This window comes from Anaerolineae bacterium, from assembly GCA_016931895.1.
Taxonomy (GTDB): domain Bacteria; phylum Chloroflexota; class Anaerolineae; order 4572-78; family J111; genus JAFGNV01.
The window spans coordinates 1-57,671 of record JAFGDY010000036.1 but is presented as its reverse complement, the minus strand read 5'-3'; the positions used below and the strand labels follow the sequence as shown (position 1 = coordinate 57,671).

Here is a 57,671-nt window from a genome sequence, read left to right as displayed (position 1 = left end):
GGGTGAGCGAATTGCTGGAACGGTTGGTGGCGCGGGTCCCGCCGCCCAAAGGCAAACCCGACGCGCCCCTGCGCGCCCTGATTTTTGACAGCCACTACGACGCCTACAAGGGCGTGATTGCCTACGTGCGGGTGGTGGACGGTCAGCTAAAAAAAAGCGATGCTCTATATTTTTTGGCCAGCGGCCGCACCCCGGAGCCGTTGGAAATTGGCATTTTTCGGCCCGGCATGCAGCCTATTGGCCAACTCTGCGCCGGGGAAGTGGGCTACATTGCCACCGGCTTAAAAACCATCCGCAACGTGCGGGTGGGCGATACTATCACCCTGGCCCTGCCAGAGGGGGAGCCACAGGTGACCCCTTTGCCCGGCTACAAGCCCATCAAACCCATGGTTTTTGCCGGGTTCTATCCCACCGAGGCCGAGGACTACAACGAACTGAGAGACGCCCTGGAAAAATTACAACTCAACGATGCCTCCCTGGTGTATGAACCGGAAACCAGCCAGGCCCTGAACTTTGGCTTCCGGGTGGGATTCCTGGGATTGTTTCACATGGAAATTATCCAGGAGCGTCTGGAACGGGAGTATGATCTGGATTTGCTGGCCACCGCGCCCAGCGTGGCCTACCAGGTGGTGAAAACCAGCGGCGACACCCTTATCATTGACAACCCGGCCGACCTGCCCGACCCTAACCTGATTGAGCGCATTGCCGAGCCGTGGATGCGCCTGAGTGTATTTACCCCCGCCGACTACATTGGCCCGGTAATGGAGATCACCACCCGGCGGCGCGGCGAGTTTTTGCAGATGGAATACCTGGACGAGACGCGGGTGCTGATGGAATACAAACTGCCGCTGTCGGAGATGATTGTGGATTATTACGACCAACTGAAAAGCGTAACGCGAGGGTATGCCTCGCTGGATTATCGGTTTGACGATTACCGGCCGGGCGATCTGGTGAAACTGGACGTGCTGGTCAACGGCGAGCCGGTGGATGCCCTGGGCATTATTGTGCATCGCAACCAGGCTTACCAGCGCGGCCAGAAGTTGGTCAGCAAACTCAAAGCGGTCATTCCCCGCCAGCAGTTTGAGGTGCCCATTCAGGCGGCGTTGGGCAAAAAGGTTATTAGCCGGGCTACCGTTAAGGCGTTGCGCAAGGATGTGCTGGCCAAGTGCTATGGCGGCGACATCACGCGCAAGCGCAAACTTTTGGAAAAACAGAAAAAGGGCAAAAAACGGATGAAAATGATCGGCAGCGTGGAGATTCCCCAGGAGGCGTTTATGAGCGTGTTGCGGTTAGGGGAGGAGTAGCATGAATTACGAATTTATTGCTCTTTCCCAGAAAACCGGCGACGGTTCAGTTTACCCGGCCGGTCACGCCATGCGCTGGCAGCCGGGCGAAAAATTGAAACTCCAGTTGCTTGTTTCCCAGGCGGCCATCGAGCGCGACTTTTATTGGCGTTTTAACAGATTTTTAATAAGATGATGGTACAGGAGACACATGATGCAACTGGCGCAACGAATGAACCGGCTCGGTTCGGAAACAGCCTTTGAGGTGCTGGCCCGGGCCAAAGCCCTGGAGGCTCAAGGGCAAGACATCATCCACCTGGAAATCGGGGAGCCGGATTTTGACACGTCCCCCCACATTATTGAGGCCGCGGTGCAGGCTCTGCATCAGGGTCAAACTCACTATACCCCCGCCGCCGGAATTCCCGCTCTGCGTGAGGCCATCGCCGACTATGTCAGTCGCAGCCGCCACGTTAAGGTCCAACCCGCGCAGGTGGTGGTTACGCCGGGAGCCAAACCGATCATGTTTTTTGCCATCCTGGCCCTGCTGGGGCCTGGCGACGAGGCGATTTATCCCAATCCGGGTTTTCCCATCTACGAATCAATGATAAATTTTGTGGGAGCCAGGCCGGTGGCTTTGCCCTTGCGTGAGGAAAAGGATTTTCGTTTTGATGCGGATGAGTTTTGCAGCCTGATTACCGACCGGACCCGGCTCATTATCATCAACTCGCCCCAAAACCCCACCGGCGGCGTTCTCATCCAACAAGATTTAGACGTTATTGCCGAAGTTGCCTGCGAGCGCGACATCATGGTCCTCAGCGACGAGGTCTATAACCAAATTCTCTACACCGGCCAACACTTTAGCCTCATTTCTATGCCCCAGATGCAAGCTCGTACCATTCTGCTGGATGGTTTTTCTAAAACTTACGCCATGACCGGCTGGCGGTTGGGGTATGGCGTGATGCCAATAGAATTGGCCGAGCAGATCACTAAATTGATGGTCAACTCCAATTCATGCACCGCTGCTTTTACCCAATACGCCGGTATGGCCGCCTTGCAAGGCCCTCAAAACAATGTAACCAAAATGGTCGCCGCCTTTCAACAACGGCGTCAGGTGATTGTTGACGGCCTAAACCAAATCCCCGGTTTTCGTTGCCCTGAACCGGCCGGGGCTTTTTACGCTTTCCCCAACGTCCAGGGCGTGGGGATGCCCTCTAAACCCCTGGCCAACTATCTTTTGGAAACGGCCGGGGTGGCTGTTCTGGATGGAGACTGTTTTGGCAGCTACGGCCAGGGCTACCTGCGTTTCAGTTATGCCAATTCAATTGAGAATATTCAGCGGGCGTTGGCGCGGATTGAGCGGGCGGTTAAGGAACTCTAGCCAAAAACCGGGCGGCGCACCTGAATTTGTTTTGGAAAGTTGTCCTATCGCATCTATCGTCATTTTTTCATCTTGACCACGAAATCTGCTCGTCCAACCAATTCCGCACGCCGTAGGGTTCAGCGGCTTTGGGCAAGGCGTAAAAACCGCCGTCGTAAGTAAAAACAAGGCGGTCATCCGTGCCCTCGCGGTTGACAATTCTCAAGCTCCAGTTCACCCCATCATAAGCTACGTAGGCAATCCACTCGCCGTCAGGCGACCAGCTTGGCAGGCCCTCCACCCCAGGATCGTGGGTCAATTGCCGCCGCCCCGTGCCGGCGGGATTAATCAGGTAAAGGTCCCAATTCCCATTGGCCGGACTCTGGTAAACAATCTCAGCGGCCACCGGCGACCAGTCGGGATGGGCCGCTTCGGCCTCCTCAAGCAGAGGGCCAAGCATATTGTTCCCGGTGTCCCATGATTTTACCGACCAGGCCAGGGCCAGCCATAACCCGCAACGATTGCCGGTCAGGTCGCAGCCCCGGTAAACAAACCGCTCGTTATCGGGCGCCCAGGCGGGCTGCTGGCCGGCAATCCGCAGTTCTTCCTCGTTGCTGCCGTCGGCGTTGATCAGAAAAAGGCGGGTGACGCCGTCGCCGTTGCGTCCGCTGTCAAAAAGAAGCCGCTCTCCGTCCGGTGACCAATCGGGATGGGCGTCTTCCCAAAAACCGCCCAGGCCCATAAACTCTGTGCCGTCAAGCGTGGTCACACCTAAAGAGCGGACGGGATGGGCCGGGGCGCAGTGAAGATAGGGGCTGTCCGGGTCGGCCGGTTCTCCCCACCCTCTAAAAGCCAGGCGTAAACCGTCCGGTGAGAGGGCCGGTTCGCTGATGTTGTTGAGGGACATAATCCGGCGGATGGCCTGGCATTGCGTTGGGCTTTGCAGGCAGTCGGCTACGCTGACAATATTCACCTCGTAGGTGCAGCGGGTAGGGCTGTTGTTCCAAAAGCTAAAAGCAATATGTCCCGTAGGCGCGCCGGTTTTAGACGGAGCAGGTGAAGAGGGAGTAGAGGCGTTCAGTGTGGTTATAGTCGTTGAAACATCCGGTATCCAGACTTTTTGGCCGGGATGGAGCAGGTCGGGATTCTCAATGGGGGTGAAAGAAGGATCGGCGGCCGCCCGGCTTGCCGTGGCCTCAATAATCAGCGGATAAGCGTTGCCGTCCCCCAAATACTTCTCGGCCAATTTCCACAGGGTATCGTTGAGTTGAATAATGTAGACCTGCCCCCCATTTTGCGCCTGGCCTAAGCCGGGGAGGGTTAGAAAAATAATCAACAGGATCATGGCCCACCAGCCTCTTTGGACCAAGTAGATTTTGTTCATTGTTTAAACTCCTCAATTCTAGCCTACCCTATTACCATACCGCTCCTGCCTTGAATGTCAAAATTATGCCTCAATAATCACTTCCTGAAGCCGGATTTTTACTGTAACCCGGCGGGTTCATTTTGCCTTGCGGCCCAATCTGGGTTACTATCCTCATCATCAACCGACTCTACGCCTTGTTTTGAGCGCAGGCGAAGGAACGGACGCAAGGCCGCCCATGGAATTTGGCCAAGGAGACGATTTGATGCGTGAAAAAGTTAAAATAGCCGTTATTGGCATGGGCAATATGGGTTGCCCGCACGCCAGGGACGTTAATGATTTGCCTAACACCGAGTTGGTCGCTGTTTGCGATATTGACCGGGCTAGAGCCGACATGGCGGCGGCTCAATATGGGGTGAAAGCTTATTACGATTACCGGGATTTGCGGACCGGCGCGGATTTGGACGCCATCCTGATTGCCACGCCTCATTATGACCACACCCCCATCAGCATTGCCGCTTTGACTCAGGGAACGCACGTGTTGGTAGAAAAGCCAATTGCCGCGCATGCTAAAGATGCCCGTAAAATGATTGCCGCCTACGAGTTGGCCAAAGAAAAATATCCCGGCCTGGTCTTTTCGGCTATGTTTATGCAACGCACCTATGGCCATTACCTGAAAATCAAAGACTTGATTGACAGCGGCGAGTTGGGCCAGTTGGTGCGGGCCACCTGGATCATCACCGATTGGTTCAGGCCGCAAGTTTATTACGATAGCGGCGGCTGGCGGGCTACCTGGGCCGGGGAAGGCGGCGGGGTGCTGCTCAATCAATGCCCGCATAATCTTGATCTCTACCAGTGGTTTGTGGGCATGCCCCGGCGCGTCACCGGCTTTGCCGCCATTGGCAAATATCATCACATTGAGGTGGAAGATGAAGTGACCGCCTATTTTGAGTATGATCATGGGCCGGTCGGCCACTTTATCACCACCACCGCCGAATCCCCGGGCACAAATCGGTTGGAGCTGGTGGGCGAGAACGGAAAACTGATCTTTGAAAACGGCAAACTTACGTTTTACCGCAATCGCCAATCCACGTTCAAATTTATTCGGGAAGCCACAGGCAGCTTTGACAAGGTTGAAAATTGGGTAATGGACGTGCCCTTTAAACACCACGGCCAGCCGGGACATAGCCTCATCATTGAAAATTTTGCCAACGCCATTTTGCACGGCGAGACGTTGATTGCTCCCGCCGCGGAGGGCCTCAATTCAGTAATGTTGGGTAATGCCATCATGCTTTCTTCTTTTCTAAAGAAAACGGTGGACATCCCCTTTGATGAGGACGCTTACGAAGAAAAATTGCAGGCCCTCATCCGGCGCTCCAAATTCCAAAAAACTGCGCCAACAATAGAAACCACCAATGCCGATATGAGCAGATCGTTCCATTAAAAGGAGCAGAAAATGAAAATCAGTATGATGACTCTGGGCTGTCCCCAGTGGGATTTAGACACAATTTGCGCCAAAGGGCGGGAATATGGTTTTGACGGGGTTGACTTCCGCGGCCTGTTGGCCGAAATTGACGTGACCAAACTGCCGGAGTTTACCACGGGCGTTGTAAACACCAAACAAAAACTTACCGACGCCGGTTTGGAGGTTAGCGGGATTAGTTCCAGCATCCAGGTTTGCGACCCGGGAAAATTGCCGGACAATATTGAGGAAGCCAAGCGGACCATCCCTGTGGCGCACAATTTGGGCGCTAAAAATATCAGGATATTTGGCGGCGGCGATTTAAATAAAATGGAACGGCCAGAGTTGGCCCGGATTGGCCGGGATTGTATAGCCCAAATCCTGGCCCTGGCCGGCGCCCAGGATTTACACTGGCTCTTTGAAACCCACGACAATTGGATCCGGTCGCAGGATTGCCGCTTATTACTAGACAGTATTTACAACCCGGCCTTTGGCGCATTGTGGGATATGGGCCATACGGCCCGCGTGGGCGGCGAGTTACCGGCGGAAACTTATGCCGCCATTGGCCCGCGGATAGGGTACGTTCACGTTAAGGATGCCGTGTACCAGCCCAACCACGCGCAGGCAATGCCAGACGGCTGGCGTTACGTTTTGCCGGGCCAGGGCCAACTGCCTCTGGCCGAAGCCATTAATTTGCTCAAGCAAAATGGCTATGAGGGTTGGTTGCTGTTTGAGCACGAAAAACGCTGGCATCCTGATTTGCCGGAACCGGAAGTTGTTTTTCCGGCGTTTGTGCAGTGGGTGAGGCCGTTGCTTGGTTGAGATGCGCCAGGCGTTTAAAAGGAGTTATCACGATCCCCCGGCTTCATCACCGGCGACGAAAGGCCCTCACCCCGTCGCTGGCGCGACTCCCCTCTCCCATTGGGAGAGAGGGCGGGGGCTACTTATAAAAGGAGCAAAATATGTATTATTCTGGTTTTGCCGACGAGTCCGGAGCCTCAATTGATCTTCAAATCAAGGCCACCCAGGCCCTGGGCTGGTCAAATATTGAGTCAAGAAACATTGACGGCGAAAATCTCACCGACATCTCAGACGAGAAATTTGCAGAGGTATGCGCCAAACTGGCGGCGGCGAAGGTCAACATTAACTGTTTTGGCAGCGCCATTGCCAATTGGAGCAAAGACCCGCGTTGCGAGGAGGATTTTCAATACAGTGTGACTGCCCTCAAACGGGCGATTCCCCGCATGTGCCAACTGGGCACAAAGATGCTCCGGGGAATGAGCTTTGCCGTGACCAGAGATGAAGAGCCGGACAGCCCGGCCCTGGAAAAGATTATTTTTGAGAAGGTGAAGTATCTGGTTAAACTGTGTGAGGAGGCGGGGGTTATCTATGTGCATGAAAACTGTATGAATTATGGGGGGTTGTCGCACGAGCACACCCTCAAGCTTTTGGATAACGTCAACTCGCCCAACTTTAAACTGGTCTTTGATACGGGCAACCCGGTTTTTACTTATCGCCGAATTGGCTCCAAACCTTACCGCAAACAAAGCTCCTGGGAGTTTTACACAAATGTAAAAGAATTTGTCCATTACGTTCATATCAAAGATGCCAGATACATCGGGGAGACGGATGGCATTTTCCCTGCGGCGGAACATACCTTTCCCGGTGAAGGAGATGGCGATGTGGAAAGAATTGTTAAAGATTTGCTGAAGCGCGGGTATGACGGCGGTTTTTCCATCGAGCCGCATCTGGCGGTTGTTTATCACAACGACGCGGTTCAGTCGGAAGATGAAGTTAAATACGGCAATTACTTGGAGTATGGCCGCCGGTTCATGAAACTGGTGGAAAAAGTACGGGCCAAGCTGGCCCAGGAAGGATAAAGTTCTATGACCACCCCTCCCCTCATTCGTTTTGGCGTAATTGGCATTAATCATGGCCACATTTATGGCCAGGTAAATTTGCTGCTGCGCGCGGGCGCCCAGTTTGAGTCTTTTTACGCCCCAGAGCCGGACCTGCTGGCCGAGTTTGCGCCCAAGTATCCCCAGGCCAGGCTGGCGGGCAGCCCGGAGGAGATTTTGGAGGATGAGCGCCTCCAACTTATTGTTACAGCGGGTATTCCCAATGAACGAGCGCCGCTGGGCATAAAGGCCATGCAGTATGGCAAGGATTTTATGAGCGATAAACCTGGCTTCACTACCCTGGCCCAATTGGCCGAGGCTCGCCGCGTGCAGGCCGAAACCGGCCGTATTTATTCCATCTGTTACAGTGAGCGTTTTGAAGTGGGGGCCGCGGTCAAGGCTGGCGAACTGGTTCAGGCTGGGGCCATTGGCCGGGTTGTGCAAACGGTAGGGCTGGGACCGCATCGGGCCAGGTTGTCCACCCGTCCTGCCTGGTTCTTCCGCCGCGCCCAATACGGCGGTATCATCACCGACATCGCTTCCCACCAGTTGGACCAATTTCTCTTTTTCACCGGCTCCACTGAGGCCGAGGTGGTTTCGGCGCAGGTGGCCAACTACAAGTACCCGCAATATCCAGAATTGGAAGATTTTGGCGAGGTCCTGGTGCGGGGCAACGGCGGCACGGGTTACGTGCGGGTGGATTGGTATACGCCGGATGGCTTGGATACCTGGGGCGATGGTCGCCTGACCATTCTGGGCACTGAAGGCTATTTGGAATTGCGCAAATATTGCGATATTGCCGGTCGGCCCGGCGGCAACCATCTTTTCCTGGTTGACCAAAAGGGGACGCATTATTTTGACTGCAACGAGGTTCATCTGCCTTACGGCCCGCAATTGGTCAACGATATTATCAACCGCACCGAAACTGCAATGTCACAGGCGCACTGTTTTTTGGCTGCGGAACTGGCCTTAAAAGCTCAAGCGCAGGCCATCCGCTTGGGTCATCTGTAGCGCAAATCTTAATTCAACCAACAAATAATTGACCAACGACCAAGGACCAACTTTTTAATTTATTTTCGGACGTTCACCAAAGACCGCGATCCATGTTGGTCGTTCGTCCGCCTATGAGGTTTAGAGATGAGTGATAAATTGAGAGTGGGGGTGGCCGGCTGTGGTGTTGGCCAGCATCATATCCATGCTTTTCAAAGTTTGCCGGAGCAATTTGAGGTGGCGGCCGTCTGTGACCTTGATGAAGCCAAAGTCCGTGATCTGGCGGAGAAGTATAAAATTTCACGAGTGGCGCCGGATTTTGCCGCCTTGTGCGCCATGGCCGAGGTGGACGTGATTGACATTTGCACCCCATCCTATCTTCATGTTGCCCAAACCCGGCAAGCTCTGGCAGCCGGCAAACACGTTATCTGTGAAAAACCTATTGCCGGTTCGCTCAAGGAAATGGACGACCTCATTCAGGCTGAAGCCCAAGCCGGCAAACGAGTTATGCCCATTTTTCAATACCGCTTTGGCCACGGCGCGCAGAAGCTTAAGTTTTTGGTGGAGCAAGGTATGGCGGGACGGGCCTACCTGGCCACGGTAGAAACAGCCTGGCGGCGGCGGTCGGAATATTACGCAGTGCCCTGGCGCGGTAAATGGGCCACAGAGTTGGGTGGCGCCCTGGTTACGCTGGCCGTGCATGCCCACGACGTGCTTTATTACATTCTTGGCTCGGCCAAAAGTGTGTTTGCCCGCACGGCCACGCTGGTCAATCCCGTTGAAACCGAGGATTCCGCCGCTATCTCTTTGGAGATGGCTAATGGTTCCTTGGCCTCCCTGGCGGTGACGACCGGCTCGGCGGCAGAAATTAGCCGGCATCGGTTTTGTTTTAGCAATCTGACCGCCGAAAGCAACACCGCTCCCTATGCCAACACTGCCGATCCCTGGACCTTTACCGGCGACTCGCCGGAACTGACGCAACAAATCCACGAAACACTGGCCTGTTTTCAACCGCTGCCCGAAGGATTTGGGGGACAGTTCTATCGTTTCTACCAGGCTTTAGGGCAGAATACCAAACTCCCGGTTACGCTGGTTGAGGCCCGCGCCTCGGTGGAATTGATTACGGCTATTTATCACTCTGCCCAAACCGGACAAGTGGTTGAATTACCCCTTGGTAACGACCATCCCAAGTATAGGGGCTGGAGAGCTTAACGCACGTTAAAGCCAGAGTAACGTTCACTGGGTTCATCGTAGCGGTAGAAGATGCTTCTGATCTGGCTGCTCTGGGGTTCCTCCTGACACCAGGCTAACATGGTTTCAACATTAGCCTCGTCGCCTTGCACTTCTATTTCAATGCGCCCGTCTGAGAGGGTCCGCACAAAGCCGGCCAGGCCCAATTTTTTGGCCTGTTGTTGCGTATTGTAGCGGAAATTTAGGGCCTGGAGCCGGCCCTCGATCAAAATGCGGGCGCGTACCTGTTTTGTCATTAACGCATCTTCTCCCTTACCAAAAATAATATTGCCATATTTCATCGCCCCAAACCAGCATGATCCAGCCGGTGATGGTTAAAAAAGGCCCGTAGGGAATATACGTTTTTAGTCCCACGCGGCGGGTGATTAGCAATAAAAAGGCCACAAAACCGCCCAGGAAAACGCCAAAACCCAGGCTTAAGATAATGTAGGGCAAACCCAAAATCAGGCCCAAAAACGTAGAAAGGGTGACATCCCCGCCGCCCAGGCCGCCCCGCGAAACAAGCGCCGCCAGGTAGCTGATAATAAACCCGCTCACGCCGCCCGCCAGGGCCGCCGGCCAGGCCAGCCCCGGCGTAAAAAAAGCAGCCGCCCCGGCAAACAGGATGGCGGGCAATATGACCACGTTAAAGATCAGCCGGTGTTCCAGGTCGGTAATGGTCACCAGAATGAGAATAGTGGTGTAAAGCGTGACAAGCAGCAGATTGAACGAACAGTCATATCTTTGCAGCAGAAAGGCAAAAACAAGCGCCGTGCCCAGTTCAATGATCAGAGAGCGGATAAGGTAGGGATGGCGCTGCCGGCATGTTTGGCACGTGTGTTGTTTGGTGATAAGGGCCGTCAGGGCGCTCCATCCCCGGTAAGGGCGGAATGAGCCGCAAATGGGGCAGGTTGGCCGCTGAAGGATGGTTTGGCGCTTGGGTAAAATATCGGCGGCATGATTGACGGCCACCCCCACCAGCCAGCCGAGCAGAGCGTAGAGAAAGGTTGAGATAATCAAGAGAAATTTCCTTTTTGAGATAAAGGCCGCTGAGAAACCGGCCAGAGTTTAGCCACAATAATTACTACCATAACCAGGGTCGAGCTGCTTATGCCCAACCCTACCGCAAAACTGAGCGGCCGGTATTTGAACACGATCTCGTGTTTTCCGGCGCCAACGGCTACGGCGCGAAAGGCCAGGTTGGCCAGCCAAATTGGGGCGGGGCGATCATCAACCGTAGCGACCCAACCGGGATAAAACGTATCGGTTAACACGACAAATCCGGCGGCGGGCGCGTCAACTGAAAGTGAGATCTGAGTTGCACCCTGTTCGTTGACCCTAACCGGCCCAACTTTGGTTAAAGAAAAGCCCTGTTTGTCAATCCGCAAGTTGGATTTGGTATCCATGATAATCACTTCGCGGCGAGGGTCAAAATTAGGGGCAGTGAGTTGATGCAATACATCCACCTCGGTTTTAGCTTGATAAATCCGGCCCACAAAATAGGCGCGGGGCAGCGGATCGGGCACCCGCTGTATCACCATCGTTTCATTTTGATAAATCACCGGCCACGTGTTTTGGACAGAATCATCAATAAAATGGCCCACGTTCATCAAGGCCAATAACCGGGCGCGTTGTGCTGGATCGGCATTTTGGGCCAGGTTGACCAATTGTTGCCAGCGGCCAACCACCAGGGGGTCGTCGTTGTTGGCCGAGGGCAGATGGGCGTAAACGCCCAAATTTGGAACTAACGATTCTTTGAAATTTTGCCAGTAGCCCAGCTCAAGGGGGCCAAAAGTGTTGAAACGAAAGTAGTGATTGTATTTTAGGGAGTGATCAAATTGGTCGTCAACCAAAAAGCGGTTGGGGCCTGGCCGGTTGTCAAGAAAATTAGCATTAGTGATAGGCCGGGTATAAATTTCGGGCGGCAAGGTATGGATGAGGGGAAAGGCAAACCAGAGTAAATCGAACGCCACAAAAAGCAGAGCCAGCCCCGACCAGAGTATTTCTTGGCGCGACGTGACAGTCTTTGAGGGAGGACGGTTCAACAGGATGATGATGGAGACGGCCAATAGCACTCCCAACAAAAGGGTGGCGTTCAAAAAGGTAAACTCCCGGCCTGAGAGAAATATCCGGCCTATGAGACCGGCGGCGCTAAGGCCCAAACAGGCCAGCAGCAGCCGTCGCCAGTGTCGCCGGCTTTGGGGGGAGAGGGTAAAAGATTGCGCCCCCACCCCCGCCAGAACCGACCCGGCCAGGGTATACCAAATTAACAGCCGGGCGGGTGCTTGAAAATAGGCAAAGCCGGGCACGTGGTCAAATACCCACAAGTAGATGGGTGTATTCCAGCCCATGGCCAGAATCAGGCTGGCCAGAATGAGCATGGCAAAAAAAGGTACGATCTGTTGGCAGGGCGGGCGTTGGGGAGGGGCCGGTTGGGGACGTTGTTGGAAAATGGTTTTAAAGTAATGCCAAATTGCCGCCAGGGCCAGCACTAGGGGCAAGACTCCCAGGTAGGCGTGGTCTTCCCAATAATTGGCATAGCCCCAGTAATTGTTCTGGGCCGGATGGCCAAAAAAATTGGGGGCCAGCAGCGTGATCAGTCGCCAGGGCCAAAAGGAATAAGTCAGGGCAAAAGCCGTCGCTGCTCCGCTGCTACGCGGCGATTGGAGCATAAATTCGGCGGCGGGCAGAAGTTGCCCCGCCGCCAGCAAAAGAGACAGGCCAACGGCCAGGCCAAATTGCCAGCAGCCCTGGATTACGGCCCACCAGCGTGGTCTGTGTTTTGGGTTTGGTTGGCCTGTCGCCCCGTGGTTTGGCGATGCTGCTGCCTGCCAACTCCTAAAGATAAGATAAGCGCCTAACAGCCACAAGCCATAAAACCAAAGCTGGGCGTGACCGGCCAGAAATTGGACTGCCAGCGCCAGGCCCAACCATAAAATAGTGCTGTTGGCACGCCGAGTAACCATTCGCTCGCTCAAAAGCAGCAGCAGGGGCAACCAGGCCGCCGCATTGACCATGGTCACAAACTGGACCCGCCCAATCAAATAGCCGCTGCCCAGATAGGTCAAGCCGGATAAGGTGGCGGCAAAAGGTGACAGGCCCACCTGCCGGGTGTAGAGATACATCCACCAGCCGGCCAGAATCAGGTGTAAAATCACGGAGAAGGTCAAGCCGTGTTCCACCGGCATCAGCCAATACAAGAGGTTAAGCGGATAAAAAAAAGCGCTTTGCAGATTGGCCAACAGGGGGGTGCCGTTCCCCAACAGCGGATTCCAAAGCGGCCATTCGCCCGCCAGCACGCTTGTTTTGACCAACTGATGCCAGGGCCAAAACTGGAATAGCGGCGTGCCCCAAAAAAGAACTTCTTTTTTGAACACCCAGCGCCAGAAGAGCAGGAACGGCAAAATAATGATGAGACTCCCAAACAAATTATGAATTTCAAGAGAAGGCAAAAAATTTTTGATTCTGCTTGAAATTTGGGGCGCGTCTTCTGGCTGGGGCATGATTGACAAACTACCTTGTCCGATTTAGAATGACCGGGTTGAATAATTATATGCAAAAAGCTGTTTCTTGCCTAACCCGAACCGGAATAAGCCTTTTGCCTTAAGGTCCTATCATGCCTGTATACGAAAGAATTAGCGCCGTTGTTAGTTTGACCTTGATTGGCCTGGCGCTTTATTTTGTGCTTGAATTTCCCGCGCGCCTGACCACGCTAACCCTTTTTGCCACGCCGCTGGCGCTGAATTCCTCGCGGCAGTGGTTGATGGCTATTTTACTGGCAGGGATGGTGATGGCCGGGACCGACACGATCATTCGCGCGCATCCGGCCCTTCCTGACCGGCGTTTGAGTTATCTGGCTCCCTTTTGGGTGTTGCCGGGTTTGCTGGTGATTTTGGCTACCCAAACCCTGGGCCTGGCCCCCAATCCCCTGGGTTGGGGCGTCGGTTTGGCGGGGGTGGGCTTACTGCTCTGGCTGACCGTTATGGCCGAGTTTCGGCAAGTGGGGTCTGCTGAAAAGGGGTCTCGCTGGGCTTACCTGTGGCAAAAACTGATGGGGTATGGTTTGGCGCTGGCCTTCTTTCTCATTATTTATCAAAGCCGGGCGCGCAGCGCCTTGAGCGCCACCGGGATGTTGTTAGTGGGAGGCATGCTGGCCTTGTCGCTTCTGCGGCAGCCCGGCGCTCTCTCTAAAACGTGGTTATTTGCCGCCGTCATTGGCCTGATCCTGGCCCAACTCACCTGGGCCTTGAATTATTGGCGGGCCAGCACCTTGAGCGTGGGCTTGTTCCTACTTTTAATTTTTTATGTTTTGACCGGCCTGGCCCAACAACAGCTTGGGGGCAAATTCTCCCGGCGGACCATAGCGGAGTTTGGCCTGGTGTCGGTGGCGGCCCTGTTAGTGATTTTTAGCCTGTAATTTGTTATTGCTTTTGGGTGCTGTTTTAACTGTGCTGCTTCAACCGAAAAAAGCAGCAGTTCATTGTCCCCATTCGCCGGCCCCGAATTGTTAAACCCCGCTTGTCATTGCGCTTCCTCGTCCAAAAGCGTCAAGCTTTGGTCAGGCTTAGGTCGAACAGATTCAGAAGGGATGTGTTACACTCACACTTGATGGCCCTGCGTTTTGCGGTCTGTTGCCTTATCTCCATCAGCCAAGAACGCAATACTATTGACAACCCTTTCCCTTCAAGCTACACTAGAGAAAGATAGGCTAAGATAACCATACTACCAGCCACCTGCGAGGTAAACCTGATGATAGAAGCCGTTAATCTGACCAAAACGTTTGGCGATTTTGTTGCGGTGAGCAATGTTTCGCTGAATGTGGCGGAGGGGGAAGTGTTGGCCCTGCTGGGGCCAAATGGGGCCGGTAAAACAACCACGGTGCGCATCCTGGGTTCCATTCTCAAACCCACCGGCGGCTATGCCCGCATTGCCGGTTATGATACGGTGAAAGAGGCTAAAGCCGTGCGCCGGGTGATTGGTTTGTTGACGGAATTTCCCGGCCTTTATCTGCGCATGACGGGACTGGATTACTTGCGTTTTTTTGGTGAATTGCAGGGTATGCCGGCGGACATGATCCGGCAGCGCAGCGAAGAACTTTTGCGGCGTTTTGAGTTGTGGAACGCGCACGACAAGCAGGTCGGCAAATATTCCAAAGGTATGAAGCAAAAGCTGACCCTGGTGCGGGCTATGCTGCACGACCCGCGGGTGCTGTTTTTAGACGAACCAACCTCGGCCATGGACCCCCAAAGCGCCAAACTGGTGCGCGACTCAATTGCCGGCCTGCGCCAGGGCAAGCGAACCATTGTTATCTGCACCCACAATTTGGCCGAGGCCGAACAATTGGCCGACCGCATTGCCATTATCCGCCAGGGGCAAATCATTGCCCAGGGCGCGCCGCAAGAACTAAGGCAGCGCCTGCTGGGAGATCCCCTGATGGAAATTCGCCTGGCCGGTTCCTTGAACGGTTTGGTGGACCAACTGGCCGATAGAGTGAACGTAGTGGCGGCCGGTCAGGATTGGGTCAGATACACCGTGCCCGACCCGGCTGAATTCAACCCCCGCCTTTTGGCTGAACTGGCCCAACAACATATCCCCGTGGTCACGCTCAGTGAAGTGCCGCGTGGGTTGGAAGAAATTTATTTGCGTATTGTTGAAACCGGCCAGGTGGTTGAAACAATTGAACCACTGCCGTGTTTTTGAGTTTATTGTAGGAAATAAATGATGACTGCATATCCCATCCCCCGCCTGGAACGCAACGGTTTGCAAACCGCCCTGGTTATTACCCGCCGGGAAATACGCGACAATCTGCGCGACTGGCGGATCGTGTCTCCCATTATTATCTTAACCCTTCTCTTTCCCTTTTTAATGGACTTCACCTCCCGGTGGGCCACCAACTGGGTTTCGCAATTCACCGACCCCATCCTGGTTGAACGGATCAATCCTTTTTTGTTGATGGTTGTTGGCTTTTTCCCCATCTCCTTTTCGCTGATCATTGCCCTTGAGTCCTTTGTGGGCGAAAAAGAGCGCAATAGCATTGAACCTATTTTGTCAATGCCGGTCAGCGATTTGGAGCTTTACCTGGGTAAAATGCTGTCCTCGTTACTGTTGCCCCTGTTGGCCAGCTACCTGGGCATTAGCGTTTTTCTGGTGATGCGTTTGACCACCACGCCCGCCTGGATCCCGTCCCTCAATTTGGTTGTTTTGATGTTTTTGCTCACCACTGTCGAAGCCCTGGTGATGGTTTCGGGCGCGGTGGTTGTTTCCAGCCAAACCACCAGCGTCCGGGCCGCCAATCTCCTGGCCAGCTTCATCATCATCCCGATGGCTTTGTTGATCCAGGTGGAAAGTGTGGTTATGTTTTATGCCGAATACACCGCGCTGTGGTGGTTTGTGGCCGGTCTGGTGGTGGTCAATCTGTTGTTGGTGCGTATGGGGATTCGCATTTTTAATCGAGAGGAAATTTTATCCAAAGAACTGGATGAATTGAGCTTTAAAAAAACCTGGCGAGATTTTTGGGGTTACTTTTTGCGCCCGCCGGAATTGGCGGCCAGGCGTTCTGACCACCAGGTGGCCAGGTTTAATCCATTCCGTTTCTATAGCCACGATATTCCGGTGCTGCTCAAACAGCAGGCATTGCCTTTTGCGGTGGTGTGTATGACCGGTGTCGCAGCCGTGATCTTGGGCGTGTTTCTGGCGCAACAATACCCTATCCCCTCCCAGGCTTTCCCCCTACACGATATTTCGGCGGATACGTTTGCCAAAATTGAAAAGATGCGGCTCTTGCCCAAAATTAATACCTCTTTTATATTTTTCAACAATTTGCGGGTGATGGTTTTGGCCGTGGTGGTCAGTGCCTTTTCCTTTGGGGCGCTGGCCTTGCTGTTGACCCTCATCAACGTGGGTTTGGTCAGTTTTGTTATCAGCGAGATTGTGATGCTGGGCTACAATCCCTGGCTCTTTGTCACGGTTTTTATTTTACCGCACGGTATTTTGGAGATCCCGGCTGTTTTGATCGGCTTCACTTTTTCCCTCCGTATTGGAGCAGCCCTGATCTCGCCGCCCGAAGGGCTGGACGTGGGGCAGGGTTTTATCCTGACCCTGGCCAACTTTGTCAAAGTGCTTGTTTTTTTGGTAATACCCATGCTCTTGTTGGCCGCTTACATTGAGGCCAACATTACCCCCCAAATTGTGCTGGCCGTTTACGCCGACGGCGGATAGAAAATTCTCAGGTTGGTTCACAACCACGGCAGCAGGTCGGTGATCTTAATTACCCCTAAAAAGTCGGCCACCACCAGCAGAAGCAAAATGATGAAAATAACGGCCAACGTGCCGCCCGCCAGCGTGGCAAACCAAATCCGGCCGCTGATAGGGGCGTTGTTATCCTCGGCCATCTCCTCCTCGGAAAAAACCTCCTCCTGTTCTATTTCCACCGCCCACCCTTCATCCACAAACCTCATTTTTATACGGCCCACGGTAATCAAATCGTTATGTTGCAAGCGGTAAGGTCCTTCAATGTTTTTGTTGTTGACAAAAGTGCCGCCCGGCCCGCCCAGGTCTTGTAAAATCCAGTGGTCGTTGCGCAGCTCCAAGCTGGCGTGGGCCGAATCTATTTCCGGCGCGTCCAGGACCAGGTGATTATCCGGCCCCGAACCGACGAGGATTCTATCAATAGAAAGCTCAAAATCTTCAAAAACCGTTTCTGCGCCGTCTATTTCTTCATAAATCACGAGCTTAGCCACAGTTGATGTTCCCTTCAGTACTTGGTCCACAGATGTAGGCAACCAAACGTGATCGTGGGTGGACATAAATATATTGCTTTTGTTCCGTGGAACGGTTGGACTACTTCTTATCCTGCAAAAAATCGGGCAGCGTTTTGATAAAGGCCAATGCTTCGGTTTTGCTTTGCACCTGGCCGGTGGCCTGCGCCTCTCTGAGTTGGTTCAGCAGCAGACCAATGAGCCGCCCTTCGGTCAAACCAAATTCATTGATTAAATCGCGTCCGTTGAGCAAAGGCGGCGGGTCAACCACCTGCTCGTATTGTTCAAAATAGGCCGTGATCAGTTCATTGGCCACAAGCAGCAGGGTCTGGGCCTCAGCTTGACCCTGGCCAGGAGGGTAAGTCGCCTGGTGGTCGGCCAGAGCGTGAAGGACCACTGCCGGGCCGGCCTGGTCGCCCCCCCCGGCCGTATCTCTAAAAAAACGGTAAACCGTCCGCCGACGGATGGCCTGGCCCTCTTGCGCCAACCATAAAGGGCGCATGTGATGCGCCACCACCTTTTCCACAAAACCGATGGCCTGTCCACTAAAATGAAGCCGGTTCATAATCTGGCGCGTCATTTTAGCACTTTCCCCTTCATGACCCAAAAAGCTGATTTTAGGATATTTCGCTTCAACTTTTTGAACCCGCGTGGCCGGTTTGCCGGTGTCGTGCAACAAGAGGGCCAGGGGCAGCAAATTTTGCCGGGTCACGTTCCCGGCCAGGGGTTCATTCAAGTATTCTTTAATTTTGGTTGGCAGGTCAAGCGCCAGGCCGGGAAAATTGGCCCGGCTGAGATGAACCCAGGCTGCCAAAGCGGCCGTGGTATGGTCAAACACGTCCAGGTGATGCGGTGGGGTTTGACTAACGCCGCTCATTGCCGCCACCTCCGGCAAAATGTGCGGCAGCAAGTCCAACCGGCGCAACTCCTGAACGGCTTGGTCGGGGGCCGGGGTGTTGAGCAATTTGAATAACTCGTCGCGCTGTCGTTCCGGGGAGATGGCGACCAAACCGGGCGCGGCCCGGCGTAGAAGTTGCTGCGTTTTGGCCTCAATGGCAAAACCAAATTCGGCGGCCTGGCGAACGGCACGCAGCACGCGCGCCGGGTCGTGCTTAAAAGCGTTGGCCGAAACGGCCTGAATTTGACCCATTTCCAGAGCGCGCCGGCCTTGCCAGGGGTCAATCAGTTGAGGTGGGCCGATCAGGCTCAAGGCCATAGCGTTGATGGTAAAATCGCGGTCGGCCAGATCATCCACCAGCGTTGGGCCGCGAAAGGCGGCAAAATCCAGGTATCTTTTTTCAGGGCCATATCTCCCCGGCGTTTCGTAAACTACCCGGCCCGTTCCCCGTTCCGGGTCCAGGGGGTAAAAGGCGGCGTGCAGGGCATTAGCCACCTGGCGGGCTATCCTCAGCCCATCGGCAGGCACGGCAAAATCAAGATCAAAAATAGATTCGCGCCCTAACAGAAGATCACGAACCGCTCCGCCTACCAGATAGATTTCCAGTTGGCGGGCCTGGGCAAATTCAGCAGTTTTTTGTAAAAGAGGGTGGTTATTAAGCCACCCTGCGGTTAACGGTTTGAGGTTCATTTGCAATATACAGCGGGTCGCAAGGTAAAAATTTGCTACCCTGCTACTTTGTTAGCTTATCCCGGTTTGTTGAGGTTTCCTTTCTCAACTTCTCCGGCGGCATTGACAAAAAAAGTTGGGGCTTGTCTTTGGGGCGGGTTTGTCTGGCCGCGCGATGGGCTTGTTGGGCGGTCAAGCCAACGCCAACCACCCGCCCGCGCACAACGGCTATCCAGCGGTTGGGATAGAGGGTGGAATTAATATTTTTGGCTAAGTCTTGGTCTTTCATCATTGACGAACCGGCTACATCAATTTAGCGACAATGTCCGCCACTTCCTCTGGCAGTTCAGCCACTTTTACGCCAACGGCGGCAAAGGCTTTGATTTTTTCCTCGGCAGTGCCTTCGCCGCCTTCGATAATGGCTCCGGCGTGCCCCATGCGTTTGCCCGGCGGGGCGGTGCGGCCGGCAATAAAGGCCGTTACCGGCTTGTTCATCTGTTCGGTAATAAAGTGGGCGGCTTTTTGTTCGTCCGTGCCGCCGATTTCACCAATGAGCACCACCTGGTCGGTCAGGGGGTCGCCTTCAAACAGTCTTAAAATGTCAATAAAAGTGCTGCCAATAATGGGGTCGCCGCCAATGCCTACGGCGGTGCTCTGGCCGATCCCTTTGTCCGTCAGGGCTTGCACCACTTCGTAGGTCAGCGTTCCGCTGCGGGAGACAAGGCCCACGCTGCCCGGCTGGTGAATATGAGCCGGCATAATCCCTACTTTGGCCTGGTCAGGGGTAATTACGCCGGGACAATTGGGGCCAATCAAGCGCGTTCCTTTGCCCTTGAGAAAACTTTGCACCTTAATCATGTCCAGCACCGGAATGCCTTCGGTAATGCAGACGATCAAGGCTATCTCGGCATCGGCGGCTTCCATAATGGCGTCTGCGGCAAAACGAGCCGGCACATAGATAATACTGGTGTTGGCGTCGGTGGCGTTGATGGCCTCTTTGACCGTGTCAAAGACGGGAATACCGTGTATCCAGTCGCCGCCTTTGCCCGGCGTAACCCCGGCCACTACATTAGTACCATAAGTCTTCATCTGTTCCGTGTGAAAAGCGCCCTCGCGCCCGGTAATGCCCTGCACCAGTAAGCGGGTATCTTGGCCAACTAAAATGCTCATTTTTTCCTCCTATGCTCCCTGGGCCAGGGCCACTGCTTTTTGCGCCGCCTCGCCCAGGGTGGAGGCGCTGGGGAAATTGGCCTGGGCCAATATTTGGCGTCCCTCTTCTTCATTGGTGCCTACCAGGCGGGCTACCATAGGCACATCAGTTTGCACCTCGTTGAGGGCGGCCAGAATACCATGCGCCACTTCGTCGCAGCGGGTAATGCCGCCAAAGATATTGAACAAAACCGCTTTCACCCTGGCGTCGCTGAGGATGATGCGCAAGGCGACGGCTACTTTGTCGGCTTTGGCCCCGCCGCCGATGTCAAGGAAGTTGGCCGGTTCGCCGCCGCAGCGTTTGATAATATCCATAGTAGCCATGGCCAGCCCGGCGCCGTTGACCATACAGCCAATTTCACCATCAAGCTTAACGTAGCTCAAGCCGGCTTGCCGTGCTTCTCTTTCCGCCGGCGTTTCTTCCTGGCTGTCTCTTAATTCGGCCAGGTGAGGATGGCGGAAGAGGGCGTTGTCGTCAAGTACAATTTTGCCGTCAACGCCCAGCAATTTTTCTTCCTCGGTCACCACCAGCGGATTGATTTCGGCCAGGCTGGCATCTGAATGGATGAAGGCCCGGTAGAGGCCCTTGATGATTTGCACAAATTGATTGATAAAGGCGCGTCGCAAACCCAGGTTAAAAGCCAGATCGCGGGCCTGATAATTCAGCAGGCCAATTTGCGGGTCTACCGGCAGACGGATAATGGCCTCCGGCTTGTTTTTGGCCACTTCTTCAATTTCTATTCCCCCCTCGGCGGAAGCAATAATCACCGGTTTTTGCCGGGCGCGGTCAATCACAATGCCCAGGTAAAATTCTTGTTTGATGTTGGCAGCCCGGTCAACCAGCACCGTATCCACGGTTAGCCCCTTAATGGACATGCCCAGGATTTGTTCGGCCAACTTTTCGGCCTCATCTGGATTTTGGGCCAGTTTTATGCCGCCGGCCTTGCCCCGGCCTCCCACCAATACCTGGCTTTTGATCACCACCGGCGCGCCGATTTGTTTGGCTATTTGACGCACTTCAGCCGGAGAGGTGGCTGTCTCTCCTTCGGGGATGGGGACACCATAATCTGAGAAAATTCGTTTGGATTGGTATTCGTGCAGCTTCACATGCAACCTCCTTGTTTGGGGTGAAGATGTTGCGGCTGTGATGCAAAGGGTCTTTTTGTGAATTAATTTTCCTGTTTGAGCAGGGGAATTGCTGAGCGGATTATACCACATTTTTAATGGCGCACCTATTTGGGGCGGCCAACGTATTTTTTAGCCCTTGGGCGAATGTTAATGAATAGTGGTACCGAATCGCTATTGTTAAAGAGGTTGAATCGTGTTATGCTTTGTTTGTTAATAAATCTGGCAGAAATTACCGTATTCACCTCAAGAAAAAATTTCTGCCTTGTTCTTTACCAACTCAATTCAATGGTTTAATGCAATGAGCCACTTTTTGACTCTGCCCGGCCGGTTTGGCCTGGGTATGGCAAACCTGTTTGTTAAATCAAATTTGTTGTTGCCAGAATATTCTGGACAAGATTATTTTTTGCTCGGTCTTTCTCAAAAATGTCTGGCAATGTTGGCTCGTAAAGCCATTAAGTTGGGTTGGTTTTGTCCTCACCGGGCGGCTTCCTCTGCCGCTGCTATCAAGCAACACACCTTGTTCAGTCAAGAGAATATTTTTGGGTCAGAATCTGTTGGTCAGATTCTGGTTCAAGTTTGGTCATTCCGGGCTTGCTTGCTGCTGCGCCTGACAACTTATTTTTACTATTTGTTGAACGCAAGCGTAAGCGCAGCCTTTTTTGTTTTTTTCTCCTATCCCCAACGACGTGCGTTTTGAGCCATTTCTATTTGGGGTAGGAGTATAGTTCTTTAACAGTTGAAAATATGCTTCGACAGGCGGATTAATCCGCCGGGGTCCGGTGGTCTAAAGACTTTTAGGGTTTCATAAACCTAAAGGTCTGGCTGGTAAAGGTTAACCAGCACCCCGGTTGTTGCGTAGCCTTGTTAACAACCCCCCCGAGGGGGAGTGAAAATATATTTTAATAAATCCTATGTGTAGAAGGAGAAAAAAATCATGATACTCAGACGCAACATTTTCCATCGAGTCTTGACCTTACCGCTGCTTCTGGCTCTGCTCCTGGCTTTGGGTAGTTTGGTCTGGATTCAAGCATCGGTTAGCCCTGCGGCTGCCCAGGAACCAGCGGCGGAGGATAACGGCATGTCGGTGCAAATTGTCCCTGTCGAAGATGATTTTTCTACTGCCGCAATCGGCAGCACGCCCGTATTTTATGTTGGCGACACCTTTAGAGTTTCTATTGTAGCCGAAAATGTTGAAGACCCCGGTATTTTTGGCGGCCAATTTGAAATTGGTTATGAAGTTGAATACCTGCAAGCCGTAGAGGGTAGTCTTACGCCCGGTTCAGCAATGGAGCCGGTGATTGTGGCGGTAGATGAGATTGATGCATCGGCGGGTATGGTCGAATACGCAGCCAGTCGCAAGGGGGATGTTGAGAATTTGTTGGGCAATGTGGTGCTGGCCACCCTCACCTTTGAAGCCGTGGGGCCTACCGAACCACCCGAAGGCGCAACAACGGTTATTCACTTGCAGAGCGCCAAGTTGGGAGCCAAAGGCGGCATTGAAGTGCCTGTGGCCGGTCTGGTTGACCTGGAAGTGATCATCCGTGAGCATGGCGGCAACGGCGAGGGCGACATGGCCGGCGACGTGATGGTTGAGGGCCGCGCCGCAAATAATCAGGCCGGTCATACCGTGACCGCTTATGGCAATGTGGGTGGCTCTCTGGAAACTACTACCGACAGCGCGGGTCATTTTTTAATTGAAGATGCCCCGGCCGGCACCTACGATGTCGTCGCTAACAGCGCCGGTTTCCTGGCGGCTACGTGCGCAGACGTGGTCCATTCCGCCGACGCCCTGACTCTCCTGGCCGATGTAACCCTGTTGGCCGGTGATATTGACGATAGCGGTGAAATTGACATTGTGGACGCCACGGCCATTGGCCTGGTTTTTGGCAGCACCGCCTCCGGCGAAGTGGCCGACCTGAACGTTGACGGGGTGGTGGATATTTTGGACTTGATTTTGATGGCGGCCAACTTTGGCCAAACCTCTGCCGACAATCCGTGGCTTTGCGAACTTGTTGGCGAATTATAAACGGCATGGAGCATCACGCAATAGATGTAAAACAGGAGTGTGGAATTCATTCCACACTCCTCAATTCTTTCGTTAGACGGCAATTTACGATGCCGGCAAAAAAAATCTGGGAGGTAATAAAAATGAAAAAACTTTCCCTAAAATCAACTTTTTCCGTCTTGATTATTTTGGCTCTACTGTTGACCTTCTCCTCGCTGGCGTTTGCCCAGGGCGGGGTGCGGGTTTACTTGGAGCCGGTTGAATCAACCAATGATACCCTGACCGTAGACGTGGTGCTGGAAAATGTGACCGACCTGTATGGGGCCGAATTTCGGGTGAAGTATGACCCGGCGGTGTTGGCGGTGCAGGATTTGAACGCCGAGCAAGAAGGCATCCAAATTGAAACCGGCACCCTGTTGCCCGCCGATCAGGGGTTTGTGGTGGCCAACAAGGTGGATGAAGCCGAAGGTCAAATCATCTTTGCCATGACCTTGCTCAACCCGGCCCCGCCGGTGAGCGGGCAAGGTCCCCTGGCCCGGGTGACCTTTCAGGTGCTGCAAACCAGCCCCTCCGTGGTTAACGTGGAGCATGCCAAACTGGTTTCTTCTAATTTGCAAACCATCCCCGCCGAAACCGGCAGCCTGAACATTGGCCGCGAAAGTGAAGCGGCGGCAGCGCCGGCTACGGCTGACGTGCCCCCGGCTGCCGGCGGTAGCGACTTTCCGTGGTGGATTGTGGCGGTGGTGGTGATGCTTTTGGGTGTTTTGCTCTTGGGTGGTTTGATTGTGCTTGGCAGCGGCAAATCTAACAAGTCGTCCGCGCCGGCCCAAACCCGCCAGCCGGGCCAACGACCGCCGGTGCGGCCATCCGGCTCCCGGCCCAGCGCGTTCAAGCAAAACTCCTGACCTGGCCTCAAAGCAGTAGTTTAGACAATCCGGCGACTTATCCCCGGTATCCCAGGGCCGGTCAATTGTCCCCCAGTTCAGTCAGGACGAGGGAGACCCTCAAGGTTTCTGAAACCTTGAGGGCCTCTATTCGGTAGAAAAGCCAATTGTTCTTGCGTTGTATCTGCTGTTTGCCTGGCAGACATACAACAAAGGTATGTTCAGTGGAAATACGTCCTTTTATTTGTGGCACAAAAACCGCCGTCATCAGCTTAACCATCCTGATGCTGGCGTTGTTTTCTTTTATAAAACAGCCGGTCAATTCTGCTCAGGCTCAAACGCCGGATGCAGCCGATGTTGCCGCAGCTCTGGATGAAGCCGAATCGGTTAGAGTGATTGTTGTCTTGCGGACAGCGGAGCCTGGGCCTGCCACCGGCTTGTCAGTAGAGGCAGTGGCCCAGGCCCAACAGTCAGTGGTGGCCGCCTTACCGCTTCACGACTTTCGCCCGATTCAACGGTTTGAAACTTTGCCCGGCCTGGTGGGTGAGGTGACGGCCCCGGGTCTGGAGATTTTGCTCAACCGGCCCGAAGTAGAAGCCGTCGCCCTCGATCTGCCGGTGGAGGCGGCCTTAACCGAGAGCGTGGCTTTGATTGGGGCCGATTCTGTTTGGGCCCAATTGGGTTTCACCGGGGCCGGGGTAAATGTGGCGGTGCTGGATACCGGCCTTGATCCTACTCACCCGGATTTGGCCGACAACCTGGTGGCGCAAAAATGTTTTGGCCACGGTATTTGTCCCCCTGATAATACGGCTGAAGGTGATCTTGCTTGGGATGGCCATGGCCACGGCACCCACCTGGCCGGTATCATCAGCGGGCGCGGCCAGAGCGCCCCGCGGGGGGGCGCCCCGGATGCGGGCCTGGTTGCCGTGAAAGTGATGAGCGATAGCGGCTCCGGTTTCACCTCCGATGTTATTGCCGGGATTGATTGGATCATAGCCAATCAATCCCAACTCAAGGTAAAAGTTATCAATCTGAGCCTGGGCGGCGGCGCGTATAGCGGGGTTTGTGATAATGCCGATGCCAACACTCAACTGTATACCCAGGCGATTCAGGCGGCCAGGGAAGCCGGGATTACAATTTTTGCGGCGGCGGGCAACAAAGGATTGGCCAACCAGATGATGGCCCCGGCCTGCGTGTCGGGCGTGATAGCCGTGGGCAGCACTTATGATGCTAACCTGGGTCCGGTCACGTTGGGCGGTTGTACCGATGCCCAGACCACGGCCGACCAGGTAACCTGCATCAGTAACAGCAGCCCCGCCCTGGATTTGCTTGCGCCCGGCGCAGTGATTGACTCAACCGCCCTGGGCGGCGGCCAGCGCCGCGAGTCCGGCACGTCAATGGCCACCGCCCACGCCTCGGCCGTGGCGGCCTTGATGTTGTCCGCCAACACCGCTCTGACCCCCCTTGAAATTGAAACAATTTTGGCTGAAACCGGCGTGCCCATCACCGACAGCCGCAACGGCCGGATAACTCCGCGCGTAAATGCGTTGGCCGCGGTCAGCCGGGTTGCCGGCCATCAGGCTGCGGCCGTTTCAGGAACCGTGTTATTGCAGGGCCGCACCGACCACAGCGGCGTCCAAATCCTTTTGAGTGAAGGCCCCTGCGCCGCTGCGCTGGCGACGGCCTCAACCACGACCACCGGCCCGGGCGGCTACTTTGAAATTGCGGCATTGCCTGCCGGGCAGAATCAGCCATACTTGCAAGTGGTTCAATCCGGTTATCTGACGGGCCAGCACAACATGCCCGCAGGCAATTTGGGCGTGATCACCTTGCCCGGCGGCGATGTGACCGGCGATGGTTTGATTGATATTTTTGACCTGTCTTTTATTGCCCTCCGTTACAACGGCCATGATCCCTCTGCCGATATCACGGCCGATGGCCTGGTAGACGTTTTTGATTTGGTGATTGCGGCGGGGAATTATGGCCGAGAGGGGCCAGTTAAGGATTGGCGGTAGAAGTTACAAAAATTTAGATTACGAACTCACAGGGTGTTGTTACTCAAGCTGAGCCAATAATTCTGTGGGAGTCAATACCGGGATAGTTGCAGCCTTAAACCCGGTGCTATCTCGGGACACAATAGCGTTGAGGTTGGCCATGTGGGCGCAAGCAATTTGCAAGTTGTCTTCAAAATCGTTACCCGGCAGCGCGTAGGCTTGTTGCAGAGTTTTTCGATCAACGGGGCAGATTTCGAACGTTTCCAGACAGAGGTGGACCGCCTTACGGGCAGTTTCCAAATTGGCCAAACGATGAGCAATGTAAAAAATATCGGTCAGAGTGGAAGCAACAAGGTGTCCCACAATCCGTCCCTCCTCATTTGCCTGCCAAATAGTGGCTGCTTCTATGGCCCACGGCTGTCGATCTAACAAAACATCAAGCAAGATATTGGTATCCAGTAGAATAAGCATCAACCGTACTTCTCCAAACGTCGTTCTCTCAGCCACTCTTGAATCTCTGCATCAGATGGCGGCATATGGCTTCCTGACAGGAGGCCATACGCCTCTGGCAACGTGCTACGTTTGAGCTGAGACGAAGTGGAATCGGGGACCGCCAATTCTGAAGCCAGGGTTTTTAAAACATCTTGAACCAGGATTAGGCGTCTGGAAAGAGGCCACCGGCGAATGACGGTCAAAATGTTTTCGTAACTGGTTGTTTGTAAATTATCCATAATGCCGTCTCCAAACTTTGGGGCAAGATAGCATATCCTGGCAATTATTATGCCTCAGATAGTAATTGCATCCAAATTCTATCTCAACGGCTGAGAAACTTGGCCACAACCATTGGTGGCCGGTTGAAGATGGTTTGCAAGATTGCTATCTACGAGCCAGATAATTGGTGTAACCTGTGGATAGCCCCAAAGTACATCTTGAATATTTAACAATACTATGATATGTTAAAAGTGTTGTAAGGTTGCAGCAGCTATTTTGTACTTTAACAAAAAAATGCCTGGGAGTCTTGTTTATTATCTATGGCCAAAACAATTGACTCCTGATCCTAACCCGGAGAAGACCGTGTCTGACAGGTTTTTCTTATCTTGTTTTGTTTTCCTGACACACTTCATTGATAACGGCCAATTCATTGCCTGCCATTATGGAGAGTGTGTTTAGCATAGAGCCAGCCCATTTATTTGGGATTGGCTCTTTTTGTTTCCACTCAGGAATGTTTGACTTAATTAAATGCATTCCAATTTAACTTCGTTTTAACGGAAGGCTTAACCAATGAAATACCAAAATTTGTCCCAGTTGTTCCATATTGCCTTTATATTTGTGCTGCTTTTGACTGTAGCTACCGTCACGCCGGTAACAGCCCAGGAACCGGAAACAGATGAATCTGAGGTTGAGATACAAATCGTTGATTTTATCAGATTTCTGTGGAATCCGGAGGAAACCTCTATTTCCAGAGGTGATGGGGCTGTAGTGACCAGCCTCAATATTGAAGGCGCTCAACAGATATCCGGGTTCACCCTGGCTATTGCCTACGATGCCTCCATTGTTTCCCCCAGCGATGTTAGGCCCGGCGCGCTGCTGCCGGGAACCAAGGGGGTGGACTATTTCTTCACTGTCACAAATGGTGGCATAGGGTTGAACTGCGGCGGCGACAGTTCCTTTTTGATCAACTTTGTGGTTTTGGAACCCCGTCTCACCATTGAGGGCAGCGGCAGTCTGGTTGATATTCTTTGGCGCAGCGACCCCGATGCGGCCGTGGATGATGAAGCCAGGATATGTCTCGACGGCAGCGACTCCTTGATAGTGGATAATAACGGTGTAAAGAGTCGAACTGCTGTGGTTGATACTGTTGGAAAGATAACGGTCATTCCCCAAAGCATTTTTAGGTTTCAAATCCTGCTGGAGGGTGGCAAAAACAGCGGGGAGGTAGCCGATGTGGTGCCGGAGCCTATCTTTACCCAGATTACTATCAATAATACCTACTCGTGTGATGGACAGGGAGTGGATAAAGATGGTTTCTGCGCTTTTAATAACGCTACACAGGAACCGCCCTATTTCATTCAGGTGAATAGAACCGGGTATCTTGAGGCCGTTGTTTCTTTGGATGAGCCAACGGATGCGACCTCAATATTGTTGTTGGCCGGCGATCTTAATAATGACAACGTGGTCAATATTCTTGATATTCGCCAAATGGCCGGCCTGTTGGGGCAAACGGTTGGCCCTTATACTATGGCTGAGGCAGCCGATTATACTTCGGATGACAAACTTGATATTATGGACCTGGTTCTGGTAGCCAAAAATTATGGCATGGCCGGCCCCACAGAAGTTATTGTGCCGGGAGATGAATTTCCCTTTGTAAGGTAAAGAACTATGAAAAGCCTACCCTGGCCGAGAAAATGGCTTATCAGCTTCATCGTAGTGGTTATCCTGGTGTTAGGTTTATCCGGGGCGCAGGTTTCATTGGCCTGTGGTTGGCCTCCTTGTCCCGGGCCTGTCCCCGTTTGTCCGCCACGCTATGAGCCGCCTTGCCCTCCATCAACTCCCCTTGTCCCTTCACCTGAACCTTGCCAGGTCACCGGCATAATTTTTGGCCGGGAGGTTTACGACATGGGCGAAACAATTGAGGTAACAGTGAGGGTGGCCGACTACCGGGGTACGCCGCTGGGCGGGGCAAATGTGGCGGCAGACGTAACCCGGCAGCCGTTCAACATCCAGGCGTCAACCGGATTTGGCCTGATTGACCGGATGGGCGAGTATGATGGCGTTTATGATAAAACCACTGAACCCGGAAACTATCACTTCAAGTTTACGGTTTCCGACCCAACCGGCCAACAGTTTTTGCCCTGTTATGGCGAAGCAGAAATTGAGATTCGACCCAATCCCACCGTGGAAGCATGCCAGATTACCCTCACCTCTGATAAACCAGAGTACCAAGTTGGCGAGACTATCGCTTTGACCGCACAAGTAACCGCCAATGGTAAATATCAATGCGATGCGGTGGTAGAAGGAACCGGGCCGGATAGCCACAAGCTTAACTTCACCGGCAATTGCCCTTATCTGGCTGTTTACCCGCATACGGATATTGCGGGCAGCTACACCTTTCATGTGTCGGCCCGTGACCCCCAGCAGAAATTCCGGCCTTGCTCAACCGACTTGACGGTTACGGTCAATCAGAATGGTAATGAGGTAAAGGTGCGGGTTGTTCCTGAAACTCAGGAATCTACTTTATGCCGTTTGCAAGATACAACGGCCATTAATGTTGATGATGTTACCAACCTGTCCAAAATAGAATTGGTAACAACTTACAAACCGGATGTGCTCCAGGTAATTGACGCCGACCCTGGCCAGCGCGGGGTACAGGTAAGAGCGGGCAATGGTTGGGAAACGGCCCATATCATTGAAAACAGAGTTGATACCCGGCAGGGCCGTATCTACTTTGTGGCGGAACTGTTGGATGGTTATGCCATCAACGGCACAACCGGCTTGATGGCCTTTGATTGGCGGTCTCAAAACGAAGGAAGCAGCTCCATTATCCTGGAAAAGGTGATTTTAACCGACCACAAAGGGCAGGTGATTAAATCTATGCTCCAACATGGAATAGCTATCGTTAAACATGTTCAAGATTGTCGAGGGGCAGGGGTGGCCAGGTTGCAAAGTCGTTCTGACCATAGCGGCATCATTGTGACCAATACCACCGGCGAACAGGCACAAACCCGGGTTGATGGCTTTTTTATCATCACCCCCGACCGCATTCTGTATTTTGAATTTCCCGGCTATCTTTCTGCTCAGGTTGACTTGTCCCAATCTGAGCAGAATGAAGGACTGGACACGATCACCTTGTTGGCCGGTGATGTGAACGGCGATAACCTTATTGATGTTTTGGACCTGGCTTACGTAGCCAACACCTATTCTTCCACCAACTCGCTGACCGATTTCAACGCCGATGGGCAGGTAAATATCCTGGACCTGTCCTTGATTGCCGGTAATTATGGTCGGCAAACTCTGACTGCCAGGTAAACAATGCCATTAGAGGATAACATAATGAAAAAGTTATTAATACCCCATTTTTTGAAATGGGCAATTGGTTTGTTATTACTTTTGATAATGCTGATCGGAGTTGCGCCAACGTTGGCTCACCAGCTTCAACGTAATGGCCAGCCTGATTTTTCCGGCGTCAGCCAGGCTGCTGCCAATGGAAATGCTGTTGTTGAATTGCGCGAAACTCATCTCGATGTTACCTATTTTGCGAAAAATGGCCGTATGGATGGAGTAACGCTAACACCCACCGGACTGCATTTGGCCGAGGGCGAAAGCAGAGGAAGTTATACATCCGGTATCATTCACAGCCCCCTGGCTTTTACTACCGATATTGTCCCTCTTTGGGAGGTTGAAGTGGAACAGGCAGAATTCCGTGTGGAAACACGCTTGACTTTTGATAATGGCGCCTCCTGGACCGAATGGCAAGAAAATCCTGAAGCCTTCTATCCGGTGCGCGATAATCTACACGGTGGGCATCTCATCTGGGTTGGGCGTAACCTGACAGCCTTACAGTTTCGAGTAACCCTGTTCAATAACGCGATGGGCACTTCATCTCATTTCAAGAATCTGACCCTGGTTTTCAGCGATACCAGTCAGGGGCCGAACGATAGCGAGATTGCGGGGCAAATGAGTGGAGCCAGCACAACCGGCTCAATTTGCCCGCCGCAAAAACCGCCTGTTGTTTCACGGACCCACTGGGGCTGCCCCGATGGTCAACACAGCCCTCGCCGCCTGCCGCTCTACCATCCGGTGACGCACGTTATCATTCATCAGGCCGAAACACCCAACCATACCGACCCGTACTACAACTGGGCCAGTTGGGTGCGCTCAGTTTGGAATTACCATACCAATGTGTTGGGCTGGGGCGACGTGGGTTACAATTATCTCATTGACCCCAACGGCGTTATTTATGAGGGCCGGGCCGGAGGCGATGATGTGGTGGGCATTCACGACAGGCACAATTACGGTTCTATGGCCATTGGCTTCCTGGGTTGCTATGGCGGCTGCGATGACCCTGCTTTAAATGTAGCCGAACCAGACCAGATGATATTGGATGAAGCGGCCAATTTGATAGCCTGGAAATTGGGGCAAAAGGATATTGACCCTTTCAGCAGCGGCCCCTATGGTCATTTGCCCAATGTGCCCGTAATTGCCGGAGGGCAAGATGTCGCGCCAACCACCTCTCCAGGGGATAGTTTGTATATCAAACTGCCTGAACTGCGGGCTATGACGGCAGAAAAAATCAAATGCGAGCTACAGACATGTCAAATTACCGGCTTTGAATTCGATAAAGAAATCTACAACACAGGTGAAACCATTGATATGAACATCTGGCTGGCCGATAGCCAGGGGATGCCGCTGATTGATGCCCAAGTAGAAGCCAAGCTAACCCGACATCCTCTAACCGTACAACCCCTGACCGAACTTTTGGCGGATGGGCCGGCAGATGATAATTTTCTTTTAACAGATGAAGGATGGGGCAAATATGTTGGCCATTATGCTCAAACCGAGAGTGTTGGAGCCTATCATTTCACCTTCACCGCCCGCGATCCAACCGGCGAACGATTTTTGTCCTGTATCGCCTCGCCGGCCCCTGTTGTGGTTGTTGACAACACCACGCCTGTTCCACCGTCTGCAACCCCAACACCTACGATCACCCCTGGCACGCCATTCCCCAGCCCAACCCCAACACCTTCACCATCTTCAACCGGTATTGCGCCTACTGCTACGCCAACAGCTACACCCAGCCCAACCCCAACGCCGGATATTACCGGGCCAATTGTCAAAGTTATCCCTGAAAATTTGATAATACCTGTTCGTACTACTCAGGAGACAACGGCGATCAACATCGAAAATGTTTCCAACCTGGCTGCCGTGCATATAGAAGTTGTGTATGATCCAAATGTGTTGCAAGTGCTTGACGCCAACGAAAAAAAAGAAGGCGTACAGGTGTGGGTTAATGATGCTTTTGCTAACGGCTTCATTGCTAAAAACATCGTTGATTCGATCAATGGCCGCATTACTGTTGCGGTTACGCTTATAGGCAGCGATAAAATTGATGGAAACAGCAATTTGATAACAGTTGATTGGCAACCTAAAACTGTGGGCGTTAGCAACATTGTTTTGGAGAATCTCATTCTGGCCAATGTCAACGGACAGGTGATACCGTTCACCCCCCAACATGGCCGGGCAGAAGTAGTGGATGATCATGCCGGAACTTCAGGAGTGGTAACATTGCAAGGCCGTACCAAACACAGCGGTATTCTTGTAACCAACAGCGCAGGACAACAAACGCAAACTCAAGATGATGGCTCTTTCTTTGTTACGGGCAATGACACGCTCAAATTTCAGTTTCCCGGTTATTTATCGGCCCAGGCTAATGTTCGAGTAGGATTGGAATTAAGTCAGATAGATAACGGAGCCGCTTTCCAAACATCGCATCTGGAAGAAATAATCTTGCTGGCTGGGGATATTAATGCCGATGACGTGATAGATATTCTCGATTTAGCCTATATTGCTTCTGCTTATGCCAGCGCCAACCCAACGGCCAACCTTAATGCCGATAGCGTTGTTGATATTTTTGACCTGGTAATTGCAGCGGGGAATTATGGCAAACATAGCCGGGTAGAGGATTGGAAATGAGTAGTTTAAGGAGGATTTAACCATGAGATTTTTATTAAAAACTTATGTTAACCAAAAACGAATAATGGGGATAGGAACGTTACTGCTGGCCTTGCTGGCCACCTGGCTCTTTAGCCTGCCCCAACCGCGTGCTTCGGCTCAGGATGGCCGGGTTACTCACGCTTCGGCAAATGGCGATTCAAACATCATTTCCCAACAAATGGTTTTGGCTGCTGGCGAATTTGCTGAGACCGGCACGAGGGACAATGTGCAAGTTACGGCTGAAGGTTTGACCTTGGCCGAAGGGGCCGGTACCGGCGTTTACATTTCCGAGGCCATTCATTCGCCCCTGGACTTTACCACCGACATTGGCCCGGCTTGGTTGGCCGACCTCCCGGCCGGGACATCGGTTTTGGTGGAAACGCGTTTGAGCAGTGACGGCCAAAGCTGGGGCGACTGGTCAGCCGTGCCGGTGGAATATTATCCCGTGCGCCAGGCTGAATACGGTGGCGTGTTGATTTGGGCTAACCAGCCCGAGGTTTACGTCCAGTTCAAGCTGGTGTTGCAGGCTGCCGCAAATGGCCCGTCGCCTCTCTTTCGCCGGCTGACCTTATTCTTCAACGATACCAGTCAAGGCCCCGGCACCGCAGCCGCCGTAGCCCAAGCCCAACGCGAAAATACCGGGCCGGCTTCTTTAACCTGCCCGGCCAAACCCCTGGTCATTCCACGCACTGCCTGGGGCTGCCCGTCCGGTGGGAATAGCCCCTATTGGCCGCCGGCCTACCAGCCGGTGACGCACGTTGTCATCAACCATACGGCCACGCCCAATTCCGCCGATGATTGGGCCAAAGTGGTACGCTCGATCTGGCATTACCACGCCTATGTGCTTGGTTGGGGAGACGTGGGGTATCAATATCTCATTGACCCCCTGGGCAATATTTACGAGGGCCGGGCCGGCGGCGACGACGTGATTGGCGCGTTTGATGGTTATAATCGCGGCGCAATGGGCCTGGGCTACATTGGCTGTTACGGCAATTGTGATTATCTGGGCATCGCCAATGCGCAGCCTTCACCGGCCATGCTGTCAGCCGGTAATGCGCTAATGGCCTGGAAAGTGGACCAGGAAGAGCTTGACCCCTTTGGCAACGGTCAATATTGTTATCAAACCTTGCCCAATATTGTCTCCCGCTCCGCCGTCACCTGCCGGGGTGGTTCGCTGTCGCCGGGGGACTACCTGGACGCCAGGGCGCCGGAGATGCGCCAGGCCGTGGCCGACATCATTGCGAACTGTCAGGAGGTTACACCCACTCCGGGCGTAACGGTTATTATCACTATTGAGCCAACAACTCCCACTCCCACTCCCACCCCCACCGGCCAGACCCCTTCACCAACAGCTACGCCGTCGCCAACCCCAACCGGCGGCACGTTAACCCCTACGGCTACGCCCTCACCATCGCCAACTCCAACCATCGGCACGCCAACGTCTACGGCTACCCCTTCGCTCACACTCACCCCCACCAACACCCCTTCGCCAACCCCAACCGGCCCGGCAGTAGGCTTATCGCCGGCCTTGCTCCAAGTTGGCCTTGAAGGAACCGGCCAAACCCGGGTTGAAGTGACCAATATCTCCGACTTGTACGGCGTTGATTTTCGTTTGACCTACGACCCGGCCGTAGTGGAAGTGGTTGACGCAGACCCCAATACCGATGGCGTTCAGGTGGGCGTGGGCGAGATTTTCCAGGAGGTGGAGTCGTTTGTGCTCAAGAACGAAGCCGGCGATGGGGTCATTAATTTTGTGGCCACCCGGCAAGGGCCGGCCCCGGTTTTTAGCGGGACAGGTGAGTTGGTTGAAATCACCTGGCGCGGCAAAACCGAAGGAGAAACCCCGCTTGAGTTTAGCCAGGTTAAGGTATCTAACCCGGATGGCTTACCTTTATCCGTAGCCGTTCAGAACGGTCAAATTGAGGTTGTTTTGCAAATTGTTATGCGCGGCTGGATTGAGTTTAGAGATGCCAACGATAGTTTTAGATGGGGTTGGGGCGACCCGCCGCCCGAAATTGGGCAGGCAGACGGTCAATTTGAAGTGGTGATAGACCCCACCACCGGCGCCTACGTTTTAACCGTCACTGTGCCGGGTTATCTCACCGTGGTCATCAAGGGGCAGGATTTTACCGACCTGAGCGATATTGATCTGGATGACATCATCCTGATTGGGGGTGAAGTGACCGGCGACGACTTGATAGACGTTTTTGACCTGACCTTTATTGGCAGTCGTTACGGGGGTTCTGAAGCTACAGCCGACATTAACCGTGATGGGATCACCGACATTTTTGATTTGACCCTGGCCGCGTCCAATTATGGACAGCAGGGTCCCGTTACGGTAGGCTTGGAGTTAGAATAAGGCACCGTAGAGGCCCCCGAGGTTTTAAAAGCCTTGGGGGCCTAAATAATTATGATGACAACATTTGCCACCTACTTGCATCCCCATACTATACCAATTGAAAAGATTTCCTTTGCCGGCCACTCAGTTCCCTTTAATTCACCCGCTGGAACGTGAGCACGTAAGAAAAGTGCTTGCCCGGCGGCAAAGGGCAATTATCCAGCGTAAGGCAGGCGGCGTTGGGATAGTCCGGCCCGCCCAATTTGCCCACAATGTCTTCAGGCACGGGTTGCATTAAAGACATATTGTGGGAAACCTCGCTGGTCACAGGCTCGCCGTTAACGCTTTCCACCTTTAAACGGAAAACTTCGCGGTCCATCAAAAGTTCCGCTTTGCCCGGCCCTTTATCGCCAGAGATGGTTTGAGCGGGATATTCGGCGGTATTGACAAGCAAGGCCCCGTCAAGGGGACTGCCCCCGGCGTCGAGAACGGTGATAAAGATGGTGCGGCCCGAACCTGCGCCCTCGATGCCGCCGTTATTTTCCCCCAACCCCAAAACGCGCAGTTCGGTGATGACAAAATCGAATTCCGGGGCAGGGGTGGCGGTCGGTTCCGGCGTAGCCGTTGGCTCGGCGGGAAGTGGCGGGGCGGTTGGTTCGGCCGGGGTGTCAGTGGCTGCGGGTTCTTCAGAAAGCGGGGCGGCGGCTTCTATCACGGGGGTATCGGTGGGCAGGGGGGGGATAGTGGGCGTGGGCGTGGGCGCGTTTGTCGCCGGGGCCGGAGCAAGGGTGGCGGTTGGGGCAAGTTTGGGAGTTTTGGTGGGCGTGGGGGTGAGGGTAGGCTGGTTTTGGGCCAAAAAGTCGGGACGGCAGGCCAGGCCCGCCAGGCAGAGCAGGATTACCCCAAGCAGGATTTTTGGTTGATAAAGTTTCATTTGGGCGCATCTCCAAGGTTTGATAATGGCGGGTATTATACCATCAGGAGCAATTAAAAGGCCAACCCACCTTGCCAGCAACAATTTGGTGAGGCATAATAGCCTGGCCGGCCTGACAATGCCTGAATTCGGAGGCCGGGCAGGATGTGGTATGTTTGAATTCAAAAATCTGGCCCTGCAAGACGTAACCTTTGCGCTATGCGCCCAGAGCGTGCCTCTGGACGAATTTAAGGTTGTGGCTCATAGAGACTTTGAAATTGACCGGCAGAGCCGGGGGAGTGTCTCCATCATCGGCCAAAGTCACGTTTTGCGGTTTTCCAGAGGCGCGGAGGCGTTATCGGAAATTTTACTGTGCGTGCCGTATGACCTTACGGCCTACAGCCCCATTAACCAGACCAAGTCGTCGGCCAATTTTCGCTTTAGCCTTGAGCTTGGCCACCTTAAATATGCCACCCGCGTTTCCACCACAGTGGCGGCTGCGCCGGATGAGTGGCTCAAAATATCCGGCCCGTTCCAGCAAAACGCCAATGCGTTGACGTTCCATTTTCCGCCAGGCCCGCTGCCGTACCCGCCGCTAACCTCGCTGGTTTGGCGCATTGGCCGGGCGGCTGTCACGGTCAAGTCAATTCATACTTTTCCGGCTGAAAATGCCCTGGTCAAAACCCACACTCGCTTAAATTGGGCCTGATTTGGCCGCAAAATTGCTTGACACCCTACCCCTGTTTGTGCTATTCTTCATCTGTTATAAATACCTGTTTGGGGAGGCTTTTCCCGTGCGACGCGAGCGCGTGTCTGACGATATTTACGTTTTTACCAGTAGCCTTTACGCTCAAGTAACGGCCTCGGCGGTGGTTACCTGGGAAGGAATTGTGGTGATTGACACCTTGCCCTATCCCGTGGAAACACTTGAGATGTTAGAATGTTTAAATAGCTTAGGCCAAGGCCCGATAAGATACCTGGTCAATACCCACTGGCATGGCGACCACACCTACGGCAATTATTTGTTTGATGATTCTATCCAACTGGTGTGTCATGAAAGATGCCAGCAGTTATTGCGCCAGGAAGGCCCGCGGATTTTGCACGAGGCGCGGGAAACAACGCCCCTGCTGGAAGAGGTTGAATTGCGAGTGCCCGACATTACGTTTGACGAGGGCCAATTGGTGCTGCACGTGGGCAACAAATCTATTGAAATAACCCTGACCCCCGGCCACACCATGGATTCAACCGTGGCCTACGTGCGCGAGGATAAAGTTTTGTTGGCCGCCGACACCATGATGCCGGTGCCTTATTTTGTTTGGGGAGACCGGCATATCTTTAAAGAATCGCTGAACTACTTAAAGGAATACAACCTGGAAAGCATTGTGCAGGGGCATGGCGAAGTGTTGCTGCGCGGCGAAATTCCGGGCGCCATTGATTCCAGTATTCGCTACCTGGATGTTTTAGAAGAAAAAGTGGCCAAAGTGGTTGAAAAGGGGGCCAGCCGGCAAGCCCTGGACCGCCTGACCATTGAGAGTTGCGGCAAGAGCCGCATTCCCCTCAACGGCCTGGTGCAAGATTTGCACCGGGCCAATGCCTATGCTTTGTACGACGAGCTGGCAGGCGCAAAGTGAGCGGAGATCAATCCTGGGTGCGTTTGATTTTGGCCCCCAGTTTTAATAGTTTCTCCTCAATATTTTCATAGCCCCGATCTATCTGGCCAATATTACGAATTACGGTTTTGCCTTCGGCGCAGAGGGCGGCAATGAGCAGGGCGATGCCGGCCCGGATGTCGGGGCTGGAGATGCCTTGCCGGTCGCCGCGCAGGGTGCTGGGGCCTTGCACCAGGGCGCGGTGGGGGTCGCACAGCACAATCCTGGCCCCCATACTGATCAGCCGGTCCACAAAATAAAGGCGACTCTCGTACATTTTTTCGTGAAAAAGCACGGTTCCCGTGGCCTGGGTGGCGGCAACCAGGGTCACGCTCATCATGTCGGCGGGGAAAGCGGGCCAGGGGGCGTCGTCAATTTTGGGAATAGCGTCGCCGATATCGGGCATGATCACCAGCAGTTGATCGTCGGGCAAAAAAAGATCGTTCCCCTGGATTTCGGGGTTGATGCCCAGGCGGTTATAAACCATCAGCGTCATGCGCAGGTGTTCCAGCCCGGCGTTTTTGATTAAAATCTCTCCCCTGGTAACGGCAGACAGGGCGATAAAACTGCCCACTTCCAGGTAGTCCGAGCTGAGGGTAAACTCCACCCCCTTGAGCGATTCAACCCCTTCAATAACCAGCGTGTTTGATCCCACCCCTTGAATCTGAGCGCCCATTTTGTTGAGCATCAGGCACAGGTCTTGCACGTGGGGTTCAGAAGCGGCGTTACGCAGAATGGTTGTGCCTTTGGCCAGCGCCGCGGCCAGAACGGCGTTTTCGGTGGCGGTTACGCTGGCTTCCTCCAGCAAAATGTCTTGGCCGCGCAGTCGGGTGGCCTTGAGGATAAAATCGCCGTTGTATTCAAACTTTGCGCCCAGGGCTTGCAAGGCCGTGATGTGCGTGTCCACGCGCCGCCGCCCAATCTGGTCGCCGCCCGGTTGGCAAAGGCGGACTTCGCCCTCTCTGGCCAGCAGCGAACCCATTAACACCAGCGCGCCGCGCATTTTGGCAAAGCGGGTTGGGTCGGGCGTGGTGGTGCGGATAGCGCCGGCGCGCAGGGTGACGTGGCGCGCGCTGTGGTGCGTAACTTCTACGCCCAAATCTTCCATGATGTTGAGCATGGTGCGCACGTCGCCGATATCGGGCAGGTTGCGCAGCGTTACCGGCTGGTCTGTGAGCAGCGCCGCTGAAATCAGGGGAAAGGCTGCGTTTTTATTGCCGCTGGGCACAACTTCGCCTTTGAGCGGCGCTTGTCCTTCAATGATAAACGATTCCATAATTATACTTTCAGAACTATGCTTCCAGATCAAGGCTGTCGGTGATGGTCACAATATCGCCAAGTTGCACGCCCAGGGTTTGCGCGGCGTTGCCGTTTCGTATAGCAATTTCAACGTGGTTGCGCAGGCTGCCGGTGTAAGCCACAAGCCGGCCTTCGGCCACGTCGGCAAAGGTGCGCCGGAGCGATTTGATGATGTGGCGGCCTATGGTAAACGTGACTTGCGGTGGGTTGTCAATATCATGGGCCGTGATATTCAAAGTGAGGTTACCAAAGCGGTCAATGTGGATCACGCGACATTCGCTGTTTTTGCACTTTAGCTCAAAGCCTAACCGCACCAGGTTAATGGCCGACGGGCCAAACTGGGCCAGCGGCGCCCCGTTGGCAATGTGGGCGGCAGCCGGGGCAAAGATGTCGCGCCCGTGAAAGGTGGCGCTAACATTGGGCAGTTGGTAATCGGGATTGGTCAGCGTTACCGCTTCCAGCACGTTAACATCGTCGGCTGCCAGGGCCAGGCCAAACACGCCGTTGTCGGGGCCAACAAAAAAGCCCTGGTTTGTGCGCACGGCAATGGCCCGGCGTTTGCTGCCCACGCCGGGGTCAACCACCACGCAATGCACGGCGTGGGGGGGATAGTAGCCAAAGGCCCGGTACAGTACAAACGCCGCCGCCCGAATATCTTGCGGCGGAATATCGTGCGATAGATCGGCCAGGACGGCGGCGGGACAAATGCGCAGGATCACGCCCCGCATCACGCCCACGTAGCCGTCTTTTTCGCCAAAATCGGTGGTTAATGTAACAATGGGCCGGCGGCCGTTTTGCTGTGAAAAGGTCATCAATAACTTTTCTCCGGCGGTCTATTGTACGCCAGCTACAGGGGAGCGGCAAAACACCAAATGAGAAATGGGCCGGCAGGTTGATTGTGTAACGGAATCGTTTTTGTTATAATGGGCATAACCTTTTTTGGCGTTGGACGAAGATGATCTTGGCGCAGCGCTTTGATCATAGCATAGCTGAACCCAAAGTGTTAGACCAGATTCCCACTTTACGCCAACAACCAACCAACGATTCGTGATTTTGATTTTCGACTTCAGGAGTAACCTATGGGTGCCGCAATTGTCAGTTTAGCGATCATGGCCGGAGCCATTTATCTTCTTTCAATCATCACCGACGAGTTTTTTATCAAAAGCCTGGACCAAATAGCCCAAAAATGGAAATTGCCCGGCAATGTGGCCGGGGCGTCGTTGATGGCTATGGGGTCGTCCGCGCCGGAGTTGGCCATTGCCCTTTTTGCCTTGTTTTTGGGCGGCGGCGAGCACAGCGATGTGGGCATTGGCACAATTGTCGGTTCGGCCGTGTTCAATATTTTGGTGATCACGGGCGTGTCGGCCGTTGCCAGGCCGGCCAGGATTACCTGGCAGGTGGTTATCCGCGATTGCGTGATCTACGTGGCCAGCATTGGTTTGCTGCTGATCTCTTTTGCCGACGGCCGGATCACGGGCCTGGAAGCCGGGGCCTTTTTAGGACTTTACGGGGTTTATATTTTCATTCTTTTCCAGTGGAACGCCTTTTTGCCCGGCGAAGCGGCGGAAGTAATTGAGGTGATAGAAACCAGATTACAAGCGGGGCATAAACCTAACGGGGCCTTATACCAAAAAGCCAGGCGGGTTATTGCAAAGGGTTTTGGCGTTCTTATGGGCGACCCGCGCCGGGTTTATATCCGCGCTTTTTTGGTGTCTATTGTGTTCATTGCCGGTATCAGTTGGGTGTTGGTGGAGTATTCGGTGCGTTTTGCCCAGGCTATCGGGATTCCGCCGGTTATTGTGGCTTTAACGGTGCTGGCCGCCGGCACCTCTGCGCCGGATTTGATCTCCTCGGTCATTGTGGCCCGCCAGGGCCGGGGCGAGATGGCTATTGCCAACGCCGTTGGCTCCAATATTTTTGACATTTTGGTGGGCTTGGGCCTGCCCTGGCTGATTGCCCTGTTGATCCGCGGCAAAACCATTATGGTTGGCACCGAAAATCTGTGGCTGTCAACAATTATTTTGTTGGGCACCGTGGTTGTTTTGTTTGCCTTTCTCTCCACCGGCCGCCTTCTCAGCCGCAAAGAGGGGTGGGCTTTGGTGGTTGTTTACACCGTTTTTGTTTTGTGGACATGGCTAGAAGAGATGGTGCGGGCTTGGACGGGAATTTGAGGCATAATCTCCCTGGAAGCGTTTAGCCGGCATCTGGGGCGGTTCCGCGCCACGCATTAAGGCCGTGTTCCAACATCTGAATCAGAAAGGGATTGGTTTCGTTGGGCGTTTCCACCAGATGGTAGGCGCAAAATTGAATGATCCAGGCATCCAGCAGACGATCTTCGGCTACGTAGTCGGGCAGCATGCGTAACAATTCCCGGCCAATGCGTAGCCGGTCTTTTTTGTCGGCCAGATAGGCGGTAGCCAGGTTGAGGAATTGGGCGTAGCCGGCGTCACCCTGGGCCGGCGGTTCAGGGTAAGCCGTTGCTTCGCAGGCGCGGCGAACCTCGCCGACCGGGTAACGGTAGGAGGCAAAACGATCCTCGGCAAATAGATGGCGTGTACGTTCGGCAAACATCGGCGGGTCGTTTAGAATTTTTTCAAACCCGGCCCGCTGAACGTCCATTGCGGCGGTAGCCGCTTCAATTTCGTCAAAGGTTGCTTCGTAAGTAGCCAGTTCCTCGGCAACCTCTTTGGTCATTTTTTGCCGGTCGGCCAATTGATGGGCCAGCACCGTTCTTTGCCGGCGGGGGGCCTGGTCTTTTTGCATGCAGCATTGTTTATATTTTTTGCCGCTGCCGCAGGGGCAGGGAGCGTTGCGATTGATCTTTAAGGTACTCATAAATTTTGTCCGCCTGTTGTGATTGGGTTAGGGTACAGCCCAAACCGCTCCGGTTTGAGGCCGGGGCTGAGTATAGCACATTCCCTGCCGGCTGACAATTGAATTTGGAGAATTCGGGCTATTCGTAAGCCAACACTTCCCGCACGCTCAAGCGCGAGGCGTTCCAGGCGGGCAGCAGGCTGGCCAGGGCGGCCAGAAAAAGGATGATGCCCAACCACATCAAGGCGCCGCCAAAGGCAAAGGCGTACGTTAAGGGCGATTCTAAAAAAGCCACGCCCACTGCATCACTCAAGAGTTTGCCAATGGGCCAACCCAAAATAGCGCCAATGACCCAACTGATCAGGCCAATCACCAGACCCTCAAGGATCACAATTTTCATCACATCCCCATCCGACGCGCCCACGGCGCGCATAACGCCAATCTCGCGGGTGCGCTCGATCACGTTGATGCTCATGGTGCCCATCAGTCCCAAACAGCCTACCAGGGCAATCAACACCGCCATAAAGGCTAGAAAAAAGACAATGATATTAAATTGATATTCTATATTGTCTCGAATGGAGGCTGTGGTTTCTGTTTCTCTAACTTGCAAGCCCAACCGATCAAAATAATCTTTGACCCGCCGGGCCAATTGCTCCTGGAATTCAGGCGAATGGTCTTGGGCCACAATTTGCACGCCGCCGGAGCGGCCAATGTAGCGAACATAACGGGCAAAGTAAGGATAGTTGGCGTAAATAATGCGCCCGGTCATTACCCCTTTAACCAGGCCAACTACGCGCCACGTATCTTCCCGACCTTCAATGGTCAGCGTTAGCTCATCCCCCACCTTTATGTCCGGCTCCTCTTTGATCACTTCCGTATTCACCACAATGGCGTTTTCATCGTCGGGCAGCAGCCAGCGGCCTTGAAGCAGGGTTGGCTGGATCATGGTGGTGTCGGCGGGCGTGCCCAAGATGGAGATGTTAGGCCCTTCGTGGCCATCGGGGCGCATCCGGCGGGCGGTATTGCCAATCCAGCTTTCGGCATCTACCACACCCGGCACATTCAGCGCCAGCCGCTCAATTTCCTTGATACGGTGGGAATGGTCAAAATCCACTTCAACGTCGTAATTCCAATAGGTCAGGGCCTCGTCTAGCGTGGCCAGCAGCGAGCTGTGCACGCTTAACACGGCAATAAAAATGGCCCCGCCCAGGGTTAAGGTAAATAAGGTTAAGGCCAGGCGGGCCTTACGGCGGATGGTATTGCGCATTGAAATGCGAACGGGGCGGGACAAAGCCAATATTTTGCCGGTGAGCCACTCTGTGGCCCGGTCAATAAAGTGGCTGCCAAATTGTCCTTTACCCAAACCATAACTACTGATGGCCTCGTTGACCGTAATCCGCGCGCCGCTGACGATGGGGTATAGCGCGGCCAGCAGCGGCACAATCAAGCCCACGGCTATTTCAACGGCCAGCGCCTGGGGCGGAAGGCGAAAGCCGGCCAGGTTAAAATTGATCAGCCAGGCCAGGTACGCCGAAAACTTATACGCCGCCCACGCCCCTAAAGGCACGGCCACCAGCAATGATAGCAGGCTAAAAAATAGAACCATTCCCAGATAAAGTTGGATAATTTGCGTGGCCTGAGCGCCTATGGCTTTCATAATGCCCACTTGTTTAACTTGCTGGGCCAAAATAGCGGAGATAGTATTGATCACCAAAAAAGCACTTAAAAATAGCGAGAGCACGCCCAGCACGCCTAAAATCATCAACATCGGTTGGACAATTTCGTTGGCTTCGTGTTCTTCCGGTTCAGGAATCCAGGTCCAGTATACATTTTTGCCGCTTTTTTCAATCTTTTTTTCAACCGCATCGGCCACCGTCTGAATTTCATCTTTGGTGGGGGCGTATTTATCCAGGCGGAAGGTCAACTGATCATAATGACGCCACTCGCCCAGCCAGGCCAGAGTTTCAAAAGTGATGTAACCATAGGCCTCGCCCACAAACGGCGCCGGTGGGTTATACATATCGTGGACAATGCCGGCCACCCGGATGTGCCGGATTTTGCCGTCGGGTGTTTCAATTTCCAATACGTCGCCCTCTTGGGCGTTGGCAATTTCCAGCGATTGCCGCTCCAATAACAGTTCCCGTTTGGGCGGCGGCCAGGCCCCGCTCACAGGGCTAACAATGTTAAGACGCTGGTCGTTGTAGTCATTGAGCACGTCCAGGTTGAGCGTTTTCCACTGGTCCGGCCCCACCTTAAGACGCACCTCAAACTCATCCAAACGGGCATCGGCCTCGGCCACTCCCTCAACCCGGCGCACGGCTTCAACCACGTTATCATCAAACCAACTGGGAAAAAGGTGGGCATGGCCAGGGTGAGTGGCCGCGTACGTGCTGGCCATATCTTCCGAGAGCATAATCCGGGTGCTTACGATGAGGCCAATGGCAAACACACCTACGGCAATGGAGAGAATGACCAAAACGGTGCGTATTTTGTTCAACCATAAATCGCGTAGTATTTTTCGCCAGCGTGGTCTGAGCATGGGTACTCCCTAAAAAATTGTGAATTGTGAATTGTGAATTGTGAATTGTGAATTGTGAATTATGAATTATGAATTGTGAATTATGAATTGTGAATTGTGAATTGTGAATTGTGAATTGTGAATTGTGAATTGTGAATTGTGAATGATTAAAACCTGTTGTTCGCTGAATTGTTGAATTGGGCGAATTCTATTATCAGTGAGGAATGTAGCTGGCAACGTTTGTTTGGGGCATAGGAGTGGTTGGCGGCTTGTTTTTACTATTCAGCTCCTGCTTTACAATCTTGCCGTCGGCAATGGTAATGGTGCGCCAGGCCCGGCGGGCCAGGTCGTTATCGTGCGTTACCATCAAAATGGTTTTGCCCTCGGCCACCAATTCTTCAAAAAGCTGAAAAACCGAGGCGGCGGTGTGCGAATCCAGGTTGCCAGTTGGTTCGTCGGCCAAAAGCAATGGCGGGTCGTTGGCCAGGGCGCGGGCAATGGCTACCCGCTGTTGTTGCCCGCCCGACATTTGCGCGGGCAACTTGTGGGCCTGATCGGCCATATCTACCTGCTCCAACAGGTGCAACGCCCGTTCCTCCCGTTCGTGAAACGAATACATCCGGCAAAAGTCCATGGGCAGCATTACATTCTCAATCACGGTCAGCATAGGCAGCAATTGGAAAAACTGAAAAATAACGCCCACATGCAGCCCTCGCCAGCGGGCCATCTGGCCCTCTTTAAAGGTGTGAATGGGCGCGCCTTTAACCACCACCTGGCCCGAAGTAGGCCGGTCAATGCCGGCAATCATATTAATCAGGGTAGACTTGCCGCTGCCCGACTTGCCGATAACGGCCACAAATTCGCCCGGCTCAACCTGCAAGTTAACCTCTTTTAAGGCCATAAACAGACCGGCCTCGCTTGCAAAAGTTTTCGCCACCTGCGCTATCTCAATCAGCGGGCCGCTGCCGTTTTTCTGATGACCATTATTGTTGCAGTTTGAGACGGCGGGGTTAAATTTCCCATTCCCACGTTGCAACCAGTGTTTGAACATTGATACCTCTCTCCTCTATCAATAGACAATTTAGAGCGCAAAGCCAGCTTTGCCACTCTGCTATAGTTTTTATTTTTTGCCTCTAAATTTATACGAAGTAACCCCCAAAAAGTTGTAACTTACAGCAAATATTGCTTATGGTCAAACGCAAACAGCACGATAGGAACGGCCCAGATTTTGAGCAGGCCGGGCAAGTTTCTAAAAATCCTGGCTTTTGGCCGTGGATACAAATCAGTTTTTGACTCAATTGCCATAAAGGGGGAAAATAAGAAGAGAGGTTCCATGTGCGAACGGTTTATTTTTAGTTAGAGGTCCAGGGGAGGTGATGAAATGACAAGCAAAGCCGAACTTGAAATTATTACGGCGCTCCGGGCAATGGAGTTCTTTAGCGGCCTGGAAACCGTACATTTGAAGAAACTGGCTTCAATAGCCACCGAGGCGGAGTTTGAGAAAGGTGAGATAATCTACCGCGAGGGAGATTTGGACCAGGCTATGTACCTGGTTCAAAAAGGAGAAGTGGTCATTGAAATGAAAACGCCCGAGCAGAGCTACGCCACGGTGCTCAAGGTCGGTCCCAAACAACTTTTTGGTTGGTCTTCTTTGTTCCCCGGCCAACGCAAGCGGGCCAGAGCGCGCTCTCTCAAACATACCCACGTGTTTATTCTTAACGGTGAACGGCTCAATCATTTGTTTCAAGCGGATCATAAGCTTGAAAATGTGGTGATGCGGCGGATGATCAAACTGGTGGCGGAACGAGTGTATGCCACCCGGCAGCAATTGATTGAACCCTATTCTACACCTCAATCATAATCTTGATTACCTTATCCCGATAGCCTAAATTAAGCGCGTAAGCTTCCGGCGTTTTGGCCAGGGGGAAACGATGGGTGATCATTGTTTGTAAATCTACCGCGCCGCTTTCGGCCAGGTGCAGGGTGCGGGGGTAGGTGTTTTTCATACGCCGCACCAGGCGAATATCCGCCCCTTTCCGCCGCACTGTGGAATGTTGTATCCTCAGTTGGTCGTCTTCAGAAATACCGGCAATGACCAGCCGCCCGCCATAACAGAGCATCTCCGCCGCGGTCTGCACCGACTGGTCGGCCCAGGCCGCTTCAATGGCAATGTCCACGCCGCGGCCGTCGGTAGCCTGCAACACCGCTTTGGCCTGGTCAACTTCGTCGCAATTGAGAGGAATAGCCCCATATTTTTTAGCCAAGGTCAGCCGCCAGGGAAATTTATCGCTGATAAAGATGGGGGCCGCGCCGGATAACTTGGCTAATTGCAATATCAGCAGGCCAATGCACCCCGCTCCCAAAATAGCCACACTGTGGCCCACTTTAATCCGGGCCAGGTCTACGGTATGAAGGGCAATCCCCAGCGGTTCTAGCATGGCGCCGGCAGTATCGTCAACTGCGTCGGGCAGGGGAAAACAACAGCGGGCAGGCATGTGCATCCATTGGCACAGGCTGCCCTGATCGGGGTAGGTGCCACAGAAATGCAAACGCCGGCACAGGTTGGGCTGGCCATGCTGGCACCTCTCACAACGCCAGCATGGCACCGCCGGATCAACGGCAACGCGCATGCCGGGCAAAAGCGGCCGGTCAAATCCATCCCGGCTTTCCGGCCCCACCGCCTCTACCACTGCGGCAAATTCGTGGCCCAAAATAAAGGGACTTTGCACTGCCTCACTGCCAATGCGAGCATCTTTGTACAAATGCAGATCGCTGCCACACACGCCCACGGTGGTAATCCGCAGCAGCGCTTGTCCCAGGCCCGGCGAACCCGGATGGGGGATTTGCTCAAGGCGCATATCGCGCGGGCCATGTAACCGGACGGCGGTCATTTCTGGTGGATAATTTGTCATTAGATCACTCCCTGGTTGTAAAAAGATACGGATCAAAAAAAGCGATTACTCTCTCAGGCAAACTTTTTCTGCAAAATCTCGGTGAGGGTGGGTTGGCCAATCTCCTGCAAATCGTAACGCACCCGCTGCCAGGGGTGTTTGAGTTTGAGCAACCGGCCCAAATCAATGGGCGTGCCAATGACCACCAAGTCGCAGGGCGTGGCGTTGATAGTTTGTTCCAGCTCCTTCATTTGCGTTTCGCCGTAGCCCATGGCCGGCAGCACGGCACCGGTGGTGGGGTATTTTTGATAGGTTTCCAGAATTGAACCGGCGGCGTAGGGACGGGGATCAATAATTTCTGCTGCGCCAAAACGTTGGGCAGCCACCACGCCCGCGCCGTAGGCCATTTCGCCGTGGGTCAGGGTGGGGCCATCCTCAACCACCAATACGCGCTGTCCGCGAATAGCCGCCGGGTCATCCACCATAATCGGTGAGGCGGCCTCAACAATGATGGCCTGGGGGGCCGCTGTTTGCACATTGCGCCGCACCTGAACCACGTTGGCTGCGTCGGCGGTGTCAATTTTGTTGATCACCACCACGTCGGCCATGCGCAAGTTGGCTTCGCCCGGGTGGTAATTCAGTTCGTGACCGGGCCGGTGGGGGTCAACCACCACCAGATGCAGGTCGGGTTGAAAGAAAGGCAGGTCATTATTGCCCCCATCCCAAACCACCACATCGGCTTCTGTTTCGGCCTGTCGTAAAATGGCTTCGTAATCAACGCCGGCGTAAACAATCGTTCCCCGCGCCAGGTGAGGCTCGTACTCCTCGCGCTCTTCGATGGTACACTCGTATTCATCCAGGTCGTCATACTCGGCAAAACGTTGCACGGCCTGGACCACCAGATTGCCATAGGGCATGGGGTGGCGCACGGCCACCACCTTTTGGCCCAACGCCTGGAGAATTTGGCAAACGCAGCGCGTGGTTTGACTTTTACCGCTGCCGGTGCGCGTGGCGCAGATGGATACAACCGGCTTGCTGCTTTTGAGCATGGTGTGGTGCGGGCCAAGCAGCCGAAAATCTGCGCCGGCAGCCAACACCACCGAGGCTTTATGCATCACATAGGCGTGGGGAATGTCGGAATAGGCAAAAATTACCTGATCAATATCCAATTCGGCAATCAGATTGACTAATTCAGATTCGGGGCGAATGGGAATGCCGTTGGGATAAAGAGGGCCGGCCAATTCCGGGGGATAAACCCGGCCTTCGATGTTGGGGATTTGGGTGGCCGTGAAGGCCAGCACTTGATAAGTTTGGTTGTTGCGGAAATAAACGTTGAAGTTGTGAAAATCGCGCCCGGCGGCGCCCATGATGATAATTCGCTGCTTCGCCATTGAGGCAACTCCTGGATAATGGTGAATTGTGAATGGTGAATGATTAATTGTTAACGGTTACGGCTACTCCTGGCCGGTGCGCCCAGTTTTTTGGGGCGCAGCTGAAGCCTGCTAAAGAGAGGTCAAAAAAGTTTAAGGGCGCATTTGCCGTTTTTTAAGCAACGGCAGGCAGCTTTAAGCCAGGTAAGCCAATAAAATACTGAAGCCGTACAAACCCAGCAGGGGCGCCATTACCAGGGCCATGTTGAAAGGGTCAATAGTGGGGGTGATCATAGCGGCAATGATGGCCACAATCACAATGGCAAAACGCCACTGCTGCATCAAAAATTTAGGCGTCACCAGGCCAACCTTGGCCATAATAAAAATGATAAGAGGAGTTTCAAAACTCACCCCTATCCAGAAAGTGAGAGAGGTGACAAAGGGGATATATTCTTTTGACTGCCATTGTTGGACAAAAATATCTGTTTGCCAGCTTTTTAAAAAGCCGATGGCTGTAGGCAACATTAAAAACCAGGCAAAAGCAACGCCAATTAAAAAAAGCAGCGTAGCCGCCGGCACGCCCCACATAATGTATTGCTTCTCGTTTTCTTCCAGCCCTGGCAAGATGAACATTAACACCTGGTAGATCAGATAAGGCATGGCCACCACCAGGCCACCGGTCAGGGCTACTCTAAAATAAACAGCGATGCTCTCGGTGGGTTTGAGCACCAGCAATTTGTCGCCATAAGGGGCCATCAATATTTCAAAAATCTGGTCGGTAAAAATGGCGACAATAAAGGTGGCCGCCAGCACCACAATGAACGATCTGACCAAACGGTCGCGCAATTCTTCAAAATGTCCTAACAGCGACATTTGGCCAAGCCCAAATTCTCCTTCATCAGGAAATTGTTTGGGTTCAGGTGAGGATGGAAGGCCCCTACTCATTTATCACCTCTTTGGTAATAATGGCCGGTGGTTGCGGCTGCTCCAATGGCGATTCGCTTTTTTCTTCTGATGCGGTTGGGGGGATAAGGTCCGGGTTTGTCTCAGTAATCTTGGCCACAACCAATCTGGCCGCTTCTTCGGCCACTTCAGCAGCCATATTTTTAGCCACTTTTTCGGCCACTTCAGCAGCCACAGTTTGGGCAATTTTTTCGGCCACTTCGGCGGCCACGTCGCTAACCGTTTTTACCGCCGACACGTCAAGCTCTTCTTCCACAGCCCCGGATGCGGTCGGCTGGCCGGTTGCCGTTTTGCCGGCCGGCGGCTGCGGCGACGGCGCAACAACGTCTATCTCAAGCTCATTTTCGTCCAGTTCAACCACATCAGATATATCACTTTCTGCCAGCGCGGCTGTCTCAGACACGCCGGTTGCTTTGTCCTTGGCGGCCATACGCTTGGCATCCAGTTTGGCTCGGAGTCTGTCTATAAGTTCAGGCTGCTCAATTTCTGCTTTACTCTGTCTGGAGGCAGAGGCGGTTGCTTTCACTTGAGCCGTTTCAGAGTCAACCACCGCTTTGGCTTGAGCCAATTCGGCAGAAATATCGGCTTGCGCCCCCGACATTTCACTGGAAACAGTGTAGGTGACATCCTTAACTTCAGTGGTCACCGTTTCCTGTGCCTCTACCAGCGCCCGTCTGGCCTCCTCAAGACTCTGGCGCGCTTCTTCCAATGCCGCCAATTCTTCGCGCCATTCAACCAGAAAAACTTGAGACATCATGCGCCATTCTCTGAGTTTTCGGCCAATTCTGCCGGCATACACGGGCAAACGTTGCGGGCCAAAGATCATCAGCGCAATGATAAAAATCAATATTAATTCAGAAAAGCCAATACCCAGAATATTCATTCAATTCAAATGAGACGTATATTGTACCAATTCAGATATTCTATTATTATCTCTCATTCCTGCAAATAGGGCAACATCAGGCGGAGACAAAACGGCAGGGATGGATATGTTTGGGGGGGAAAATATTTTCAGGCAGCTACTTCTAACATTTCTCGGAATTTGACGCGATCCCGAGACACCAAACTGCCCAACACTCCATTCACAAAACGGGGTGAGCTTTCGCTGCCAAACATTTTGGCCAATTCAACTGCTTCATTGATGGCCACTTTAGGCGGGATGTCGGGGTCAAAAAGCAATTCGTAGATGGCAATCCGTAAAACGTTACGGTCTGCTGCGGCAATTTGTTCAATCGGCCACTCCGGGGCCAATTCACCCACAATACTGTCCAGGTAAGTGCGGTACGTTTGGACACCCATAACCAACGTCCGGGCAAAGGTTACAGCGGGTTCGGGCAAGGGAGGTGGTTGCAGCTCCTGTTCTTTATTAAAGAGCCGGCAACTGGAGTTACGGCAAACGGCATCGTCAATAGTGATAAAGCCACCACATTGTTGACAGGCTCGATCTTCCAACCTGGCTTGCAGGGCAGTTTGAGGATTGTGGTCCGTGAAGTCAAGCTCATAAAGGGTTTGTAATACTACTGCGCGCGCGCGTCGTCGAGCTTTCATTGGCTACCTCCCGGCTACAATAGACTTGCCTGAATATTCAGTATCATGATGTGAATGTTCATTGCGATCTCAAGTCGCGGGCCGCCAACAACTTGCCGTTGGCGGAATTTTTTTAATGCAAGGAAATTTTTAAAATTTTTGCGCTTTTGCGCCGGTTAAACAGAAATTTTTTACCCCTCCGCCTTCTCCCCGGGTGGTGTCAAAAATTTACTGCATTACCAGGCCGCCGTCAACGGCTAACACCTGCCCGGTAATAAAAGCGGCCTCACCAGAGGCAAAAAACAAAATGGCGTTGGCCACATCTTCCACTTCGCCCAATCGCCCCAAGGGCGTGTTGTCAATGGAAGCCTGGACCATCTCTGGCGGCAAAACATCCGTCAGTTGGGTTTTGATAAAACCAGGCGCTATGGCATTGACCGTGATATTCCGTGAGCCAACTTCTTTGGCCAAAGATTTGGTCAAACCAATGATACCGGCCTTGGAAGCGGCATAATTGGTTTGGCCCACCTGCCCCGCCAACCCCACTACCGAGGCCATGTTGATGATCCGACCGTACCGTTTTTTCATCATAGGCCGGATTACGGCTTTGGAACAGTGGTACACGCTATAAAGATTAACTTTTAACACCAGGTCCCAATCATCTTCCTTCATCGTCATGATCAGGTTATCGCGCGTAATTCCGGCGTTATTTACAAGTATATCAATTTGGCCGTGAGTGTCAATGACGGTTTTGACCATAGCCTGCACTTCGTCGGCGTTTGACACATTTGTTTGCACAAAAAGGGCCTCGCCGCCGTCTTGTTTTATCTTGGCCGCAACCTCTTCGCCCCTGGCGGCCAAATCAACAATAACCACCCTGGCCCCTTCCCGGGCAAAAGCCGAAACGGCAGCCTGGCCAATGCCATTAGCGCCGCCGGTCACGATGGCTACTTTGTTTTGAAATCTTTTTGTTGTTGTCATCCGGTTAAAAGTATCCCTCCTGCATAGGATTATTATGTCAATAGTTACCGAGTCTTTATATAGGACAATAGTCCTATTGGCAGCCCCTAACCCGGACAAATGGGAATGAGAAACCCGGCATCAGTGGCGACCAACCGGCAATTTCTAATTTCTGGTTTCTTGAGCCGAAACAAATGCCTCAATTTCTTCCGGCGTACCAACATTGTAAGTATTGGCCTTTGGCTCAATCCGCCGAACCAGGCCGGTTAACACATTTTTGGGGCCAATTTCTACAAAATCGCTGACATTCTGGGCCGCTATCCAGCGCACCGAGTCGGTCCAGCGCACGGACGAAGTCAGTTGCCCCTCCATCTCCTGGCGAATGGCTTCCAGAGAGCTAAGCGGCGTTGCGGTGATGTTAGCCACAATTGGCACCTCGGGCAGGTTGAGCGGCGTCCGGTCAACCGCCTGGCGAAACTCGTCGGCAATAACGCGCATTAATTCGGAATGTGAGGCAATGCTGATGGGCAGTTTAACGGCGCGTTTGGCTTTAGCGGCCTGGGCCAACTCAATGCCTCGTTCCACGGCCGCGTTGTGGCCGGAAATCACCACCTGGCCGGGGGAATTGTAATTGGCCAATTGGAGTACGCCGCTGCCTTCGGCGGTCACGTCCTGGCATATTTGGGCGACCACGTCGTCGTCCAGCTTCAGGATAACGGCCATGCTGCCGGGGTTGACCTCGCCGGCTTTTTTCATAAGCCGGCCCCGTTCCCGCACCAGGCGCAAGCCATCCTCAAAGGACATCACCCCCGCCGCCACATACGCCGAATACTCGCCCAGGCTGTGGCCGGCCATGTACTGGGGGGGCACATTGTACCCCACCGACCTGAGCGCGGCCAGCGCAGCCATACTGACCACAAAAATAGCGGGCTGGGTGTTGACGGTGTCGTTCAACTCCTCTGCCGGACCTTCAAAACAGAGCTGGCTGAACGGAAAGTCCAGAATATCGTCGGCCTGGGCAAAAAGTTGGCGAGCGGCGGGGTAACGTTTGGCCAGGGCCTGACCCATGCTCATTTCCTGAGAACCTTGACCGGGAAATATAAAAGCGGTGGGAATTGTGATCATGGTTTAACCAAATAAAGGCCGTACGGATGCGGCCGCGGAATAAGGGTTGTTACTGGCCGGTTTCTTCTATCTCAATCACTTGCTCACCATTGTAGGTGCCGCAATTGGGGCAAACGTGGTGAGCCAGGCGCAGGGTGCCACATTGAGGGCAAGGAACCATGTGCGGCGTTTTTAAACGCAAATAATGCGCCCGCCGGCGGTCTCGGCGCACTCTGGAGACTTTTCGTTTGGGTAAGGCGCCCATTGATTTGATCCTTTCTAACTTAAACTATTCAATCTATTTTTAAGGCCTGCAAGCCCGCCCAACGCGGGTCTATCTGGTCTTCGGCGCAATCGCACGGCGCAATATTACGGTCCTGGCCGCAATGCGGGCAAAGCCCTTTACAATCCGGCCGGCAATAACGAATCCCCTCGCTCATAACCACTAATTCCTGCCACACCACCTCAGACAGGTCCAAAATGTTTTGCTCGTCAATAAGATTGGCGGCTTCAGCCTGGGCGGGTTTTGGCACCGGCGCGCCGGTGAATATATTGATAACCGGATAAAACTCTTCTTCCAGGTTAAGGATTACCGGCCTGGTGAAATCGGTCAAACAGCGACCGCAGCTTTTTTGGATGGTGGTCTGCAACTGGCCGGTGACCAAAATATGGGGGCCGGTGCGCAGGAAATCAACCTGACCCACCAAGGGAGAAACCACCTCTACATCGTCGAGTTCGGCGTTGACCTCGGTTTCAATCGCATAACTACGGGTGGCGCCGGTGGCCTCTTTTAATAATTGCGCAACGTTAAACTGCAATTCAGATAGGGCTAACATGGCCTATTTTTACACACAAGCGGTTGATTATAAGAGAGAACATAAGATTGTCAAATAAAAGGGGTGCGTCCAAAATTTTTTGGAAAGCACGGAGGGGAATTGGGGGGACACCGTCTGTGCATAGCACAGATTCACACCCCCCGGTCCTCCTAAAATGTCGGACAGACCCAAATAAAAGATAGCAGCAATAGGCTCGCAAAGCAAATGGCGGCTAAAATTAAGTTTCTTCTACAACCTCGCTGCTCTCCTCTTCTTCCAGGGGTAACGCTTTTGCCACGGCGTTTTTCTTTTTCTCCTGGGTTTCTCTGACCTGCCGCAATCCATTGCGCACCGTGGTCAGGGTTTTCATCAATTGCTCTTCCAGTTCGCTCAACTGGTCAACAATGTATTCATCAGCGTCGGCAATGATTTCCTGGGCCTGGACTCTGGCCTCGGCTTCAATTTCTTTGGCCCGTTGGCGGGCAAAAACAATGAGTTCATGGTCTTCGGTCATGGCCTTGGCTTTTTCGCGGGCCACCGCTATCAACCGGTCGGCCTCTTCTTGCGCTTGCAGCAGCAAACGTTCTCGTTCGGCTTCGGTGCGTTTGGCCAATTTCACTTCTTCGGGAATAGAGACCCGCATTTGGTCAATGATGTCTAAAAACTCGTCTTCCTGCAAAACCACGTTAGAGGTAAACGGAATCCGAAAGCTTTTTTCTGTAACCAATATTTCCAATCGGTCTATCAGGTGAAGAATGTCCATGGCCCGCACCGCCTTTTTGTTAATTTTTGTTTGAAGGAACGTTCACTAATCTCTTACAGAAACAATGTTAACCCGGCTATTGCCATCTTCGTCGAGCATTTCCTGTTTACCCAACGCTTCAACTACCCCCGGCGGAGCCAGGTGATTAATGCTGCCGCCATTCAGGGCTATTTCTTTTAAAACACTTGAACTTAGAAAAGAGTGCTCCTGGCTGGCCATCAGGCAGATTGTTTCAATACTGGGGTCAAGGCTATGATTGGCCAGCGATAACTGTAGCTCCCACTCAAAATCAGAAAGCGCCCGCAAGCCGCGCACAATGTAACCGGCCCCTTGTTCTTTGGCAAAGTTTACGGTTAAGCCGCTATAGCCTTGCACCCGCACGTTTTTGAGATGGGCCAACGCCTCGCGGGTCAACCGCAGCCGGTCTTCAATGGGGAAAAGTAAACTTTTTAAAGGGCGGTCAAAAACACCCACAATTAATTCGTCAAACATTCTGGCCGCTCGTTCGGCAATGTCAATATGGCCGTTGGTAATTGGATCAAAGGTGGCAGGATAAATGGCTTTGGTAATCAACTTAAATCGCTCTCCGGTTTCCAAAAATTTTTTAGTTGTTGGGCTAACAATTGGTGTTGAGGCTGTTCCAATTGGGGGTCCTCCTGGAAGATCAGTTGCGCTTCGGTGCGGGCCAACTCCAATAATTTGGCGTCGCTGAGTTTGACCAATTTTAGGTCCGGCAGACCGCTTTGCCGCGTGCCAAAAAATTCACCGGGACCGCGCATCTGCAAATCCTTTTCAGCCAGTTCAAACCCGTTGGCAGTTTTTTCAACGGCCTGTAGGCGCTGCTCTACTTCGGGCGTCACCTTATCGGCCAATAGCAGGCAATAGCTTTTGTGTTGGCCGCGGCCCACCCTGCCCCGGAATTGGTGCAATTGGGCCAGGCCAAAACGGTTGGCTCCTTCGATGAGGATAACGGTGGCATTGGGCACGTCAATGCCCACTTCTACCACCGAGGTTGAGACCAGGATGTGGGTTTGCCCATCCCGAAAGGTCGCCATTACTTTGTCTTTTTCGTCTGCCTTCATACGCCCGTGCAGCAAGCCTAACTTGAGGCGCGGAAAAATCTCTGTTTGCAGGCGTTTGTGTTCTTCAATGGCCGCCCGGGCCTCTGTTTTTTCCGACTCTTCTACCAGCGGACATATAATGAACGCCTGTTGGCCTTTTTCAATTTGTGTTCGCAAAAAACTGTAGGCTCGTTCCCGCTCCCGGGGGGTCAGCCAGCGGGTGGCAATGGGCTGGCGGCCGGGCGGCATTTCGTCAATGATAGATAGGTCCAGGTCGCCGTACAGGGTCAGGCTCAAGGTTCGCGGGATAGGCGTGGCCGTCATCACCAACATGTGGGGATTAAAGCCTTTTTCACGCAACGCGCCGCGTTGCTCCACGCCAAAACGATGCTGCTCATCAATAATGGCCAGGCGCAGGTTGTTGATTTCAACGTTGCTCTGGATGATGGCGTGCGTGCCCACCAAAATATCAACTTGCCCGGCGGCCAGTTGGTCAAACAATTCCCGGCGTTCAGCCGCAGGCGTGCTGCCGGTCAGCAAACGGATAGTGAAGGGCCGGTTCAAGGCCTGGCCGATAGGGTCAAGTAATTTACTCATGCCCTGGAAGTGTTGTTCGGCCAGGATTTCGGTGGGAGCCAAAATAGCGGCCTGGCCTTGATCTAACCCGGTTAAAACCATGGCCGCCAGGGCCACCACGGTTTTACCCGAACCCACGTCGCCTTGCAAAAGACGACTCATGGGCACGTTTTGCTGCAAATCGGCAATAATTTCATCCAGGGCTTTATGCTGGGCCTGGGTAAGTGGAAACGGCAATGCTTGTAACAACCGCTCCACCGCCTCCGGGCTAATTTGAACCGGGCGGCCCTGTTGGGCGCGCCAGGCCTGGCGCTGGCGCAAAACGCCAAGTTGAACCAGCAGCAGTTCATCCAGGGCCAAACGGTGGCGGGCTGCTTCCAATTTTTCCCAACTATCGGGAAAGTGTATCTGGCGCACGGCCTCGTTTAGAGCCGGCAGTTGCAGCCGTTTCAGCGACTTGGCCGGTAAGTGGTCGGTGAGGCGGATTGCCCAGTAATCAACCGTGGCCTTCACCTGTTTGCGCAGCCACTTGGCCGTAAGGCCCTGGGTGAGCGGATAAACCGGCACAATGCGCCCGGTATGGAGCAAATCTTTGTCTAGCTCCTCCCAATCCGGGGCCTGGAAGGTCAACCGGCCCAGGTATTCGTCAACTTTGCCGCTGACCACAATTTGCATGCCGGGTTTCAGGGCATTGACCAACCAGGGTTGATTGAACCAGGTCACGTCAATGGTGGCCGTGCCGTCGGAGAGGGTGGCTGTAACCAGGGGCATACCGCTGCGGGACTCCCGCGTGCGCGTTTTCCACACCTGGGCAATGATGGTTACTTCCTCGCCGTACTGGAGCCGGTTGATGGGTTTGAGACTGCGGTAATCGTCGTATCGCCGGGGGTATAGGCTTAAAAAATCGCCGATGGTTTGCACGCCCAATTTAGCCAGCTTTTTGGCCATGGCCTCTTTGATGCCCGGCAGTTTGGTGACCGACGAATTCAAGCCTACCTGGGCAAAATCATGCCGGGTTTCCACTTTGGCCAGAGATGAAGGCGGCGGAACCGGGGTCTGGGTTTCTTTTTGCTGAAGTTGAGAGGACTCTTGCGTTGGAGCCGGTTCTGACTGGGCGGGCGGGGCAGGTTTTTCGCTCGTTTCAGATTCAGGCGGAATGGATTTTTCTATCACCTCAGGCGCAGCCTCGCGGGCCGGCGCAGATTCCGCGCTCGCTTCAGTTTCAGGCTGAGGCGAGACGGGTTTTTCTGTTATTTCAACAGAAGACTCGCG

The 57,671-nt window shown here is 53.5% G+C and carries 51 protein-coding genes and 1 pseudogene (1 of these 52 running past the window's edge); 23 read left to right on the top strand and 29 right to left on the bottom strand.

The window, feature by feature from the left end; genetic code table 11:
• The 3 genes in view from lepA to JW953_03080 are tightly spaced (at most 18 nt apart) and all read left to right on the top strand, a layout consistent with a single transcriptional unit that may run on beyond the window.
• Positions 1–1,304: the 3' portion of an elongation factor 4 gene (gene lepA / locus JW953_03090; GenBank protein ID MBN1991662.1), read on the top strand. 508 nt of this gene lie to the left of the window's left edge; the window shows 1,304 of its 1,812 coding nt (coding positions 509–1,812); its start codon lies beyond the left edge, outside the window; its stop codon occupies positions 1,302–1,304.
• 1 nt (position 1,305) lies between these two features.
• Complete coding sequence (locus JW953_03085; protein ID MBN1991661.1) at positions 1,306–1,479, top strand: hypothetical protein; 174 nt, start codon at positions 1,306–1,308, stop codon at positions 1,477–1,479.
• Positions 1,480–1,497: 18 nt separating this feature from the next.
• Complete coding sequence (locus tag JW953_03080; GenBank protein MBN1991660.1) at positions 1,498–2,661, top strand: pyridoxal phosphate-dependent aminotransferase; 1,164 nt, start codon at positions 1,498–1,500, stop codon at positions 2,659–2,661.
• 67 nt (positions 2,662–2,728) lie between these two features.
• Here the strand turns inward: JW953_03080 and JW953_03075 are convergent, their stop codons facing one another.
• Positions 2,729–4,024, bottom strand: coding sequence for a PD40 domain-containing protein (locus tag JW953_03075; protein MBN1991659.1), 1,296 nt, complete (start codon positions 4,022–4,024; stop codon positions 2,729–2,731).
• Between the two features lie 244 nt (positions 4,025–4,268).
• On the opposite strand from JW953_03075, the gene JW953_03070 reads away from it, so the two are divergent.
• The 5 genes from JW953_03070 (at position 4,269) to JW953_03050 (ending at position 9,565) form a co-directional block, all read left to right on the top strand.
• The gene (locus JW953_03070; GenBank protein MBN1991658.1) at positions 4,269–5,447 is read left to right on the top strand and encodes a Gfo/Idh/MocA family oxidoreductase; all 1,179 of its coding nucleotides are present in this window, start codon (positions 4,269–4,271) and stop codon (positions 5,445–5,447) included.
• A 12-nt stretch (positions 5,448–5,459) separates the two neighbouring features.
• Positions 5,460–6,287, top strand: coding sequence for a sugar phosphate isomerase/epimerase (locus JW953_03065; GenBank protein ID MBN1991657.1), 828 nt, complete (start codon positions 5,460–5,462; stop codon positions 6,285–6,287).
• Positions 6,288–6,427: 140 nt separating this feature from the next.
• On the top strand, positions 6,428–7,345 hold the full coding sequence (locus JW953_03060; GenBank protein MBN1991656.1) for a sugar phosphate isomerase/epimerase: 918 nt from the start codon (positions 6,428–6,430) through the stop codon (positions 7,343–7,345).
• Positions 7,346–7,351: 6 nt separating this feature from the next.
• Entirely contained in the window at positions 7,352–8,374 is a 1,023-nt protein-coding gene (locus tag JW953_03055; protein ID MBN1991655.1) for a Gfo/Idh/MocA family oxidoreductase, read from the top strand.
• Between the two features lie 126 nt (positions 8,375–8,500).
• Positions 8,501–9,565: a Gfo/Idh/MocA family oxidoreductase gene (locus JW953_03050; GenBank protein MBN1991654.1), complete on the top strand. Its 1,065-nt coding sequence runs from the start codon at positions 8,501–8,503 to the stop codon at positions 9,563–9,565.
• Here JW953_03050 and JW953_03045 read toward each other — a convergent pair.
• The 3 genes from JW953_03045 to JW953_03035 are packed head-to-tail and all read right to left on the bottom strand — an operon-like array spanning position 9,562 to position 13,086.
• Positions 9,562–9,840, bottom strand: coding sequence for an acylphosphatase (locus JW953_03045; GenBank protein MBN1991653.1), 279 nt, complete (start codon positions 9,838–9,840; stop codon positions 9,562–9,564). The two genes, JW953_03050 and JW953_03045, sit on opposite strands and share 4 nt — an antisense overlap.
• A 16-nt stretch (positions 9,841–9,856) precedes the next feature.
• On the bottom strand, positions 9,857–10,603 hold the full coding sequence (locus JW953_03040; protein MBN1991652.1) for a prepilin peptidase: 747 nt from the start codon (positions 10,601–10,603) through the stop codon (positions 9,857–9,859).
• On the bottom strand, positions 10,600–13,086 hold the full coding sequence (locus tag JW953_03035) for a YfhO family protein (GenBank protein ID MBN1991651.1): 2,487 nt from the start codon (positions 13,084–13,086) through the stop codon (positions 10,600–10,602). Before JW953_03035 ends, JW953_03040 begins: the two co-directional genes overlap by 4 nt.
• A 113-nt stretch (positions 13,087–13,199) precedes the next feature.
• Between JW953_03035 and JW953_03030 the strand changes: the two genes are divergently transcribed.
• The 3 genes from JW953_03030 (at position 13,200) to JW953_03020 (ending at position 16,801) form a co-directional block, all read left to right on the top strand.
• Positions 13,200–14,000 (top strand): hypothetical protein, encoded by an 801-nt coding sequence (locus JW953_03030; GenBank protein ID MBN1991650.1) that lies wholly within the window; start codon positions 13,200–13,202, stop codon positions 13,998–14,000.
• Positions 14,001–14,332: 332 nt separating this feature from the next.
• Complete coding sequence (locus JW953_03025) at positions 14,333–15,283, top strand: ABC transporter ATP-binding protein (GenBank protein ID MBN1991649.1); 951 nt, start codon at positions 14,333–14,335, stop codon at positions 15,281–15,283.
• An 18-nt stretch (positions 15,284–15,301) separates the two neighbouring features.
• Positions 15,302–16,801 (top strand): stage II sporulation protein M, encoded by a 1,500-nt coding sequence (locus JW953_03020; protein MBN1991648.1) that lies wholly within the window; start codon positions 15,302–15,304, stop codon positions 16,799–16,801.
• A gap of 17 nt (positions 16,802–16,818) precedes the next feature.
• On the opposite strand, the gene JW953_03015 is transcribed toward JW953_03020, so the two are convergent.
• From JW953_03015 to sucC, 5 genes are all read right to left on the bottom strand, one after another.
• Complete coding sequence (locus JW953_03015) at positions 16,819–17,322, bottom strand: FHA domain-containing protein (protein MBN1991647.1); 504 nt, start codon at positions 17,320–17,322, stop codon at positions 16,819–16,821.
• A gap of 100 nt (positions 17,323–17,422) precedes the next feature.
• The gene (locus JW953_03010; GenBank protein ID MBN1991646.1) at positions 17,423–18,928 is read right to left on the bottom strand and encodes a CCA tRNA nucleotidyltransferase; all 1,506 of its coding nucleotides are present in this window, start codon (positions 18,926–18,928) and stop codon (positions 17,423–17,425) included.
• Positions 18,929–18,971: 43 nt separating this feature from the next.
• Positions 18,972–19,199 (bottom strand): hypothetical protein, encoded by a 228-nt coding sequence (locus JW953_03005; protein MBN1991645.1) that lies wholly within the window; start codon positions 19,197–19,199, stop codon positions 18,972–18,974.
• 11 nt (positions 19,200–19,210) lie between these two features.
• Entirely contained in the window at positions 19,211–20,077 is an 867-nt protein-coding gene (sucD, locus tag JW953_03000) for a succinate--CoA ligase subunit alpha (protein ID MBN1991644.1), read from the bottom strand.
• A 9-nt stretch (positions 20,078–20,086) separates the two neighbouring features.
• Positions 20,087–21,223 (bottom strand): ADP-forming succinate--CoA ligase subunit beta, encoded by a 1,137-nt coding sequence (gene sucC, locus JW953_02995; protein MBN1991643.1) that lies wholly within the window; start codon positions 21,221–21,223, stop codon positions 20,087–20,089.
• Between the two features lie 361 nt (positions 21,224–21,584).
• On the opposite strand from sucC, the gene JW953_02990 reads away from it, so the two are divergent.
• The 4 genes from JW953_02990 to JW953_02975 all read left to right on the top strand — a co-directional run bounded on the left by JW953_02990 (position 21,585) and on the right by JW953_02975 (position 26,148).
• Positions 21,585–21,941, top strand: a complete 357-nt coding sequence (locus JW953_02990; protein MBN1991642.1) for a hypothetical protein — start codon at positions 21,585–21,587, stop codon at positions 21,939–21,941.
• Between the two features lie 237 nt (positions 21,942–22,178).
• Positions 22,179–23,270 carry a hypothetical protein gene (locus tag JW953_02985; protein MBN1991641.1) on the top strand — a complete coding sequence of 364 codons (1,092 nt, stop codon included), beginning with the start codon at positions 22,179–22,181 and terminating at the stop codon, positions 23,268–23,270.
• A 122-nt stretch (positions 23,271–23,392) separates the two neighbouring features.
• Positions 23,393–24,154, top strand: coding sequence for a hypothetical protein (locus JW953_02980; protein MBN1991640.1), 762 nt, complete (start codon positions 23,393–23,395; stop codon positions 24,152–24,154).
• A 203-nt stretch (positions 24,155–24,357) separates the two neighbouring features.
• Positions 24,358–26,148, top strand: coding sequence for a S8 family serine peptidase (locus JW953_02975; GenBank protein ID MBN1991639.1), 1,791 nt, complete (start codon positions 24,358–24,360; stop codon positions 26,146–26,148).
• Between the two features lie 39 nt (positions 26,149–26,187).
• Here the strand turns inward: JW953_02975 and JW953_02970 are convergent, their stop codons facing one another.
• Positions 26,188–26,598 carry a PIN domain-containing protein gene (locus JW953_02970; GenBank protein MBN1991638.1) on the bottom strand — a complete coding sequence of 137 codons (411 nt, stop codon included), beginning with the start codon at positions 26,596–26,598 and terminating at the stop codon, positions 26,188–26,190.
• A complete protein-coding gene (locus JW953_02965; protein ID MBN1991637.1) occupies positions 26,598–26,858 on the bottom strand; it encodes a hypothetical protein in 261 nt (86 codons plus the stop codon). The genes JW953_02970 and JW953_02965 overlap by 1 nt, the downstream gene beginning before the upstream one ends.
• Before the next feature lie 550 nt (positions 26,859–27,408).
• Between JW953_02965 and JW953_02960 the strand changes: the two genes are divergently transcribed.
• Genes JW953_02960 through JW953_02945 form a run of 4 tightly spaced genes read left to right on the top strand, consistent with a single transcriptional unit; the run spans position 27,409 to position 35,197 of the window.
• Complete coding sequence (locus tag JW953_02960; protein MBN1991636.1) at positions 27,409–28,500, top strand: hypothetical protein; 1,092 nt, start codon at positions 27,409–27,411, stop codon at positions 28,498–28,500.
• Positions 28,501–28,506: 6 nt separating this feature from the next.
• Positions 28,507–30,153 carry a hypothetical protein gene (locus tag JW953_02955; protein ID MBN1991635.1) on the top strand — a complete coding sequence of 549 codons (1,647 nt, stop codon included), beginning with the start codon at positions 28,507–28,509 and terminating at the stop codon, positions 30,151–30,153.
• 24 nt (positions 30,154–30,177) lie between these two features.
• Complete coding sequence (locus JW953_02950; protein ID MBN1991634.1) at positions 30,178–32,817, top strand: N-acetylmuramoyl-L-alanine amidase; 2,640 nt, start codon at positions 30,178–30,180, stop codon at positions 32,815–32,817.
• 22 nt (positions 32,818–32,839) lie between these two features.
• On the top strand, positions 32,840–35,197 hold the full coding sequence (locus JW953_02945) for an N-acetylmuramoyl-L-alanine amidase (protein MBN1991633.1): 2,358 nt from the start codon (positions 32,840–32,842) through the stop codon (positions 35,195–35,197).
• A gap of 133 nt (positions 35,198–35,330) precedes the next feature.
• Here JW953_02945 and JW953_02940 read toward each other — a convergent pair whose 3' ends face one another.
• Positions 35,331–36,110 (bottom strand): hypothetical protein, encoded by a 780-nt coding sequence (locus tag JW953_02940; protein MBN1991632.1) that lies wholly within the window; start codon positions 36,108–36,110, stop codon positions 35,331–35,333.
• Positions 36,111–36,261: 151 nt separating this feature from the next.
• On the opposite strand from JW953_02940, the gene JW953_02935 reads away from it, so the two are divergent.
• Together JW953_02935 and JW953_02930 are read left to right on the top strand one after the other, a co-directional pair.
• On the top strand, positions 36,262–36,798 hold the full coding sequence (locus tag JW953_02935; protein MBN1991631.1) for a DUF2617 family protein: 537 nt from the start codon (positions 36,262–36,264) through the stop codon (positions 36,796–36,798).
• Between the two features lie 85 nt (positions 36,799–36,883).
• A complete protein-coding gene (locus tag JW953_02930; GenBank protein ID MBN1991630.1) occupies positions 36,884–37,720 on the top strand; it encodes an MBL fold metallo-hydrolase in 837 nt (278 codons plus the stop codon).
• Positions 37,721–37,727: 7 nt separating this feature from the next.
• On the opposite strand, the gene murA is transcribed toward JW953_02930, so the two are convergent.
• Together murA and JW953_02920 are read right to left on the bottom strand one after the other, a co-directional pair.
• Positions 37,728–39,014, bottom strand: a complete 1,287-nt coding sequence (gene murA, locus JW953_02925) for a UDP-N-acetylglucosamine 1-carboxyvinyltransferase (GenBank protein MBN1991629.1) — start codon at positions 39,012–39,014, stop codon at positions 37,728–37,730.
• A gap of 16 nt (positions 39,015–39,030) precedes the next feature.
• Positions 39,031–39,849, bottom strand: coding sequence for an SAM-dependent chlorinase/fluorinase (locus tag JW953_02920; GenBank protein ID MBN1991628.1), 819 nt, complete (start codon positions 39,847–39,849; stop codon positions 39,031–39,033).
• A gap of 267 nt (positions 39,850–40,116) precedes the next feature.
• On the opposite strand from JW953_02920, the gene JW953_02915 reads away from it, so the two are divergent.
• Positions 40,117–41,208, top strand: coding sequence for a calcium/sodium antiporter (locus tag JW953_02915; GenBank protein ID MBN1991627.1), 1,092 nt, complete (start codon positions 40,117–40,119; stop codon positions 41,206–41,208).
• Between the two features lie 580 nt (positions 41,209–41,788).
• Here the strand turns inward: JW953_02915 and JW953_02910 are convergent.
• The 3 genes and pseudogenes from JW953_02910 to JW953_02900 all read right to left on the bottom strand — a co-directional run bounded on the left by JW953_02910 (position 41,789) and on the right by JW953_02900 (position 45,420).
• Positions 41,789–41,872 (bottom strand): annotated as a pseudogene (locus JW953_02910) (SEC-C domain-containing protein).
• 118 nt (positions 41,873–41,990) lie between these two features.
• A complete protein-coding gene (locus JW953_02905; protein ID MBN1991626.1) occupies positions 41,991–44,390 on the bottom strand; it encodes an ABC transporter permease in 2,400 nt (799 codons plus the stop codon).
• A gap of 193 nt (positions 44,391–44,583) precedes the next feature.
• The gene (locus JW953_02900) at positions 44,584–45,420 is read right to left on the bottom strand and encodes an ABC transporter ATP-binding protein (GenBank protein ID MBN1991625.1); all 837 of its coding nucleotides are present in this window, start codon (positions 45,418–45,420) and stop codon (positions 44,584–44,586) included.
• A gap of 330 nt (positions 45,421–45,750) precedes the next feature.
• Between JW953_02900 and JW953_02895 the strand changes: the two genes are divergently transcribed.
• Positions 45,751–46,230 carry a cyclic nucleotide-binding domain-containing protein gene (locus JW953_02895; GenBank protein MBN1991624.1) on the top strand — a complete coding sequence of 160 codons (480 nt, stop codon included), beginning with the start codon at positions 45,751–45,753 and terminating at the stop codon, positions 46,228–46,230.
• Here the strand turns inward: JW953_02895 and JW953_02890 are convergent.
• The 12 genes from JW953_02890 to recG form a co-directional block, all read right to left on the bottom strand.
• Positions 46,214–47,260, bottom strand: a complete 1,047-nt coding sequence (locus JW953_02890) for an alcohol dehydrogenase catalytic domain-containing protein (protein MBN1991623.1) — start codon at positions 47,258–47,260, stop codon at positions 46,214–46,216. The genes JW953_02895 and JW953_02890 overlap by 17 nt on opposite strands.
• A gap of 74 nt (positions 47,261–47,334) precedes the next feature.
• Positions 47,335–48,651, bottom strand: coding sequence for a GTPase (locus JW953_02885; GenBank protein ID MBN1991622.1), 1,317 nt, complete (start codon positions 48,649–48,651; stop codon positions 47,335–47,337).
• Between the two features lie 174 nt (positions 48,652–48,825).
• A complete protein-coding gene (gene tatC, locus JW953_02880; protein MBN1991621.1) occupies positions 48,826–49,575 on the bottom strand; it encodes a twin-arginine translocase subunit TatC in 750 nt (249 codons plus the stop codon).
• Positions 49,568–50,476 (bottom strand): twin-arginine translocase TatA/TatE family subunit, encoded by a 909-nt coding sequence (locus tag JW953_02875; protein ID MBN1991620.1) that lies wholly within the window; start codon positions 50,474–50,476, stop codon positions 49,568–49,570. Before JW953_02875 ends, tatC begins: the two co-directional genes overlap by 8 nt.
• Positions 50,477–50,604: 128 nt before the next feature.
• Positions 50,605–51,141: a transcription antitermination factor NusB gene (nusB, locus tag JW953_02870; GenBank protein MBN1991619.1), complete on the bottom strand. Its 537-nt coding sequence runs from the start codon at positions 51,139–51,141 to the stop codon at positions 50,605–50,607.
• 207 nt (positions 51,142–51,348) lie between these two features.
• The gene (gene fabG, locus JW953_02865) at positions 51,349–52,101 is read right to left on the bottom strand and encodes a 3-oxoacyl-[acyl-carrier-protein] reductase (GenBank protein MBN1991618.1); all 753 of its coding nucleotides are present in this window, start codon (positions 52,099–52,101) and stop codon (positions 51,349–51,351) included.
• Between the two features lie 144 nt (positions 52,102–52,245).
• Entirely contained in the window at positions 52,246–53,205 is a 960-nt protein-coding gene (gene fabD, locus JW953_02860; GenBank protein MBN1991617.1) for an ACP S-malonyltransferase, read from the bottom strand.
• Between the two features lie 49 nt (positions 53,206–53,254).
• A complete protein-coding gene (gene rpmF, locus JW953_02855; GenBank protein ID MBN1991616.1) occupies positions 53,255–53,449 on the bottom strand; it encodes a 50S ribosomal protein L32 in 195 nt (64 codons plus the stop codon).
• 28 nt (positions 53,450–53,477) lie between these two features.
• Positions 53,478–54,020 (bottom strand): DUF177 domain-containing protein, encoded by a 543-nt coding sequence (locus JW953_02850; protein ID MBN1991615.1) that lies wholly within the window; start codon positions 54,018–54,020, stop codon positions 53,478–53,480.
• Between the two features lie 217 nt (positions 54,021–54,237).
• A complete protein-coding gene (locus JW953_02845) occupies positions 54,238–54,762 on the bottom strand; it encodes an ATPase (protein ID MBN1991614.1) in 525 nt (174 codons plus the stop codon).
• A 45-nt stretch (positions 54,763–54,807) separates the two neighbouring features.
• Entirely contained in the window at positions 54,808–55,335 is a 528-nt protein-coding gene (coaD, locus tag JW953_02840) for a pantetheine-phosphate adenylyltransferase (GenBank protein MBN1991613.1), read from the bottom strand.
• On the bottom strand, positions 55,332–57,671 hold a 2,340-nt coding region (recG, locus tag JW953_02835; GenBank protein MBN1991612.1), incomplete at its 5' end, for an ATP-dependent DNA helicase RecG. The genes recG and coaD, both read right to left, overlap by 4 nt.

What these genes read in the sequence shown, in the direction of transcription:
- JW953_02955 (MBN1991635.1), top strand. Translation starts at nt 28,507, where the DNA reads ATGAAAAGCCTACCCTGGCCGAGAAAATGGCTTATCAGCTTCATCGTA.
- JW953_02935 (MBN1991631.1), top strand. Translation starts at nt 36,262, where the DNA reads ATGTTTGAATTCAAAAATCTGGCCCTGCAAGACGTAACCTTTGCGCTA.
- JW953_03050 (MBN1991654.1), top strand. Translation starts at nt 8,501, where the DNA reads ATGAGTGATAAATTGAGAGTGGGGGTGGCCGGCTGTGGTGTTGGCCAG.
- JW953_02950 (MBN1991634.1), top strand. Translation starts at nt 30,178, where the DNA reads ATGAAAAAGTTATTAATACCCCATTTTTTGAAATGGGCAATTGGTTTG.
- JW953_02900 (MBN1991625.1), bottom strand. Translation starts at nt 45,420, where the DNA reads ATGTTCAAACACTGGTTGCAACGTGGGAATGGGAAATTTAACCCCGCC.
- JW953_02920 (MBN1991628.1), bottom strand. Translation starts at nt 39,849, where the DNA reads ATGACCTTTTCACAGCAAAACGGCCGCCGGCCCATTGTTACATTAACC.
- rpmF (MBN1991616.1), bottom strand. Translation starts at nt 53,449, where the DNA reads ATGGGCGCCTTACCCAAACGAAAAGTCTCCAGAGTGCGCCGAGACCGC.
- JW953_03075 (MBN1991659.1), bottom strand. Translation starts at nt 4,024, where the DNA reads ATGAACAAAATCTACTTGGTCCAAAGAGGCTGGTGGGCCATGATCCTG.
- sucD (MBN1991644.1), bottom strand. Translation starts at nt 20,077, where the DNA reads ATGAGCATTTTAGTTGGCCAAGATACCCGCTTACTGGTGCAGGGCATT.
- JW953_03045 (MBN1991653.1), bottom strand. Translation starts at nt 9,840, where the DNA reads ATGACAAAACAGGTACGCGCCCGCATTTTGATCGAGGGCCGGCTCCAG.
- murA (MBN1991629.1), bottom strand. Translation starts at nt 39,014, where the DNA reads ATGGAATCGTTTATCATTGAAGGACAAGCGCCGCTCAAAGGCGAAGTT.
- JW953_02980 (MBN1991640.1), top strand. Translation starts at nt 23,393, where the DNA reads ATGAAAAAACTTTCCCTAAAATCAACTTTTTCCGTCTTGATTATTTTG.
- JW953_02965 (MBN1991637.1), bottom strand. Translation starts at nt 26,858, where the DNA reads ATGGATAATTTACAAACAACCAGTTACGAAAACATTTTGACCGTCATT.
- JW953_03060 (MBN1991656.1), top strand. Translation starts at nt 6,428, where the DNA reads ATGTATTATTCTGGTTTTGCCGACGAGTCCGGAGCCTCAATTGATCTT.
- JW953_02850 (MBN1991615.1), bottom strand. Translation starts at nt 54,020, where the DNA reads ATGTTAGCCCTATCTGAATTGCAGTTTAACGTTGCGCAATTATTAAAA.
- JW953_03020 (MBN1991648.1), top strand. Translation starts at nt 15,302, where the DNA reads ATGATGACTGCATATCCCATCCCCCGCCTGGAACGCAACGGTTTGCAA.
- JW953_03025 (MBN1991649.1), top strand. Translation starts at nt 14,333, where the DNA reads ATGATAGAAGCCGTTAATCTGACCAAAACGTTTGGCGATTTTGTTGCG.
- JW953_03080 (MBN1991660.1), top strand. Translation starts at nt 1,498, where the DNA reads ATGCAACTGGCGCAACGAATGAACCGGCTCGGTTCGGAAACAGCCTTT.
- JW953_02905 (MBN1991626.1), bottom strand. Translation starts at nt 44,390, where the DNA reads ATGCTCAGACCACGCTGGCGAAAAATACTACGCGATTTATGGTTGAAC.
- JW953_03030 (MBN1991650.1), top strand. Translation starts at nt 13,200, where the DNA reads ATGCCTGTATACGAAAGAATTAGCGCCGTTGTTAGTTTGACCTTGATT.
- JW953_02940 (MBN1991632.1), bottom strand. Translation starts at nt 36,110, where the DNA reads ATGAAACTTTATCAACCAAAAATCCTGCTTGGGGTAATCCTGCTCTGC.
- JW953_03005 (MBN1991645.1), bottom strand. Translation starts at nt 19,199, where the DNA reads ATGATGAAAGACCAAGACTTAGCCAAAAATATTAATTCCACCCTCTAT.
- JW953_03055 (MBN1991655.1), top strand. Translation starts at nt 7,352, where the DNA reads ATGACCACCCCTCCCCTCATTCGTTTTGGCGTAATTGGCATTAATCAT.
- JW953_02945 (MBN1991633.1), top strand. Translation starts at nt 32,840, where the DNA reads ATGAGATTTTTATTAAAAACTTATGTTAACCAAAAACGAATAATGGGG.
- JW953_02845 (MBN1991614.1), bottom strand. Translation starts at nt 54,762, where the DNA reads ATGGACATTCTTCACCTGATAGACCGATTGGAAATATTGGTTACAGAA.
- fabG (MBN1991618.1), bottom strand. Translation starts at nt 52,101, where the DNA reads ATGACAACAACAAAAAGATTTCAAAACAAAGTAGCCATCGTGACCGGC.
- JW953_02985 (MBN1991641.1), top strand. Translation starts at nt 22,179, where the DNA reads ATGATACTCAGACGCAACATTTTCCATCGAGTCTTGACCTTACCGCTG.
- JW953_03035 (MBN1991651.1), bottom strand. Translation starts at nt 13,086, where the DNA reads ATGCCCCAGCCAGAAGACGCGCCCCAAATTTCAAGCAGAATCAAAAAT.
- tatC (MBN1991621.1), bottom strand. Translation starts at nt 49,575, where the DNA reads ATGAGTAGGGGCCTTCCATCCTCACCTGAACCCAAACAATTTCCTGAT.
- JW953_03085 (MBN1991661.1), top strand. Translation starts at nt 1,306, where the DNA reads ATGAATTACGAATTTATTGCTCTTTCCCAGAAAACCGGCGACGGTTCA.
- JW953_03065 (MBN1991657.1), top strand. Translation starts at nt 5,460, where the DNA reads ATGAAAATCAGTATGATGACTCTGGGCTGTCCCCAGTGGGATTTAGAC.
- JW953_02990 (MBN1991642.1), top strand. Translation starts at nt 21,585, where the DNA reads ATGGCAAACCTGTTTGTTAAATCAAATTTGTTGTTGCCAGAATATTCT.
- JW953_02960 (MBN1991636.1), top strand. Translation starts at nt 27,409, where the DNA reads ATGAAATACCAAAATTTGTCCCAGTTGTTCCATATTGCCTTTATATTT.
- JW953_02875 (MBN1991620.1), bottom strand. Translation starts at nt 50,476, where the DNA reads ATGAATATTCTGGGTATTGGCTTTTCTGAATTAATATTGATTTTTATC.
- fabD (MBN1991617.1), bottom strand. Translation starts at nt 53,205, where the DNA reads ATGATCACAATTCCCACCGCTTTTATATTTCCCGGTCAAGGTTCTCAG.
- JW953_02890 (MBN1991623.1), bottom strand. Translation starts at nt 47,260, where the DNA reads ATGACCGCCGTCCGGTTACATGGCCCGCGCGATATGCGCCTTGAGCAA.
- nusB (MBN1991619.1), bottom strand. Translation starts at nt 51,141, where the DNA reads ATGAAAGCTCGACGACGCGCGCGCGCAGTAGTATTACAAACCCTTTAT.
- JW953_03070 (MBN1991658.1), top strand. Translation starts at nt 4,269, where the DNA reads ATGCGTGAAAAAGTTAAAATAGCCGTTATTGGCATGGGCAATATGGGT.
- JW953_02895 (MBN1991624.1), top strand. Translation starts at nt 45,751, where the DNA reads ATGACAAGCAAAGCCGAACTTGAAATTATTACGGCGCTCCGGGCAATG.
- JW953_03010 (MBN1991646.1), bottom strand. Translation starts at nt 18,928, where the DNA reads ATGAACCTCAAACCGTTAACCGCAGGGTGGCTTAATAACCACCCTCTT.
- JW953_02970 (MBN1991638.1), bottom strand. Translation starts at nt 26,598, where the DNA reads ATGCTTATTCTACTGGATACCAATATCTTGCTTGATGTTTTGTTAGAT.
- JW953_02915 (MBN1991627.1), top strand. Translation starts at nt 40,117, where the DNA reads ATGGGTGCCGCAATTGTCAGTTTAGCGATCATGGCCGGAGCCATTTAT.
- JW953_02885 (MBN1991622.1), bottom strand. Translation starts at nt 48,651, where the DNA reads ATGGCGAAGCAGCGAATTATCATCATGGGCGCCGCCGGGCGCGATTTT.